Consider the following 57,671-nt stretch of genomic DNA (forward strand, 5'->3'; position numbering starts at 1 on the left):
AACCGTGAACGACATCGTGTTCCGCATAGGACCGAAAATCAATGCGGCAGGTCGGGTTGAATCGGGGAACAAATCCGTGGAACTGCTGATTGCCGATGACGAGAAAAAAGCGGCGGAAGTTGCAGGAAGCATCAATAACTTCAACGACCAACGCAAAAAACTCGACCACGACATCACCGAAGAAGCCCTCGAATACATCAACCAATCCCACTACGATCAAACCCAAAAAGCTACCGTACTTTACAACCCGAACTGGCACAAAGGTGTCATCGGTATCGTGGCTTCCCGGTTGACGGAATACTACTATCGCCCGACAGTCATCCTGACCGAATCAAACGGTCTGGCAACAGGCTCCGCCCGTTCCGTGGAAGGATTTGACTTGTACTACGCCATCTCGCAATGTAGCGAGTATCTGGAAAATTACGGCGGACACAAATACGCGGCAGGTTTGACGTTGAAACTGGAAAACATAGAGCCTTTCAAAGCCAAATTCCAAAAAATCGTGAGCGAAACCATCACCGAAGAGATGTTGACGCCTCAAATCAATATCGACGTGCAAATCAAACTGAACGATATCACGGCGGAACTCTACACGATGATTCAAAAATTCGCCCCGTTCGGTCCCAACAACACGATTCCGGTATTCATGACCGAAAACGTGACAAACTTCATCGGCTCGAAACAAGTGGGCAGAAACAATGAACACCTCAAGTTAGTGGTTGTTGACGACACCCGCTTATGCAACGACCGGAGCGGTATCGCCTTCGGCATGGGGGAAGATTTCTCCCGCATCAGCAAAGGTGAATACTTCGATATATGCTATACCCTGCAGGAAAATGAATTCATGGGCAGGAGTGACATACAAATGATGATCCGTGATATAAAATTCAAAGAAGAGGAGTAAACATGCAATCTTTATCGTCCAAATTACTGGAAAAAGCGGTAGAACAATTTGCTTCCCTCCCGGGAATAGGACGCAAAACCGCCTTACGCTACGTGCTGCACATGCTCCGGCAAAGTCCCGAGGAAGTGAAGCAATTCACGGATAGCATCACAGCCTTGAAAGAATCCATCCGGGAATGTCGTCAATGCCACAATATATCCGACGAAGACATTTGCGAAATCTGCTCCGATCCCAAACGGGATGCACAGACCATCTGTGTCGTGGAAAACATCAAGGACATCATGTCCCTCGAAGCCACCGGACAATATCGCGGACTCTACCACGTCCTCGGCGGCATCATCTCGCCCATGGACGGTATCGGTCCCTCCGATCTCAACATCACGAGCCTGCTGGAACGGGTAGCCAACACCCCCGTGAAAGAAATTATCTTTGCCCTCCGTGCCACCATCGAAGGCGACACCACGGGTTATTACATCTTCAAGAAACTACCCCGTAAAGACGAATTACTCGTCAGCACTCTCGCCAAAGGCATCGCCGTCGGCAATGACCTCGAATACACCGACGAACTCACCTTGGGGCGTTCCATCGTGAACCGGGTAAGATTTGAGCTGAACGGGTAAACTTCTATTGAAGGGGAATCATTTGTATTTACGGAATATCCCTAAAACGACACCTCAAGAATTATTTAAGTATAGTATCAAAATTAGAGTAGTTCAATAGTTTTATCTCTCCCACATTATTTTCTAACGTACCTGCATAAACAATAGCCTTTTCAACCACCGGTTCTTTTATCCAAGAATCAAACAGCCTTAATGTTTTTTCAAAGTCACGGTTATAAGTCATAGCAGATTTAATCTCGACACCGACAAATCCATCATTCCGCTTCATCAACAAATCCACCTCATTTTGATTACTATCCCTGTAAAAAAACAAATTACTCTCTTTTCCCTCATTATAACGTTTCTTGAGAGCTTCCATCACCACAAAATTCTCGAAAATAGCCCCGCGCATCTTATCCCGTGCCAACTGCTCTGCTGATTCGATACCCAATAGATAACAAGCAAGTCCCGTATCCATGAAATACAATTTAGGCGTTTTTGTCAGTCGTTTACGTGAATTTGCAAAATAAGGCGGTAATAACATCACGAGATAAGACGCTTGAAGCACAGACAGCCATGCCATAATCGTATTAACAGCAACCCCAACCTCATTAGATAGCTCGGAAGCATTAAACAATGAACCTATCCGCCCCGCACAAAGTCTTATAAAAGTATGAAATTGCATCATATCTTTTATCTGTAACAAATCCCGTACATCTTTGTCCAAATAAGTTTTTACATACGAAGGATACAAAAATTTAGGAACATTACTTCCCGAATATATCGCCGGATAAAAACCGTCAAATAGCAATTCATCCAATGACTTTTCTTTTGATAACTCTTTTATTTCAGAGCAAGACATCGGTAATAACTCAAACACGGCTGTACGCCCGGCTAGCGACTGCGATACCTTTCTAAGCATTGCAAATTGCGAACTGCCCGAAAGAATAAACCGACGTCGAGGGTTTTCATCCACCATTCCTTGAATATACGAAAGTAAATCGGGAGCATTATGTACCTCATCCAGTATCATACCGTCAGGATGCTGGTTCAAAAATGCGATAGGATCACGCAAGGCAAAATCCCTAACATCCAAATTTTCAAGTGAAAAATAGGGTAGATTTTCAAACAAGTTACATACAAGCGTTGTCTTCCCGGACTGACGCGGTCCCGTGATTGTAATTACAGGAAAATAAGCTACCGCTTCTCGAATAACCTCTGCTAACTCTCTGTTTATAAAATTCGTTCCAGTCATTTATGCAAATTTGAAGTTGTATTGCAAAATTACATAAATCATTCCGATAAACCAAATATAATCTCATTTATAGATAATTATAAATATCACAACATAAAAAAAGGCCAACTAATTTGCAATAAACCAGTTGGCCTTCAAAATTTATCTATAAAACTAATCGGTCACAACGACATCTTCTTCCTCTCCTTGCTCCCAATCCGCTTCCGAGACTCCCGGTCGAACAAAATCTTCCCGCTCGCCAATTTCCACGTCCTCCGAATTTCCCGTTTCCCAATCACCGGGGAACACCTCGAGCGTCACGTCGGTTTCCTTGACTTTAATCTTTTCGTCCGGCAATTCCTCCGTCTTCCCAGTTTCATCTTTCGTTTCCACCTTGTTCACGGTCGATTCGAGTTGCCCGTCACCGGAATCGCTCTCGTTCACCTCCACGTTCATGGAAACTTCCGTGTCCGGTTTGGTTTCCGCGACAACATTTATCACTTGAGCCAAAACCACCTCTTGTGAAGCATCCTTCGCGATGATATTACACTGGATATTATTATTCTCCCCGGCACTGCCACTACCGCTCTCGCTCACCACCGCGATATTCATCGTCGCCGAGTAATTCTTATTCTCGTCATCCGCCCGCGAAAAACTTCTTGCCGCCCCACCTTTCGTCATGGTCACGAACACCGTTCCGGGATTCTTCCACTCCGTGTCCCCGAAAGCAAGCGTTGTCCCCACATTGGGCACAAGCACTCCCGCCTCCGCGATTTTCCCGGAATTATCCGTCATCTGTACTTTAGTGGTCGAGAGCGTTCGTTTCACGGTAAGTTCCGCTTTGACCTCCTCCTCGCCTACCGTCAACGTACTTTTCGCGAAAAGCACATCTCCAAGCGGGGTAAAATTAGCGGCATTCTCCTTCCTCGTCAATTGAATCTTCATATCGGCAAGAGCCGTCCCCACCGTTTCCCCGGAAATATTCCCATCCTCCGGCACATTCCCCACGAATGCCACCGTGTAGCTTCCCTTCTCCAATTCAACGCTCTTGATGTCCGCCACAGAATTATATTTATAATTCTTCAACAACTTCCCCGCCTGATCAAACACGTACAAACGCACGTGCGAGATAATCCCTTTCAACCCGGCATCATCCAGACTGCCGATACCGCTCTTCAAGACAAATTCAACCTTCACGTTTCCCGTTCCCGGCGTTGGCTCCGGTTCTGGCTCCGGTTCAGGACTATCCCCTCCGCTACCGCCACAACCACAGAATCCCAACGACAGCGACAACACCATGAATATATAAATCAATTTTTTCATACTATACATTTTAATGGTTACTACTCGTACGCTTCATCACTTCATATTCGTGGAATCCCTCGGTATCTCCCCGGAATGAGAACGTCCTGTTACAGTAATCACTCTCTCCTCTCCACTTCTCCATGACCTCAAAATCACCAGTATCGTGCACGACGCTACACCATCCGGCATCTCAAGCACGCCCGTTAAAGTTCCATTTCCAGTTCCATAACTCGGTTCCATGTTCAACCATCCCTCTCCGTCAATAAGTTCTGAACGAACCTCCCATTCCGTGTTAGAAGACACATCCAGCACAAACATATCTCCCGCCATCAAAGAACACGAATCTTTAACACTCGTTTCGAGTCTTTCTTCTTGCGCCATTTCCTGTTCAATAGAGATATAAGCAGAATGCTGAGTCCCAACACGCACTTGAAGATGCCCGCTATATGACCACCCCGAAAACATAGCTTCCTTCACTATTACTTTCAATATCGCATTTCCACTCCCCGACAATACCCCTGTTCCGACAATACTATCATTTTGGAAAAATTCTCCCTGCTCCGGTATCACTGTTACAAAATCATTCATACTAGCATTCAACTGACAACTCCACTCTGAATTAGTCTTAATATCAACCGTGTACACTCCTCCCTCGACCGGAGCGTAAATCCGTTCCGGTGTTACTTCCAACCAAAGTCCATCAGGAGTAAATTCTTTTGATTCCGGAGCGTAAACAGACAGCATACCATCATTATACCGCCTCAACAATACAGAAGGCAACTTCCCTGTCAAATTAGGGTTACGCGGCATATCAAGATCATGCAAATTCACTAAACCGTCAAAAGAGTCCGGAATAGACGTGATACCGCAATCATACAACGTCAAATATTCCAACCAACTCATTCCACCCAACCAAGCCGGAAGTCCACCTTGTCCGAAAACAGGTGAATAAATCATCAAATCGTTCAATTTTAACTCCTTTATAGCCTCTATATCCACGGGTGTCATCTTGGCATTCCCAAATGTCAAATCCTCCAACACATTCCATTTACTTACCGAAGCCGGTACTTGAATACGGCTAAAACCATAAAGCCCTAATTCGTGCAGGTCACCGCCCGGCAAATCCCATATCCCATTCGGAAGCTCACAATTCGTTGCCCCTACAAGGCACAACGCCTTCAACTCCGTCAATTTATCAAAACTCATCTCTACCGATGAAACACTCGCCTGCGACAATGCCGGCAAATAATCATAATCATACTCTTCATTCTCCTCGTAATCGGGAACCGTAACAATCAACACTTGCAATCGCGTCAAATCCCCGATATGAGCCGGAATCCGTGTCAGCGTCTTACTCCTAACTTCCAAATATTTCAACCCGGCAGGCAATTCTGGAAGCGTGGTACTATTTACAGTAACCGCCAATTCTTCCAAATTAGGAATTTCTTTTATAAAAGCGGGAATTTCCGACAAAACGCCATAATCAGATTCCTCATCCGAGATATTGCAATATCTTAACGCAGTCAAATTCTTAAACGACGCTGGCATTACCCAAACAGACTGCATGTCCGCCGTTCTTGATACTGCCCTCGACATTGTTGTGGACGCAGTTTTAGCAAAACGGCTCCGGTCATAATCATAATCGTAATCATCCAAATTGGAATAACCGATCCCGACAACACGTCCCTCGGTGTTCAACTCGACTTCATACCACAGATTAATATTATTCCCGACCCAACTCGAGGGTAAATCGACACCAGCCTCTCTCATCGCATCCCGCAACTCCAGCAAAGCCGTTTTGTCATTCTCTGCCACCTCAAGCATCGCGGGCAAAGCGACATGCACGAGTCCCATCGTATCGAGCACCACATTTTTCACCGGAGCAGGTAAAGCATACAACCGGTTCATCTCCGAATCCAATATCTCAATATTCCGAATCGTGAAATTTCCACACTCTTGCCGCCCAAAAGAAGATATGACAAGAGTATCACCAAACACCTCAAGTTTTTGCATTTCATCATCTTTTCTTCCATTGATTCCAAATATTTTATTTTTTCCATCAATAAAACTGACAGTAACCTCTTGTATTTGCTCCAAATTCTCCAGTACGTTTCCCGTGGCTAATCTCACCACCCATCCATTGGCATACAATTTCTCATTCGCGATAATATCCTCGCTCATCGTTTCGCCCCATTCCTCTACACTCATCTCGATTTCCACGTCGAAAATATCACCCATAACATTCACTTTCACGTTAATAGAGTGAATCTTATTTGCCTCCACTTTATTCTTCAACTCTGCCACATATATTTTATCAACACCGTTCTCCACGATCACAAACTCCAAACGAGCTAAAGAATCAACACATGTCGGAAATACTATCGCCCGACCTTTCATTAATTCGCCTTCCTTATTCATCGGCACATTCAACCGTGCTTTCGTATCCTTGGGGGTTCCGTTAAAACTCACGGATTTCGGAGACCCCAACAAGGCCACACTCCGCAACTCGACACCACCTTTCAACCCGCTCACGTTTATATCCAAACGCCCTACTATACGACTCAATCGGGCTTCGCTAGACTTATCTTCCCCCACCGTGATTTCATCTGTACCAGAAAAAATACTACCGGGCATAACAACATCTCCGTTTGCATCCGTTTCCAAGGCAACCACCACATCATCCAAACTCGCTCCCTCTTTTAACCCGCTAATCTGGTTCTCGTCAATATTAGAAAGATAAGCAAACGTGTAAGCCCCCAACGGCAATTTCACGGGCTTCACGTCCGCTAAACCGGCAAACTCTTTTTGTTGATAAAAGACGCCACTCTCGTCAAAGATTAACAAATGTAACTTTTCAACCTCCTTGGTTAACTCCTCTACAGACAATTCAGAAGACCTGCTACTAAAAGTCAAAGCAATATCCTTCACCGGAACTTCACCTTCCAATTGCTCTTCCCGGCATCCCGTGAAAAACACAGCTGACAACAATACAAGAGTATATAATATTTTTTTCATTTCTTCCGCATTTAAATTACAACTCCAAAACCTTTTCCTCGCAAATTACCGAGTTCACAACATCTATCGACCGACCATGCGGCGCCGCCTTAGTCAAGGTCAAATTCAATTCCAACTTCTTATTCCGTTGTATACTGTTTTTCGCTTCAAAATCGAAACAATACTCATTCCAATATTCGTCATAAACAACGACTTCTCCGAATACTGCTCCTTTCGAAGGAAAGAGATAAATATCTTCACCAACCTCAAATTCCTCCCATGAATGCGACATTAACGGTATAAAAGTATAGTCACCTAATAAAATTTGTTCCGAATCATAGCAAGAAGCATCCAATCTCACACGTATATTGTTAAACTCCGACTGATTGACTACATTCACTTTCAAGCCGCCAACCAAACGATTCATTTCTACAAACATCATCTCACTTGCACCGTCTGCCTTAATCACACCTCCCAAAAGCTCGGGAAGCCTACGACCGCTCCACCATCCAAATTCAAACACGTTCTGTTCACGATCACGAATAGAAAAATGACTTCCATCATCTTCCCTTCCGTTTCCTAACACGAAAAACGTGTGTTCGCCCGGTTGTAAATCTTGATAAACAATCTTTTCTCCTGCCGCAAAATACTTCACTTCAAAATGAACTCCCGCAGGCAATCCCGTAAGTTTATACACAGAAGCAGGCATTCCTGTGATAATCATACTATCAACAGATCGCACTCCCAATTCCAAGCGACTCCCGGTAACTTCCGGTTGCCCTTTTTCATTTTCTCGGGAACAAGCCCCTAGAAAAAATAAACACAAAATTGCAACTAGAACTTTTCTCATAATTTTACGATTAAATTAAAACTTGTAATTTCATTTATTTTTCAATCACACAATATTACACTCTAACAATCAAACGATTACCCCCAAACACACGCTCAAAAAAGGATCGTTTATTGATAATTCGGCTCGCAACGCACGACGATCATCAACAAATTCACAACTATTTGATTGTGAATTTCGAAAATAAAATAGCTATCATTTACTAATAATGAAAAAAGTCTTATATTTGTACATTATTAAACGATCGTTATTTGATTTCAATAAATAACGCAATAGTAGTATCCGAGTCCATGAAATTTTTCCGGATATACCCGTACATGTCCGTGATAATATCCTTTGCCCCCTCCTCTTCCCGGAAAAAACTTAAGCATGCACGCACAAATCCTTGTAATAAGTATTGAACCAATATCCAAACATTTATATTACATTTGTGATATGATATAATACAAATAACCATGGAAATATCTAAAACTCATCATGAAGACCTAAGCCAATCTATGCTCCCGTTTATCATACGAGAATTGGTTGGTATGGTCATGAAAAAAAAATCATTGCCTTTGGATGATGCATTGTACTATATATACACGAGCAATTTATATAAATCTTTATTGGATGAAAATACAAAACTATGGTATTCAAGCACACTATTGCTATATGAAACATTAGAAAAAGAGAAATCAGAAGAAAAACGCCACCGGAACAATGATGAAAAGACGCTTCTTTTCAAAGTATTCTGTTTAGAGAATTACAAAAATTCAAAAAAACTATCCCCGGAAGAAACATTATTATTATTTTCCAAATATCATGTTTTTGATTTCTTGGAAGAAACATTTGAAATGCTTCACACGCAGGATAACGAATACATATTAGATACCATAACAACATATATCCACAAAAAGAAATGAAATTATATCATGGCTCAACCGTTGTCGTGAAACATCCTAATATACAAAGAGGACGAAAAGCGACTGACTTCGGGAAAGGTTTCTATACAACAACCAATTTTGAACAAGCAAAAAAATGGGCTTTACTCAAAAAGAACCGAGAGCAAAGCGATAAAGCAATAGTTTCTATTTACGAAGTTCCGGATAATATCCTTGATAGTGATTACTCCGTCCTCCGATTCTCGGGAGCCACAAAAGAATGGCTAAAATTTGTTGTAAATAACCGCAGAGGAAAAAACACCCAAAAATATGATTTGGCCATGGGCCCCGTTGCAAACGACCAACTATACGCGACCATCCGTCTATACGAACAAAGTGTTATTACAGCTGATGCGGCAATAGAAATGCTAAAAACACACAAACTATTCAATCAACTTTCATTCCATACAACTGAAGTTGCTTCATTACTAAAATTTGTAGAATCAATCGAAGTTTAAAATCATGAAATAAAGCTACCCCTTTCCTACCCTTTTCCTAAAATTTTGAGCGAGTTTCGGGCGGGATTCAAGTGACTATTAGGCGGCATCGCCCACTCTTCGCCTGATGTTCGCCCACACTTAGCCCACGTTTTAACGAAATATAAAGAAATTTAGAACTCACGCGTGGCACATCCTCCGAATCAATAATATCGCTCTCGAAAACCGATCTTAGCCCTACGCGGGAGTATCACGGGCGGGTATCCCCTAATTTGAAGGAGAAAGGCAATAGCTGACTCGCCTTCACCAGCAAGGTACTCGTGCGCCCGATAAGGATTACGTCAAAATCAGCATGATAGCGCCCGACAATCTCGGACATCACCTGCCGGCAAGCCCCGCAAGGCGTGACATACTCGTCGACCTCGACACCCTTGTCCCGTGCCGCGACGGCTATGGCTTTCACCCCGGCTTCCGGGTAAGCGGAACAGGCATAAAACAAGGCGGTGCGCTCCGCGCAGAGCCCCGAGGGGTAAGCCGCATTCTCCTGATTCGTACCACGGATTACCTCCCCGTTATTCATCAAAACGGCTGCCCCGACAGCAAAACCGGAATACACGCAATAAGCATTTTCCGTGATTTCCAAGGCGGCACGACACAATTCCTCGTACCCTTCCGGGTAAGATTCCCGGCACAAGATGTAATCTATCTTTAATTCCGCTTTCTCCATTCTAATTTTTTTCGTAATTTTACCGCCAATATAAAACTTTATCACGAATCATGAGCAAGATTTACGCTATTTTATTTCTTACTTTTATATGTGTCAACATATGTGGTGCAACGAACGACAGTAGAAAAGCATTCATCAAAAAATACAAATCCATCGCCATTCAGGAAATGGATCGCACGGGAATACCTGCCAGTATCAAGCTGGCGCAAGGGATACTGGAGTCCGGTTGCGGCAAATCCCAACTGGCGGTAAACGCGAACAATCATTTCGGTATCAAATGCCACAACTGGAACGGGGCAAGTTTTATCATGGACGACGACAGCCGGAACGAGTGTTTCCGCAAATACCGGAATCCCGAGGAATCGTGGGTAGACCATAGCGAATTTCTGACCTCCCGCTCCCGGTATGCCCCATTGTTCAAACTTTCCAAGACGGATTACAAGGGTTGGGCGAAAGGACTGAAAAAGGCAGGATACGCCACGGCTCCCGATTACGCGCAGAAATTAATCAAGATCATAGAAGAAGAAGAGCTGTATCAATTCGACAAACCCGGGAAAAGGCATCGTCAAAACCCGGGCGAACTGAATTATAAACTCGGGGACACGAAGAACTACCAAAGCCGGGTAGTCTACATCAACAATATCCCTTGCATCAAGGTGCAGGAGGGCGACACGTTTGAAGGCATCTCCCAGTATTTCGGAATTCCCTTGAAACGTCTTCTGGCTTACAACGACAAAAACGAACTCTCCACGCGTAACGGTATGCACATCTTCTTGAAAAAGAAGAAAAACAAAGCTCCCAAAGGTTACACCTTCCACAAGTGCAAACCGGGTGACACGATGTACATGATTTCACAAATATACGGTATCAAACTGGCGAAATTATTACAATACAATTACATGGAGAACGGGGACAAGCCGCAACCCGGAGAAATGATCTCCTTGAGAGGGGCAGCACAACTATATTGAAAGGAGTCGTGAATAATGGAAAATACAAACGAATCATTCTTTAAACCAAACACGTTATTCGGCGGACTCATCGGCGGCAGTTTCATCATTGCCTCTTTGCTCTTCGCCTACGCGGGCAAAGGAGTAGTGGCGAACCCGCAATTCAATAATATTATCATGATGCTGACCATTTTCGGGGTTTTCATCGGGATAAAAAAATACAGGGATGACCACTTGGCGGGAATCATATCCTACGGGAAAGCCCTTTCCACCGGCATATATATCCTTGCCGTCGCGGCAGTTTGTTACGCCGTTTACACGTTTATTCTTTACTCTTCGGACACGGAATTGCTAGCTACCTATAAAAAGGTCATGCTCACGATGATGAGCGAAGTGTACAAAAACATGAATTTACAGGAATTATTCAACACGAGTTTGAGCGACCTGTTCTTTTCTCCCGTCGTGATCGCTTTTGGAGAATTATTCAATAGAATACTGGTAGGGGCTGCATTCACTCTCTTTATAGCCGGACTGGTGAAAAGAAAGACGCCCCCGTTTAACCCTCAACAATTTTAGTCATGGATATATCTGTTGTTGTCCCGTTATATAATGAAGAAGAATCGCTCCCGGAACTCGCCGCATGGATCGAACGGGTGATGGAAGCCAACCATTTTACTTACGAAATCATTCTGGTTGATGACGGTAGCAATGACTCTTCTTGGAAAGTGATAGAAGAGTTATCCGCGAAAGACAATCGCGTACGGGGAATCAAATTCCGCCGCAATTACGGGAAATCCGCCGCCTTACACTGCGGATTCGAGGACGCGCAAGGCGAAGTAGTGATCACTATGGACGCGGATTTACAGGACAGCCCGGACGAGATACCGGAACTCTACCAGATGATCACGGAAGAAGATTATGACCTCGTGTCCGGCTGGAAACAGAAAAGACACGATCCAATCACGAAAACAGTCCCCACGAAACTCTTCAACGCCACTGCCCGACGCTTCTCGGGTATCAAACTGCACGACTTCAATTGCGGGCTGAAAGCCTATAAATGTGCCGTGGTGAAAAACATCGAAGTGTACGGGGAAATGCATCGCTATATTCCCATACTGGCAAAACAAGCCGGATTTACCCGCATCGGTGAAAAGGTGGTACACCACCAAGCACGCAAGTACGGCGTTACCAAGTTCGGGTTAAACCGCTTTATAAACGGTTTCCTAGACCTGCTCACGGTAACCTTTATCACGCGTTTCGCCAAGAAACCCATGCACTTGTTCGGGGCGCTGGGCACACTGCTGTTCATCATCGGTTTCTGTGCCGCCGGGTGGATCGGTATCGAAAAACTCATGGCGCTTTCCAACGGACTCCGGGCACCGCTGGTCGCGAACAACCCGTATTTCTATATCGCACTGACTTGCATGATTATAGGTAGCCAGCTCTTCCTAGCCGGATTTTTGGCAGAACTGGTGTCCCGAAGTGCCAGCGACAGAAATGTGTACAGAATTGAGAAAAAAATTTAAAGATTTTCCATATTTTATTTTACCTTTGGGCGTTTGTGTGCAAGATCAACTTTTTTAAATAAATAATTATGGTAGAAAAAATTCAACAAACCCTTAGAGATTCAGCAGCCATGCGCTGGACGGTTCTCTTACTCCTAGCTTTTGCCATGTTCTGTTCTTATATCTTTATGGACATTCTATCGCCCATTAAAGATTTAATGCAGTCCACCCGAGGTTGGGACTCCACTGCATTCGGAACAATGCAAGGATCGGAAACATTTTTGAATGTCTTTATCTTCTTCCTCATTTTCGCGGGAATCATCCTTGACAAAATGGGAGTTCGCTTCACGGCAATCCTTTCCGGGGTCGTGATGCTGGTCGGTGCCACCATTAACTGGTATGCCGTGACCGAAAGTTTTCAAGGTAGCGGATTAGACACTTGGTTTACCAACAACTTGAATTACATCCCCGGTTTTGACGAATTGGGTATCTCTCCTTTCTATAAAGGAATGCCCGCGTCAGCAAAATTCGCGGCGGTAGGCTTCATGATCTTCGGGTGTGGTGTTGAAATGGCAGGTATCACGGTTTCTCGCGGAATCGTGAAATGGTTTAAAGGTCGCGAGATGGCTTTGGCCATGGGGTCCGAAATGGCTCTAGCCCGCTTGGGAGTAGCTTCCTGCATGATCTTCTCTCCGGTATTCGCCAAACTGGGCGGCAATATTGACGTTTCCCGTTCAGTAGCTTTCGGGGTTATCTTGCTGCTCGTGGCGCTTATCATGTTTATTGTCTATTTCTTCATGGACAAGAAACTTGATGCACAAACCGGAGAAGCGGAAGAGAAAGACGATCCATTCAAGATCAGCGACTTGGGCAAAATTATGTCGAGCATGGGATTCTGGTTGGTAGCCTTGCTTTGCGTACTCTACTACTCGGCAATCTTCCCCTTCCAGAAATATGCCGTGAATATGTTGCAATGTAACTTATCGTTCACTAGCGTGGATCCCAATTCATTCTGGGCAACGAACACAGTTACCGTTATCCAATATTGTATCATGCTTGTTGTAGCTGCTGCCGCTTTTGCCAGCAACTTCTCGAAAACGAAAGGCATGAAGTACGGGTTACTGGCGTTGGCAATCGTGTCATTGATTATATTCTGTTACATGGGTTACATGCGTCAGAGCGCAGAAACCATTTTTGCCGTATTCCCGTTGTTGGCAGTGGGTATTACGCCTATCTTGGGTAATTACGTGGATCACAAAGGTAAAGCAGCATCCATGCTTGTCATCGGTTCCATCCTGCTTATCATTTGCCACCTCACTTTTGCCTTCATTTTACCCATGTTCCAAGGAAATGCCATCGGAGGTGTCGTCGTTGCCTATGTCACGATCCTCGTCCTCGGCGCCAGCTTCTCTTTGGTACCCGCTTCACTGTGGCCTAGCGTACCGAAATTGGTGGACTCCAAAATTATCGGTAGTGCCTACGCTTTGATTTTCTGGGTTCAGAATATCGGGTTGTGGTTGTTCCCCCTACTCATCGGTAAGGTATTGGATAAAACTAACCCTCAACTGGTAGCCGATTTGAAAAGCGGAATCATTACCCCCGAAGAAGCCGCCATTTCTTACAACTACACCGCTCCGCTGGTGATGTTGGCTTGCTTGGGTGGAGCCGCCCTGATTTTGGGATTCATACTAAAAGCAGTAGACAAGAAGAAAGGTCTTGGCTTGGAATTACCGAATATCCAGAAGTAAACGAATTATTCTAAATCATATATAAAGCCTTCGTCATGCGACGAAGGCTTTTTTAATACAAGATCAAAACATGGATACACACTCAAAAATGCTTTCTGTAGAAAGCATTTTTAATGGAAAAATGTTGTCTACAGAAAGCATTTTTAATATCTTTGCCGTAAAAGATAAAAATCATGGAATCTCTATTTGAACGATTTTACCAAAAATTACAATATACAGATACTTCCTTTACCCGTGGACTGATAGAGCAAATTCACTGGGAAGCACGACTTATCGGCATTCGCGGTGCCAGAGGAGTCGGAAAAACAACACTACTATTACAACACATTAAATTACATCTTCCCCTTGACAATTCCACACTATATGTCAGTTTGGATAATATTTGGTTCTCTAACCACCTTTTGTACGATCTTGCCGATAGTTTCACGAAAAAAGGGGGAAAATATCTATTCTTGGATGAAGTCCATAAATACCCGAATTGGTCTCAAGAACTTAAAAATATTTATGACGATTTCCCCACTTTATATATCATTTTCACGGGTTCCTCTTTACTGGAAATATTAAATGCAAGGGCAGACTTAAGCAGGCGTGCTATCGTCTATGAAATGCAGGGATTATCATTCCGCGAGTATCTGAATTTTTATCAAAAAACAAAATTCCCGATTCTATCGTTGGGGGACATTTTAAATAAACACGTGTCTCTAGCGGCTGAAATAACCGATAAAATAAAACCTTTACAATATTTCCCCGACTATTTAAAAAACGGATATTACCCGTTTTACCAAGAACTCCCTCCTCTATATTATCAACGTATAGAAGAGATTATCAACATGACATTAGAGATAGAACTTCCCCTGTTGCGGGGAGTCGAAATATCGTACGTTCCAAAGATCAAACAATTGCTAAAAATTATCGCCGATGCCGTACCCTTCTCCCCGAATATCGCCAAACTAAGCGAAAGAATAGGTATCAGCAGGAATGCCCTGATCACCTATTTAAACTATTTACAAGAAGTACATATCACGAACAACTTGACGAGAGCGACAAACGGAATCGGTATTTTACAAAAACCGGAAAAGATATATCTGGACAACACGAATCTGATGTTCACTTTATCTTCTACTCAACCCAACATAGGGAATATCAGGGAAACATTTTTCCTGAACCAACTCGCTTACTTGTTTCCAGTGAGTTCATCACAAGAAAGTGATTTCTTTGTTGATAATAAATACACGTTTGAAATCGGGGGAAAGAATAAAACGAAAAAACAAATCTCATCATTAACAGAGGCTTATATTGCTGCTGATGAAATTGAATTCGGACACGATATCAAAATCCCGTTATGGCTATTCGGATTCTTATACTAAATACAAAATAAATATCATGGAAAACAGAATAACAAAACTTTTCAATATAAAATACCCGATCATTCAAGGGGGTATGGTATGGTGCAGCGGTTGGCGATTGGCTTCAGCTGTAAGTAATCACGGTGGGTTGGGACTATTGGGCGCAGGTTCGATGCACCCGGAAACTCTAGTGGAACATATTCACAAAATGAAGCAGGCGACCGATAAGCCGTGGGGGATCAACGTGCCCCTGCTTTATCCGGAAATCGACCGGCTTATAGAGATCATTATCAACGAAGGGGTAAAAATTGTATTCACCTCTGCCGGAAGCCCGAAAAAATGGACACCCTTGTTAAAATCACACGGGATCACGGTGGTACACGTGATCAGTAGTGCCGTATTCGCCAAAAAATGCGAGGAAGCAGGCGTGGATGCCGTGGTTGCCGAAGGATTCGAGGCGGGAGGACACAACGGACGGGAAGAAACGACGACACTGACTTTAATCCCGAACGTGGTGGAAGCCACCACCCTTCCCGTGATCGCCGCCGGGGGAATTGCCTCGGGTAAATCCATGGCAGCAGTCATGGCACTTGGTGCCGAAGGCGTACAAATCGGGACTCTTTTTGCCGTGGCGACAGAATCATCCGCACACCCGGCATTCAAACAACGGGTACTGAACACTGATGAGGGCGGAACGATGCTAGCGTTAAAGAAACTTGCCCCTACCCGCTTGATTAAAAACGAGTTTTTCGAGCAAGTAAAAGCGCTCGAGGATGCCGGTGCTGACGCCGCGCAATTAACCCAATTGCTAGGGAAAGGCAGAGCAAAAAAAGGTATATTCGAGGGCGATATGGTGGAAGGCGAACTAGAAATCGGCCAAATCGCATCCATGCTTCATAAAGAACAAAACGTGGCGGAAACGATGCAAAACCTGATAACCGACTTCAACGACACGATGAAGAGATTCGAAAATATAAAAATGTAAAAATGATAAAATACACCCGACACGTACTGGATAACGGCTTAACCGTTATTTGCAACACGGACACAAGTACCCCTTTTGTTTCCGTGAATATTCTTTATAAAGTAGGGGCAAAAAATGAAGATCCCAACCGTACCGGGTTCGCGCACTTGTTCGAACATCTGATGTTCGGGGGCTCAAAACATATCCCGGACTATGACACTCACGTGCAGAAAGCCGGGGGAGAGAACAACGCGTTCACGAATAACGATTACACGAATTACTATATCACGATTCCCGCGTCCAATATCGAAACAGCCTTGTGGCTCGAATCCGACCGGATGTTGGCTCTCGACTTCTCGCAGAAATCACTTGACGTGCAAAGAAATGTCGTGACCGAAGAATTTAAACAACGCTATTTCAACAATCCCTACGGGGATATCTGGTTAAAACTACGCCCGCTGGCATACAAAGTGCACCCGTACCAATGGCCCACTATCGGGAAGAACATAGACCATATTACCGGAGCCACGTTGGAAGAGGTGAAGGATTTTTTCCATCGTTTCTACGCACCTGACAACGCGATACTCAGTATCAGCGGTAATATCACGGACACGAAAGCGTTGGAACTGGTGAAGAAATGGTTCGGGGATATCGCCCCTGCCCGTTACACGAGGCAAGCCATACCCGTTGAACCGCGACAAACCGAGGAACGTCGCTTGGTTTGCGAACATAACAAGGTACCCGCTGACGCGATTTACAAGGTTTATCACATGGGAGATCGCCGCTCGGACAACTTCTACGCCTGCGACATCATCTCGGATATTTTATCCAACGGACAATCCTCCCGCCTGTATATCAATTTAATCAAAAACGGAAAATTATTCTCGGAAATCGACGCTTATATCACCGGGGATATGGACCCCGGGTTATTCGTCTTCTCGGGAAAACTATCCGAAGGCGTGGCAATCGAAGAAGCCGAAGCCGCCATACAAAACGAGATTGACCACTTTATCGAAGACCCGATCACTGAACGGGAATTACAAAAAGTAATCAACAAAACGGATGCCCGCATCTCATACAGCGAAATAAACTACCAGAATAAATCGGCAAACCTCGCCTTCTTCGATTATCTGGGAGATATCGAACTTATCAATTCCGAGAGCGAGAGATACGCCCGAGTATCCCTCGACACGCTGAAGCAGACTGCCGGGGAATTATTCTCCCCGAACAATTGCTCCACGTTATGGTATCTCAAAGAAAAATAATATACTCATGAACAGAAATATAGAACCGCCTATTACCGAAATATCCCGCCCGACCTTGTGGGGACACCAACAAATCACACTTCCCAACGGACTGGAAATCGTGTACCTGCACGACCCGAATCAGGAAGTGTTCAAACTTGACATGGTAGTACCCGCCGGGAGTTACAATCAACCGCAACCCGTCGTGGCGTCCTCCATGCTCAACATGCTCAACGAGGGCACCCGAAAGCATACAGCCGACGAAATTGCCGAACTTTTCGATTACCACGGGGCTTACGTGGATTTCAACTGCGGGGTACACAAGTCGGAAATAAGCATGATCTCCTTGAATAAATACGCCAACGAAACGATCCGAATGGTGGCGGAAATGATACTCGAAAGCGTCTTCCCGCAAAAAGAACTGGAGATTTACATACGCAACAGGAAGCAGCAACATCTGGTAAGTATAGAGAAGACCGCTTATCTGGCACGCATGGAATTTATTTATCGCCTTTACGGGGATACGCATCCTTACGCCAATCGCTTCACGCTGGAAGACTTTGACCGGGTAACACCGGAGATATTGATGAATTTCTATAAAGAACGTATGCAAGCCTCCCGGTGCCGGATCATGCTTTGCGGTAATATCAACGAAGGCGTCCTCCGGGAAGTCAGTGAAGCCTTCGCTCCCATGGGTAATTTGCCCTTGCCCGAAACTGAACAATTTGCCATGCATCCTTACGCACCGGGCAGGTACCACGTGTCAAAGCCCGACGCCGTGCAAACGAGTATCCGTATTGGTAAATCGGGCGTGTCCTTGCTTGACGAGGAATACACGGACTTTCAGATTCTCAATATGATACTCGGCGGTTATTTCGGCTCCCGGCTGATGTCGAATATCCGGGAAGAGAAGGGCTATACTTACGGTATCGGTTCCTATAACGTCAATTTGCCTCTGGCAGCTTACTGGATGATCGCCACGGACGTCAATGCAGACCAAGCCGAGGCGACTATTGACGAATGTATGAAAGAAATCCGACGCCTGCAAACCGAACCCGTGCCGGAAGAGGAATTACACCTCGTGAAGAGCTATTTTAACGGGGAACTGTTGCGGGAACTCGACGGCGTATTCGCCCAATCGGATGCCTTGAAACATAAACTCAATTACGGGACAGACAACTCGTTCTATTTCCGGATTATCGACCGCATCCGCACCTGCACAGCAGAAGACATCACGCGTATGGCAAACAAATACCTCCGACCGGAAGAGATGTATATTATCACGGCGGGGAGATAAAAATAGGATATGGTAAGAGGTTGAGCAAAAATAATTTTTAAACTCCCTCCCCCCCTTCGGGGTATTGAGCTATCGCTCGAACCGGCTCTCACTCGGTAACGTGGAAACAAGTTTCCCCGCTACTCTCGCTTACTCGCCAACTCTCCCTCTATAAACAGAGGGAGAGCTGGATTACTCACTATCTTTGGTAAAAGTCACCAACTCCTCCTCTGTTTATAGAGGAGGTGGCTGCGAAGCAGACGGAGGAGTTTTTAAAAGAAAATTACTTTTGCCCCCTCAACACTCTCTCTATTTATTACATCCTATTGTAACCGGAAATTAATCGGCATTGAGTACGAAACTCTAACAGGTTCTCCTCTTTGTGTTCCCGGCTTCCATTTAGGCATAGCCTTCACAACTCTCATAGCTTCAGCATCCAACAAAGGATGAACCGGACGTAAAGCTTTTACCTCCGAAATAGTTCCATCCTTTTCAATCACGAATTGGACAATCACTCTTCCTTGAATTTTCTGTTTTTGAGCCTCAACAGGATATTTCACATTTTTCCCAAGATATTCATTTATATTTCCCGGAAACTCTGGCATATCCTCCACGGTTACAAAAATGTCTTTGCTTACTCCTGTTGTATCATAAGAAGAAACAACAATAACCTCTTCCATAGAAACGAGATCATTCTCCATTTTTACAACCAATCTTTTTTCATCATTCACTTTACGAAGTTGCCCCTTCTTCCCGACATAGGAGAAAAACAATTCCGCACCGGGTTTTACGGTGATTGTAAACTCTCCCTTTTCATTTGTGAAAGTTCCAATATTCGTTTCTCGAATGACAAGAATTACATTCTTCAATGGTTTATTATCGGCATCCATCACAATTCCTTTTGCCACAATAGAATCTTTCCCAACCACGCTTGCGTACTCTCCGTTCTGTTGCACAATTGCCTGAACGTTGCTGGACAAGATCAACAGTCCCACTACCGGAAACAGCAAGGCATACTTGACCAGTCCCATTTTTGATGTTCTTTTTTATTCATCATCATAATACGTTTTTTTAAAGGTGTCACGTTGAATTTATTAACTATTTGAGCTGCAGCCGAAGTACAAGTAAGGCGAAGAAGATGATACTGGTAGGCTTTCCGGTCAAAACCGGAAGTCACAACCTGTTTATCCGCCAAAAATTCCAGATTACGTCGAATCTCCCGTTTCAATAACCACATGGCAGGATTAATCCAGAATAATGCACACAACAATTCGGAAATCATCACGTCAACAGAATGACATTGATCGACATGTGTTTTCTCGTGTGTCAGAATCTCCTGTAAATCATGGGATTCATACAGGGAGGGATTAATGAATATCCACTTGAAAAAAGAGAATGGCGTAACATGAGCCGGTAAAGCTATAACGGGAGTGGAATGACAGAGCACGCGTTCCCCTTTACCCATCAACCGGAATATAGAAAATATTTGTAATAAAATACGAATCAACAAAACGCTCGCCACCAAGCCATAACACAACCCCACGATACCCGTTACGGTAAATCGCGTTACCGCCTCATCCGGTCTCACCGTTATTTCCGGTAAGAAAACAGTCGTGTATTGAGAAACAGTTTCTTGAATGACCGCCCTCTGTTCTTCCCCGAAAGTAAAAGGAATCAACGGGTAACACAAGGACAAAACAAGAATCGTCAACAAGCAAACCCGACGGCTCGTGAAAAAGGTATCCCGACTAAACAATAGTCTATAAAAAAGATAAAACACGATAAACGCTATATTTATCTTCATCAGATAGATGAATGTTTCACTCGTGAACATGGCTTTTATTTTTATTGTTTCTCGATCAATTTGATAATCTCTTGCAGGTCTTCTGCCGAGATTTTCTGTTCTTTAGCGAAAAAGGTCACCATCTCTTTGTAAGAATTCTCGAAATAATTTCTCACGACTCCCGACATGAACTTTGTCTTGTACTCGTTTTCATCCACGAGCGGTATATACTCGTAAATATTCCCGTGCTTCTTACTTGTCAGAAATCCCTTTTTCTCCAAATTCTTCACGATTGACGCCACCGTCGTATAAGGAGGCTTCGGTTCTTCCATCTGATTTAGAAAATCTTTTATGACTCCGTTTTTCACCTGCCAGATGATCAGCATCACTTCTTCTTCCTGATATGTCAATTTTTCCATACGTCTTTCTTTTACGATTCTTTCGCAAATCTACGAATATTTCGTAACACTACAAACTTTTCGTAAAAAAAAATCACATATTATTTTTCACAAAACCATTTTTCTCCCTTTCCGTATACCTCCTAAAACGGGAAACATGAAAAGACTATTATTTATTACCGGACTATTACTCGCTATTATAATCATTCCGGTCAAAGCGCAAAGCAAAAAAGAAATTCGATTTGAGAAAGAGTTTCAGAAAACACTGGCACTTGTCAACAGTGATAAATTTATCGTGAAATTCTATATTGCCACGCCCACGGTGGAAACCCTTTTCACTCCTCCCGGAGCTGGAAATAATATTGATATTGAGCCCAAGAACAGTTACTTGTGGGTAAAAGATTCCCTCGTGGGAGTAAAAATCCCTTATTTCGGTAGCGGAGCCGTGAAATCCGGTTCACAACTGGACTCCATTTCATTCCAAAACATCCTGTTCAGCCGGACGGTGAAAGTCTATTGGGAAGGCAAGAAAAAAGCGATAGCGTACCAGCTTACCGTTATGTCCGGCGGGAACGTTTACTACTTGAACATGCACGTTCAATACGACGGAACCTGCTATCTCTATCTCAGCGACCGAAGACGCTCCCCGATCAGCTATGTCGGTCAGATAGTAAAAAGGGACTGACGAATACTACCACCTATTCGTACAGTCCCCGGCCACGCTCTCAATTCACACCGAGCATCTGATTTATCGTAAACAACATGGCTTGATAATGAGCCTTATCAGCCGGATTTGTCGTTACTATCCTTCGTTCCAGCAAAGATTTGATCTTCAATGCCGAGTCATAATAATACGTCGTTGATTCATCTATCGCATCACATGTCACGGGACTTTGCCACCCGTACCCGTAGCCAAAGCCGGACAGTCGCATTTGTTCTGCCATATAAGCCTTTCCTTCCCGTGCTTCCAATTCCGTCAACTCTTTGGAGTAACGTGCGATCGTTCCCGTTTCATCCAAACCGTAAAGACATATTTCCTGTATCGAGGGAGCATAAGCGACCTCTGCCGAGATTGCGGTCAACCCGATCTTGTTACCCCCGATAAAGGTCAAGGATTTTCCCATCATATTCACCATCGCTTTCTGCATCACCTTATCGCCGTGCGACAACTTCCGATTTCTGATAGCGGCATCCCATACTCCAACATACAAGTCATTAAAAAATTCCGCCATCGTGTAAGGATTCTTTTCCTCCAAATAAGAAGACAACGTCACGTTCATATAAATCTTCGTCAACAAATCGGCGACAGCACTATTCAACGTTGCCGACGCTTTCGAGTGTAACCCGAACTTAGAGCATACCTCCCGGTTATCCAGCCACTCGTTATTTTGCAGTTGCCCGATCACCCAAGCTACCGCGGCTTTTTGTTTGGCTTTAGGTACCGGAGTATAACGCTTGGCAGCTGTCCCGTCTTTCGCATCGTTCAAATAAATACCACCGATACAATACGCCGCATTCTGTAGATAACGGCTATACTGGCTCACGATCTGACCATACAAAACCTGACGATACTCCGCCGTTTCATCATCTTGAATCCATTTGTTGAGATTCGACAAGATATATTTCAGATTCTTGATACCGTATTCTCCGGCTTTTATAGGATCATCCCCCAAGTCTTCCTCCAAGGCACTCGGATCATAGCGACTGGCAAGCTGCTGTTTACCGAAACGATACATAGGATCGCCCGCTTTGGCATCAATCCACGATTCCAATACCCGGGTTTCCTCCTTCAAGGAAGTGCTTTCCGGAAAATAAGAATACAACCATTTGATCACAAATTCATCATAAACACCCAAGTCCGGGGGAGTCAAACGCACGCCTTTATCACCGGGTTGAGCCACGTAATTAAACCGGGCATAGTCCATGATAGAAGGTGTCGTACCGTATTCGCGGGTAAACTTAGCCGAACGTAGCGAGTCCACGGGGAATGCACTCGACGCCGCCATATTATGCATCAAACCGAGGCAATGTCCCATTTCGTGTGAAACCACGTAAGCCAATGCTTCTTTCAACACGTCGTCCGGCAATCTCTTACCTCGCACTCGCGGGTCTACCTGTGCCGTCTGGATAAAGCGCCAACTCGTCAACATCTTCACGACATCGTTATACACTAGAATAGACGCGTTCAATATTTCTCCCGTGACCGGATCAACCCACGAGGGCCCCATAGCGTTCTGCACGGCGGAAGGCACGTAGCGTATACAAGAATATTTCAAATTATCCGGGTCGAAATCCGGATTGTCCGTCGGGAAATCCTTCACTTGCACCACGTTCTTAAAACCAATTTTCTCGAAAGCCTTGTTCCATCTCATCAAACCCATACGTAAAGGTTCTTTCCACAACTCGGGAAAAAGCGGGTCCATGTAGAACACGATCGGTTTCACGGGTTCCACCGTTTCTCCCCGCTTGAATGCCTCCACATCTTTAGGCTCCAAGCGCCAACGATTGGCTAAAGTATAATACTGCAACTGATCGCCCTCGTTGGAAATCTGTTGTTTGAAAGTAAGAAATACCCCCATTCTGGCATCCGAGTAACGGGGACGCATCCGGTCTTCCGGTAATAATAACAGGGTACGGGTAGCCTTGATCGTCAAAGGACGATTGCTATACAGCATCCTTGTCAACAATTTAGCACTCACGCTATAAGAAAGCGATGATTTGATCGACACGTTATCCTCGAAAGCTTTGATATCCTCCAACGAACACAAGGAACGATTCACCGAGGCCGTGTAGGTCAACGGATAGGAACCCTCGGAAACAGGAGAAAGGGCTGCCTCACCGCCATTAAATAAAGCCGTCACATCAAAAACCACCGCCGAACTATCCGGGGAAAAAGCCAACACTTTGTATGCCTCGATAATCGGATTCACGAAATTCTGTGCCACGATCTGTTGCAAACGGGCATCTCCGGCATCATAGTTAATCCGGGCATTCACCCGCCTCATGTGCACGGTACTATCCGTCAGCGTGAAACAGATATGCATCGGGCTTTGCGGTTTATACCCGTTTATGGCTATCGTGTTATCACTTGTTTCGGTCGTGGCGGAAGCGAGCAGCATATCCCGTCCCATCACTTTCAAGGGTATCTCGAAATACAACTTTCCATCCACCTTATGCAAGGTCATAAAACCTCCTTTGGCCATTTCGTGGGCTTTTCCTTTAAAAAGCTTCTCGTATTTAGAGAGTTTCTTTACTGGGGGACGAGGTGCAGTCTTTTCCTCCTCTTTGGTTGTTTTCTTTTTATCCTCGGATGCACTGGCGTTCCGGAAACAAGAACCCACGAGCGCCACAGTGACCAACAATATCATCCATCTTTTCATAGTACTATTATTTATATTTTTCTTCTAATATTTTCTCCGTAACCAAAAGCATCGCCCGGTAGTGCGGACGTTCTTCATCCCGTACCGCGGCAACCTTTTGTTTCAACATCCTGTTGCACTCTTTCACCAGTTTATAGTAATAAATCGCCTCGTTCTCCAACACCCGGGTTTCAATCATCCGTTGCCAGCCGTAGCCATTACCGAATGCCGTCAAATCCACCTCTTCCGAAGCGAGTAAAGTGGCAGCCGAAAACTGTTTTCCCCCGATAGTAGCCACCCGAGACTGGCAAGCCCCAAGCCATTCCGTTTGCATCAATTTATCGACTAGCGTCAACTCCTTGTTTTCCATGACCGTTTTCCACACCTCATCATACACGTCCTGCATAAACTCTTCCATCGGGTAAGGATCATCAGACAAATGCGCAGACAATGCCACGTAAGATTTACGGGCGAGTAAACGGGAAATCACATTGGAACGGGTTCTCCACGAATCGGGCAAACCCAAAGAGAACTTTTCCCATAATTCCCGGTTGTCCAACCATTCACTATCTCGCAATTGCCGCATAATCCACAGCACGGCGCACTTCTGCCGCTCTCTAGCCACCGGACAGAAACGCTCTCCGGGGGTTCCCTCCTTTACCTCCGTTAAATATATCCCGCCCACGTGAACGAGAGCGCTCATCAGATAGCGCTCGTATTGCGTCACCAACGCCGAGTACAACTGCCGACGATAAGCGGCATCCGAATCATCTTCTATCCAATCCTTTAAACGTGAAACAATATACCGCAAATTCGCTATCCCGTAATCACCCGCCTTCAACACGTCATCCCCCAAATCATTTTCCAATGAAGACGGATCGTAAGCACTCATCCATTGCTGTTTCCCGAAACGATAGACCGGATTTCCCGCCTTTTCATCTATCCATGCTTCCAGCACCCGGGATTCCTCCTCGAAAGAAGCCATATCCCACAAAGGCGTGTACAACCACCGGATAATAAATTCATCATACTCACCCAAATCCGGCGGAGTTAATCGTACACCCCGATCTCCCGGTTGAGCCACGTAATTATATTGCAACCGATCCATGATCGAAGGTGTAATACCATATTTCGAGGTAAAAGAAGCCGAACGCAACGAATCGACCGGGTAAGCGTAAGAAGCAGCCAGATTATTCATCAGCCCCAGACAGTTCCCCATTTTCTGTGCTGCCATAGCTTCCAACGACTCGCCAATCACCTCGTCCGGTATCTTCTTTGCCCTCACGTTAGAGTCTATTTGTGCCGTCTGCACGAACCGATCCCGCTGAATCGCTTTTACCACGTCGTTGAATATCAATATCCGGGCATTCAATATCTCCCCCGATGACGGGTCTACCCAAAAAGGACCGACACCCTCTTCCAACGTGAAAGGAATATACCTCACACACGAGTATTTCAGGTTATCGGGATCAAAATCAGAGTCGTCCGTCGGGAAATCCCTCACTTGAATCACGTTCTTGAAACCGATCTTCTCGAAAGCCTTGTTCCATCTCAATATCCCCCTCTTGATTGGTTCTTTCCACCCTTCCGGAAAATGATTGTCCACGTACATGACGATCGGCTTCATCGGTTCCGTGAGTTCACCCCGCTTGTAAGCCTCCGCATCCCGGGGTTCGACACGCCACCGCCGGGCAAGCGAATAGGAACGTATAGCCTCACCCTCGGCCGGAATATGTTTTCGTTCCGTCAGAAACAACCCAAGACGGGAATCCGACAAACGGGGACGCATCTTATCCTCCGGCAACAACATCAATGTCCGGGTTACCTCCACGGTTACCGGCTCCTGCTTCATCACCGGAAATATAAAATAGTAAGCACTAATCGAGTAGGACAGCGAAGACCTTACCGACACGTTATCGTCAAATGCCTTGACCTCGCCCAAATGAGAATAAGCAGGCGTCATCTTTCCCGTGATCCGGAATTGCCCGGAAGCCGGAACGATCGGGGTAAGCTCCCGCACGTCCGAAATAAATAAAGATGTCACATCGAAAACAACTGCCGAACTATCCCGATTATATGCCAAAATCTTATAACCATATAGTATCGGATCACGATACCCCTGTGCCATCACTTGCCTCATCCGGGGATTATTCTCGTCTACTGTCACGGAAGTTGCCACCAGTCGCAATTGCACCGTACTGTCCTGTATCATGAAGCGCACGTGCATCCCTCCACCGGGCGCATATCCGCTCACGGCAGCCAGATTGTCACTCGTCCCGGAAGTAGCCGAGGCAAGCAACATATCCCGTCCCATCCACTTCAACGGCATCTCGAAATAAAGTTTCCCGTCCATCTTATGCAATGTCATAAAATCACCGGAAACTGTTATATATTTTTTACCTTGAAACAGTTTCTCGTATTTCCCCGGTTGCGCCGTCTCCTCTTTTTTCCGCTTCTTTCGTTCGGAAGCAGACACGGTAGAAACAGACCAAAAGCCCAGAGCAACCAAAACTATACAAGGTATTATCCACTTTCTCATAATCATCTGTTTTAATTCATTCCCGCCTGTTTACCCAAAACCTGCTTTATCATGAACAGCATCGCTTGATAATGCGTTTGCTCCTTTCCCGTGAAACTTTCCATCTTTTCCTCCAGCAAACGCTTTATTTTAAACATAGCCTCTAAATAATAAGTCGGCATCTCTTCCAACGCCCGGGTATCCACCACTCGTTGCCACCCGTACCCATTCCCGAAACGGGACAATTCATGTTGCCGTATCACGCCGATATACCGCTCCGTCATTCCCGTCGGGTCCAATCCATAACACCACGTATCCAACAACGTCGGACAATCTCCATCTGTCAAGCCAACCCGACTTCCAACCATCGTTTTCATCGGTTCCTCCGACTGTTTCACGAATAGCGATTGCAGGATCATATCTCCCGCCGTCAATTCCCGTCCCTCGATAGCACTCACCCATATCCCCGCATACAGATCATTGAAATAATCCCCGACCGGATATCCTCCCGCGAGTGAAGCCGACAAGGTAACCCGGCTACACGAGGCGATCAGTTGCTTGCCGATAATCTCTGTCAAATTCACGGACGAAGCCATTCCCAACGGGAATTTCCGTAACACAAGCGGATCATCCAACCACGCCATATCCCTCAACTGCTCGAACACCCATTTCACAGAAGCTTTTTGTATTTCAGCGGATACCGGTCGATAGCGTTTATAAAAACTTTCCTCTTTGGCGTCGGAAAGATATATTCCCCCTATATTATAGGTCACGTTCCGGATATAGCGATAGTATTGATTTACAATATGATCATACAATTGCTGACGATACTCCGCCGCCGGATCATCTTCAATCCATTCATTCAACCGGGCAAGGATATATTTCAGATTCTGTATACCGTATTCTCCCGCTTTCATGGGATCATCTCCCAAGTCCTCCTCGATTGCGGACGGATCATAACGCCCCATAAGTTGCTGTCTTCCGAAACGATACATCGGATTATCCGCTTTCTCGTCCACCCAACTTTCCAATACCTTCGCCTCGTCCCATATCGAAGTCGTCCCGTAAACAGGCGTGTACAACCACCGGATAACAAATTCGTCATACACTCCTAAATCCGGAGGTGTCAGCTTCACTCCCGCATCACCGGGCTGCGCCACGTAATTAAAGCGGGCATAGTCCATAATCGAAGGTGTCGTACCATATTTCCCCGTGAACCCGACCGAACGCAATGAATCCACGGGATAAGCACTCGATGCCGCCATATTATGCATCAGTCCCAAACAATGTCCCACCTCGTGTGCCACGACGTAACTCAACGATTCGTGTAATACCGCTTCCGACAACACCTTTCCCCGTACCGACGGGTCTACCTGTGCCGTCTGCACGAAGCGCCAGCCCCGAATCATCTCGATCACGTTATTATAAATCAATACACTCGCGTTCAATATTTCTCCGGTAGACGGGTCTACCCACGAGGGTCCCATGGCATTAGCCACCCCTGTCGGCACGTAGCGAATACAGGAATACGTCAAGTTATCGGGATCAAACGAACGATCATCCCGGGGAAAATCCCGTACTTGCATCACGTTTTTAAAACCGATCTTCTCAAAGGCACGATTCCATTTCAATACCCCTTCCCGTATCGGCTTTTTCCAAGCCTCCGGGAAAAGTGTATCCACGTAAAAAACAATAGGCTTCACGGGTTCTACCGGTTCTCCCCGTCGATAAGCCTCTTCGTCCCGAGGCTCCAAACGCCAACGATTGGCATAAGTATATCTTCCTACCTCTTCACCCCGATCCGACAGATAACGCTTTTGCGTCAGAAATACCCCTAATCTCAAATCAGAAATCCGGGGACGCATCCTCTTTTCCGGTAACAACAACAAAGTCCGGGTTACCTCCACGTTCAGCGGTTGATCTTTCACCAACGCCATCCGGTCATAAGTAACCGAATAATTATACATCAATCGTGATTTCACAGACACGTTATCTTCAAACGCCTTTAATTCCAGCACAGAAGACAGATTACCATTATAAGAAGCCGTCACCTTCATTCCCCCACTCTCGTCGGGTATCGGTGACAACTGAGGTTCTTCGTTCAAAAACATCCCCGTCATCTCGAACACCACCGCCAAACTATCCGGCGTATACGCCAATACCTTGTAAGCCGCCGCTACCGGATCACTGTAATTCTGTCGAATAATCTGTTCCATCTTCTCTTTATCCCCATCCGCGGCTATCCAAGCATTCACCTTCCTCAACTGTACCATACCGTTCTCCAACGTGAACCGGACATGCAAGGGAGTATTCTCTTTATAACCATTCGTGCATACTGTGTTATCCGTGGAAACCGTAGTCGTAGAAGCAAGTAACAACTCTCTCCCCATCAGTCGCAAAGGATATTCCAAATAAACCTTTCCGTCCATTTTATGTACCGCCATAAATTCACTGATAGCGGTTTCATATCTTTTTCCTTTAAATAATTTATCATACTCGCTTAACTCCACCTTTACCTCCGCCTTGCCTTTCTTCTTCTTTTTCCAGAATCCGGCATCCGCGGAACAAGGGCAAGCCAACAAATACACGAACCACACACCCCATACTAACCATTTACTCATACATCTTTTTTTAATACGTCGAACCAAACACCCCTCTTTTTAAACACAAAGAGTTTTTAATTCAAGGTGTTATCCAAAAGATAACACCTTGAAAAACATCATATCAATAAAACTCAACACTATTTAAATCTGGCTTTCATATCCGCCACGACTTTCTTCATCAAGTCATACTTTCTTAATACATAAGGATAATCTTTATATTTCTCCTTGAAAGCCGCATCGTCATTCATGTACACCTCGGTCACGTAATCCATCACGTCCCGTAGCTCAGATACAGTTTGACAAGTATTTACATTATTGGTTTCTCTCCGATCAAACGACAAGAATCCGTAATTTTCCACAGGAGCCATTTTAGGAGTCGTTGCTAAAGTCAACCTAAAAGAATAGATAGAACCATTCGGATTAACTTCTTTTCTACACACATTCAGAAATGGTTCTAATTCAATCTTACAACTATCAACCAAATAAGCACCTATTTGCTCTCCCACAACTTCCATCGCCAACCGGTGTAATCCGCTTTCTTCCATATTCTTTAATTCCTTGACATGAGAAACTAAAGTAGTCATTGTACCCCTAAAGCAATTTGCTTCATATTTAGTAGCATTCGATAACGTCAAATCATTCACTAACAAAAAACAACGCGGATATAAAACAGGAGATAGCAATTCCGGCAAAATTCGTGCTTGTATAAATTTCACACCAAGCATCAAGTCATCCCGATCATCACTCAATTCATAAACTACCTTTTTTACTCCTATGTAAATCATGTTATACTCGGGATTTATCACTTCATAATACATTATCGGTTCACCGAAAACATCCATCCCTCGATTTTGACTTCCGATCGTATCCTTATAAAAAATCGGGACACCACTCTCTTTGTATACCTCATATCTTAAATGATCTAACGGATCATCCGAATCCTCAAGAATATACCAATTTTGATCAAAATACGACGGACTCAAGTCACTCTCTTTATAACAACTACCAAAAAGAAATATCCCACATATATATCCTAAAAACAATATTTTCGCTTTCATATTCGATGATTTAAAATTTCATATTTATCTTTCTGGACGAATATTATCCTTTAAAACTCCATCATTTGAAGTAAGCGCATCTTTCGGGAAAGGCAATAACCATCCTCCATCACTAGGATATTCCTCCAACACATACGTTTTCTCAAGTATGGCACTACTTCCCGTCCAAATATAATAAGGATGTTCTATCCTCGTCTTTTTCGGATACTTAGGATGTATCGCATAACGCCTTAAATCAAACCAGCGTTGTCCAGTATAGCACAATTCCCGACGACGTTCTTCTCTAATAAAATTGACTAAATTCTCCCCGGATAAATCAATCGTACCCACGTTAGTCATTCTCTTTCCACGAAGTTCTTGAAGCGTTTCAATTGCTTCCGTTGTTCTATCTAACATAGCCAAAGCCTCTGCCTTATTCAAATACACTTCAGGCAGAATTAAACTAACACTATGAACTTCAGAAGTTCCGGCTTTCATCTGTGCAAAATAACTACCTAAATAATATTTAAAGAAATGCGAATCTTTACCTGTATTAAACCGCAAATCATTATCGGCATCATAACAATTAAGCAAACTAGACGAAGCAGCTGCAGTTTCCATTGTCGATTGCACTAAAATAGGACCATAACTATTGGTAAAAATACATTCGCTTGTAGTTTGTTTCCTCCGTTGTGTATTATAAGCTGCAGCAGTCATTGTATTCAAGTCGATCAAAACCGAACCACCCGGCTTTTCTAAAATAGCATTACATTCATCCAATGCCAACTGATATTCATTCATATACAAATACGTCTTGGCAAGTAATGCCCGAGCCGCATTTTGATTAGCCCTACGAGTAGATTGCTGCACAACACCTTCCAGACAGACAATCGCATCTTTAGCATCTTTCACGATTTGCCGATAACATTCTTCCACGGAATTCCTACTAAAACCTTTATCTTCTATATAGTCAGTCAATTTAATTGGAACCCCCAAATCTGTTGAAGCCGTTCCCGGATTATAAGGATGCCCCCAAAGATTCACTAAATAAAAGTAATAAAAACTTCTCAAAAAAAGTGCTTCCCCTTTTATCCGACTATAATCCTTCTCTTCTTTAAACCGTTCGACTTCTCCCAAAATCACATTAACCATACCTATACATTCATAAAGTTTATGCCAGGTCAAAGGACCTTGATAGTAATTAGGTTGATCGTCATCAAAAGGATAAGGTGTCCATTTATAAAACTCTTTTAGTACATGAAACATCACGTTCTTATTATCCTGAGGTGCTTTAGATAAAAAATGTACCACATCGTCATCCATTAAATCCAACCATAAAAAACGATACGGATCCCCGTTTGTATTTTTTTGCAAATACCCGTTTCCTATCAATAGTTCATCTAAATCCTGAGTAGAATGAACGTAACTTAAATTCTGTGATGTTTCTTCCAGAAACTCCCCACAGGAAGAAGTTACTAAAAGTAACGCTATCACGTATAAATATATCTTATTCATATTTCGATTCTTTAAAATGAAACATTTAAACTAAACGAGTAAGTCGGACGCAACGACATTGATATAGTGGAAGCACTTCCCGATTGCGTGGTCGGATCTTGTCCTTTCAGTTTCTTGTTACAGAAAGTGTGTAAGTTTGTTCCTGTCAAAGAGACATAAGCTGATTTCATATGAATTTTTTTACAAATAGCATCCGGCAAATTATAACGCAATGAAATATTTTGTATTTTCAAATAATTACCACTCACAACTCTAGCATCTGAATAATCATACATTTGCCAAATATTCTCTGCAATTTTCTTTCTATCCACAGATTCATTATATGCACCAGTAATCCACCAAGGAGATAAAGGACCTACAGTTGCCATAAAATCCGCATGTCCCAATATTCCGGGAATATTCGTATGCTCCTCATCCCCGGGTTTCCGCCAACGTTTCAAAAATTCTTTTCGTACATTTTCCATCGGACTCGGCGCTAATGTCGAATTCGAACCGGTTACATTGGGATATAATTTCAATAAACGAATTTTCGAGCCAATACTATATGATAAATTCATTGAAAGTGTAAAACGGTTGTAAGAAATACTATTCAAGATCCCTCCTTGTAGGAATGGAACTCTTGTTCCGGAATATTTCATAACTGACATATAACGTTCCTCATTCGTCATCAACTTAAATTGCTCACCATAGTCTATTGCATCATCACCCTCCCCAATGATCCGTTCTAAATTCGGGAACATCGGGCGTCCGTCTTTAGAATCCAATCCGAGGAAACGATAAGAATAAAATCCATTAATAGAACGTTTTACTGTCTGTACCGTTCCATTTAAGTAATCCTGATAAGTAATATCATCATCATCGCGAACAGTCTTATCTTTTGTTTTGACAGCTTTATCAATTAATTTATTCATCACTTGCCCTAACTGCGGATCAAACCGCCAACGGAAACCTTTGCCGTCAGCCCTCATCGTATTAATCGGTGTAAAATTCAACGAGATCTCATATCCTTGATTAACAATTGTCCCTTGATTTACAGTGTACCCTTTTACCCCATTTACCTCTGAAATACTCTTTTGCATATAGGCATCTGTAGTTTTTCGATAGTAATAAGATAACGAACCGTTTATTTTTCTCTTCAAGAATGCAAAATCAATGCTCACATTCGTGCTTGCCGTTTTCTCCCATTTCAAATCAGGATTTGGGAATTGACTTACAGAAGAATACAATTCATTGAATAGAATACTTGATCCCTCCTTCTTAATCACTAACCTAGGTGATACTTGTGGTACATTTCCTTGATAACCGAAAGAAGCACGTAAAGCCAAATCATTTATCCACGATACACCTTTCAATACATTTTCAGATAAATTCCAACGTCCCGCTATAGCCCATATCGGGAAAAATTTATCTTTTGCCCTACTTCCGAATTCGTTCGAGAAATCAGCACGAGCGTTAAAACTAAAATTATATATATTCTTATAACTATACCCAGCAGTCAGGTAAACTGAAACATCATGTGATTTTTGTGTCGTGTATTGCCCTAAAGCCGCTGTTGTTCTCAACCATTCCAAATACTTGGGATACTCGGAGAAATTAACGGACGCAACAGTTTTTCCTCGCTCCTTCATATAGCCGCGTGTCGTCTTAGCATACGTGTTATACGTGTTTGATTTAATCTCACCTCCTGCATTCACATTCAAGATATGAAATTCGTCTTTATCCAATGCTTCACGATAATCTACTTGTCCACGTACAGTATACGCATTACGATCCGTACGACTTTCTTTCAGTTCACCACCAATCGGTAAAGTACTATTCTTTTTAAAATTTACCTCCGTAGCACCATAAGATTGTTTTAAACTTCTCGAATAATAAGAATCCTCTCCATGCCATACCTCTGAATTCGAATTAGAGAAAGCGTATGACATAAGTACTCCTAATTTCAACGTAGGTAAAACTTGATAATCAACTGTAGCTTGGAATGTCAAACCATTTTGGTTTATCTCTTGCGAACTATTATCCTGGTCTTCCAATATATTTACAGGAAAATAAGTGGCACTCTCTTCACCCGGTAATGTCATCTCTTTTTTATAATACCAATAACTTCCGTCAAGATTACGTGCCGGTACGGCTCTACTTGTGTTATATGCAAATTCTGTAATTCCCACATCACTCGGAGTATATTTCTTTTTAGAAACATTGCCTTGCAAGCCAAAAGTTACAGTAAACTTATCAAAGTTACCGGAAAGATTCAAATTTGTAGTATATCCTTTATTTAACTCACCTCGCACATTACCTTCCGTATTGTTAAGACCTAATGAAGCGTAATAACGCAAAGCAGAAGAACCACCGGAAAGACTCAAGGTATGTTTATGCGAGAAAGCATCTTTCATTAATATATCAAACCAATCCGTATTCAATGTTTCATAATAACTCACTTGGCGTTCAAACTCGTCGTAAGAAATACGACCATTCATGTATTCCAAATAAGCTGCTTCATATCCTACCCAAGTATCTGTTTCAGGATAAGACATCCGTTTTTCAATAATCTCCCGCGACAAATCAATCCTCTGCTTCGAGTTCATCATATTCACACTCCTGTCATTATAACTCGGACGTTGAATAAATGAACCGGAAAGAGAATAACTCACCGTCGGCGGTCCTTGCTTACCTTTTTTGGTCGTGATCACAATTACACCGTTCGCAGCCTCTTTACCATAGATTGCGGTAGCGGAAGCATCCTTCAAGATGTCGATCTGCTCGATATCCTCCGGATTCAATCCGGAGATAGCATTACCCAGCAAGTTCACGAAATCCAAATCATTTATATCCTGAGGATCCACGTTTACCGGATCTTTCACCACAACCCCGTCCACGACCCAAAGCGGTTCCTGCGAACCCAACACGGTAGAAGTACCACGGATTCTCAAACGGGGAGCCGCACCAATCTGTCCGGTATTCTGCATAAAGATCATACCGGGGACATATCCCTCCAACATCTGGTCAATCGTCTGCAAGCCGGGAGTAATGATATCTTCCGCTTTAATCGTCGTGATCGCGCTGGCATTCTTGCGGGCATCCACCCTCGTGTATCCCGTGTTGATCACCACTTCCTCCAATTCCGCCACGGTTTCCCGCATCACCACGTTGATCGTGTCCTTGCCCGTGTACTTAATCTCTTGGGTTTCCATTCCGATAAACGAGTATACCAGAACCATGCCTTTGTCGGACTCGACGAAACGGATGGAATAATTCCCGTCCTTGTCCGTCGCCGTACCTAGTTGCAAACCTTTCAACTGCACGGTCACACCGGGTAACGGAAACTTTTTCTCGTCCGTAACTTTCCCTACAACCCGAATCTCTTTCTTCGCTTGCGCGACATCAGCTTTCGGGCGTATTATAATTAAATCCTTATTAAACTCGTAAACAAATCCTGTATTGGCAAAAATCCGGTTCAATACATTTTCCAGACTCTCGTTCTTTGCCTCAACGGTAAACATCCCCAATCTTTGGGTTTGTTCTGCACTAAACACGAAATAAAAACTTGTTTGCCGTTGTATCTCTTCAAACAAAGTTTTCATCGATACCTCTTTCAAACTCAAGTTTACCTTTTCCTTCTGTGCCCGCACGTTAGCGGTCAACGAGAAAGTAAAGAAAACCAATAGAAATAGACATAACTTCATAATCAGAAAAATTTTTCGTCCTATTCCCGGATAGGGGTGAGGGCATAATCGACTTTTTTTCATAAATTTGTAGATTAATCATTAATACTAGCCTTACGTATTGGTGGAACAATAACTAAGGCATACTTTCAACGGGAGGTGGTGGAACACCTTCCGTTTTTATTCCATCACTGTAATTGTTTTGTCCTTTATTATAAACATAACTCCCATAATTTTACTTATCGCATCCAAAATCGTATCAATATCTTCGTATTTCTTCATATGCCCCGTGAAACGATGTTTTTTAACACTCTCGTTCGAGTAAAACACATCCACGTCGTACCACAAAGAAAGCGTATTCATGATATGCTCCAAGCTCTCGTTTTCGAACATAAACTGCCCGTATCTCCAAGCCACGTAAGGAGCCACATCCACTTTCTCCCGTTTAACAAACTCCCCGTCTGACGAAAACTCGATCAACTCGGAAGGTTCAACCCGGTACACCCGTTTTATCATACGCCCCTCTACCCCTATCGAGCCGGAAACCAAAACTGTCTGTACCCCGTTCCCGTACCGGGTATTCACGTTGAACGACGTCCCGTAAACCTCCAGTTTCGTGACATCCGTTATCACGTAAAATGGTCGCTTAGCATCTTTCACCACATCAAAATAAGCCTCTCCCGAAAGATATACCGTTCGTTCTTTTTCGTCGAACACGACCGGATATTTCAAACTCGACGCCGCATTCAAATACACCCGCGTACCATCAGCCAGTATCACGTTATACTCTCCACCTCTCGGCGTATTCAAGCGGTTAAAACTCTTACCACTCCTTTTCTTGACCGTATCGGAATACACTATACCGCTTCCCATACTTTGTACCCTTACCCCGGATTGCGAAATATCCAAACGATCGCCCTCCATAGATTCCAAGGCAACCTCTTCCCCGTCTTCCAGTATCAGGACAGCCTTGGATGCACCCGGCACAATTGCCAGCGACACCGACGAGTTCACCTGTTTCACCTCCCTCGTCAGATTCCAAGCCAACACTCCCAACAACGGAATCATAATCACAGCCGCGTATTTCATCACACGCGTAGTCAAAGAACGTTTTCTGTATCCGACCTTTCTCTCGAATTGCCGCAAAGCCTTCACTCGATCCATCTTGTCCCATGCAACCTCTCTCGCCTCCAAAGCTTTCCCTTCCCGGATCTTTTCAAACATCTCTCTGTCCTCGGGATGTGTAGCCAACCATTTCTCCAACTCCTCTCTCTCGGCGGCATCCAAATCCTCGGCAAAATACCGTTGAATAAGTTCTACTATTCTGTAATTACTATTATCCATTTTCGCTTATTTTATACTTAGAACGACAACCATTCAATTTAGGGGGATCGGAAAGGCAAAAATTTAACATTTACAACCTATCTTTATACTCATTTTCTACCGGAATCTAAAAGAAGACGTCCCGCGATCATCGTATAAAGCCGAGTTAAAGTCAAGTCAAAACCGAGTTAAAGCCGACTCCTATCGGCTTTATTCATGGTTTATTCCCCGTGTACGCTTCCGGTAACAGACGATCGGGAATCGTTTTCGAGAAAAATCCCCTAGGTTCTCCTATTAAATTTATATTCCTCCCGCTAGAAAGCCCAACATGTAAAAAGCATCGCCCAAACGCTTCTTGAAATAGCGTATAGATTCTTTTTTTGCCGTTTTTACCGTTTCTATCGATATTCTCAACAAGCGGGCAATCTCCTCATTCTTTTTCCCTTGAAGATGTAATTTAAAAACAATTTTACGACGCTCCGGCAATTCCTCCAGCACTTTTTGGAACAAGCGATATATCTCCTCCTCGGTAATCTTTGTCGCCAGTTCCTCTTCCGTTTCGGGATGCTCCAACATATATGAAATATACTTCCCTTCCACGTTCTTGTGTTTCAAATAATCCAGACAAGCGTGTTTCACGGACGTGTAAAGAAAAGTTTTGAAACCATTGTAAGAAGTATGAACGGTCTTACTCTCCCATAAATTCACGAAAAGTTCCTGCACCAGATCCTCGGCTATTTCCACCCGCTCAACATAACGCATGGCGAAGTAGACCAATGAATTGTAAAATTCATTAAACACCTCCCGGTAAGCTTTCGGCTCTTTCGAGTTGATCTGTCTCATAAATTGTTCATCCCAATGCAAAGCCACTTTTTCGTGTATATAAAATTAGCAATACAATAATAATACAAATAAGTCATAAAATCATTACGACAAATGTAATTTATTTACCCGATTGTTGCGAATTATGCAAAAAACAAATATGCCATCACCAAAGCTGCTATAATACCTGCCAAATCGGCTATCAACCCGCAGGGAATGGCGTATCGGGTATTCTTGATTCCCACTGCCCCAAAATAAACAGCTATAATATAAAAGGTTGTGTCCGTGGCACCTTGAAAAGTCGAAGCCAGTCTTCCCGCAAAAGAATCCGCCCCGAAAGTGTTCATCGTATCAATCATTAATCCCCGCGCCCCGCTACCGCTTAAAGGCTTCATCAACGCTGTCGGCAAAGCGGGGATAAAATCAGCATCCAAGCCACACGCCAAACACAAACGCTCCAAACCGCCCATCAGCATATCCATTGCCCCGGCTGCCCGGAACACACCCACGGCGACAAGTATCGCCACGAGGTAAGGAATAATCTTTACCGCAATGGAAAATCCCTCTTTCGCCCCGTCGATAAAAGCATCGTATACATTAATTTTACGCCATGCCCCCATGCCGATAAAAGACACGATAATCGAAAACAAAATCACATTACTGGCTACCGTTGAGACAGTAGTGATCGTTTCTTTATCCAAACCCGAAAAGTACCAAATCAAGCCACCTACGGTCAAAGTACCTCCCCCGAGATAAGCCATTACTACCCGGTTGAACAAGTTCAATTTCTGATAAATCGCCACCGCAATCAACCCGGCAATTGTGGAAACATACGTGGCTAAAAGAATCGGGATAAATATATCCGCCGGGTTGGCTGCTCCCATCTGTGCCCGGTAGACCATCACCGACACGGGAATAATCGTCAGCCCGGAAGTATTCAACACCAAAAACATGATCTGTGCATCGGACGCCCTGTCCTTTCGCAGGTTCACCTCCTGCATCTGTTGCATTGCCCGCAATCCCACGGGCGTAGCCGCATTATCCAGTCCCAGCATATTCGCGGCTATATTCATCATGATGGAACCGTATGCCGGACTATCAGGCGGTAACTCCGGGAACAATTTCCGGAAGAAAGGACTGATCAACCATGACATCACTTTCACCGCCCCTCCTCGTTCTCCGATTTTCATGATTCCCATCCACAAAGTCAATACTCCTGTCAGACCTAACGAGATTTCAAAACCCGTTTTCGACATATCGAAAGTAGCTTTCACGATAGCAGAAAAAACTTCCGTGTCACCCATGAAGAGCAACTTGCAGAGAGCCACCAGAAATGCCGCACCAAAAAAGAATATCCAGATATAATTGAGAACCATAACACGAATTGAAAATTGAAAGTTGAAAATTGAAAATTGGAATGACTAGGGAAGCCATTTTCAACTTTCAATTCTCCATCTTCAATTGTTTAATGTTTTGCCCTGCAAGCCTTCACCGTATTTTGCAACAGGCTTACAATAGTCATCGGTCCCACGCCACCGGGAACCGGAGTTATATAAGAACATTTAGGAGCCACGTGCTCGTAATCCACGTCCCCCACGAGTTGCCAGCCGTTTTTGCTCGTTTTGGACGGCAGACGATGAATACCCACGTCTACCACCACGACTCCCTCTCTAACCATGTCTTCTTTCAAAAAATGAGGCACACCGATCGCGACAACCAAGATATCGGCTTGCAAAGTAATCTCTTTCAAATTTGCCGTGCGGCTATGGCACAGGGTTACCGTGCAATTGGCATGCTTGGACTTACGTGACATCAATATAGCCATCGGGGTGCCGACGATATTACTTCGTCCTACCACCACGCAATGTTTTCCTTCCGTCGGTATATTGTAGCGGGCTAACAACTCCACGATTCCCGCCGGAGTAGCAGGCAGATAGGTTGGTAAATCCAACACCATACGTCCCACGTTGCAGGGATGAAAACCATCGACATCCTTATCCGGATTGATACGGTTCAAGACTTTCTCTTCGGAAATATGCTTCGGGAGAGGCAATTGCACGATAAACCCGTCTACATCCGGATCATCGTTCAACTTGTCTATAACTTCCAGTAACTGCTCTTCTGTAATATCATTACCGTATCTCAGTTCCGAACTTTTCATCCCAACCGCCTGACAGGCTTTCACTTTACTAGCCACGTAAGTTTCACTGGCACCGTCATTTCCTACAAGCACAGCCACCAAATGAGGAACTTTCTTTCCCTCCGCCACAAAACGAGCCACCTCGTCCGCAAGTTCCTGTTTTATTTGTGCCGCAATCTTTTTACCGTCAATAATTTCCATCTAATTAATTTTAAATTTTAGATTTTAAATTTTAAATTCTACAAGTCAATTTTAAATTTTAGATTTCAGATTTTAAACCCACAAGTCAGTTTTAGTCCCACGTGGTAATTTAAAATCTAAAATTTAAAATCTAAAATTCCTAGCGTCTCCTCATTGGCGCCTTTCCCATCATCTTACCGCCTTTGGACAACATACGCATCATCTTCTTCGATTCGTCAAATTGTTTCAAGAGGCGATTTACATCTTGAATAGTGGTTCCGCTACCCATGGCAATACGTTTTCGGCGAGAGCCGTTCAGCAATTCGGGGTTCTCGCGTTCGGCAGGAGTCATGGAGTGAATGATTGCTTCGACACCCTTGAACGCATCGTCATCAATATCCACGTCTTTCAATGCCTTGCCCACACCGGGAATCATGGATGCCAGATCCTTGATGTTACCCATTTTCTTGATCTGCTGTATCTGGCTCAGGAAGTCGTTAAAATTAAACTGGTTCTTGGCTATCTTCTTCTGCAACTTCATGGCCTCTTCAGCATCAAATTGCTCTTGTGCTTTCTCCACCAAAGAAACAATATCCCCCATACCCAAGATACGGTCTGCCATACGCTCGGGATGGAATACATCCAAGGCTTCCAGTTTCTCGCCCGTTCCGACAAACTTGATCGGTTTGTTTACAACCGTACGAATCGACAAAGCGGCACCACCGCGAGTATCACCGTCCAATTTCGTCAGTATAACCCCGTCAAAATTCAAGCGGTCATTAAACTCCTTCGCCGTGTTCACGGCATCTTGTCCGGTCATGGAATCCACCACGAAAAGGGTTTCTTCCGGTTCGATCGCTTTTTTAATTGCCGCAATCTCGTTCATCATCTGCTCGTCGATAGCAAGACGTCCGGCAGTATCGACGATAACCACGTCTTTTCCGGTAGCTCGGGCTTCTTTCACGGCGTTTTGGGCAATCTTCACAGGATCGTTATTTCCCACTTCGCTGTATACCGGCACTCCAATCTGCTCTCCCAACACTTTCAACTGCTCGATAGCAGCCGGACGGTACACGTCGCAGGCAACCAGTAAAGGATGTTTCCCCCGTTTCGTTTTCAACAGATTCGCCAATTTACCGGAAAACGTCGTTTTACCGGAACCTTGAAGACCTGACATCAAAATAATCGCAGGATTCCCTTTTATATTAATATCGACATGGGTACCGCCCATCAACCGGATCAACTCATCGTGAACAATCTTCACCATCATTTGTCCCGGCTTCACGGCAGTCAACACATTCATTCCCAAAGCCTTTTCTTTCACCGTGTTGGTAAACTCCTTCGCAATCTTATAGTTCACGTCGGCATCCAACAATGAACGTCTTACCTCCTTTAACGTTTCTGCCACGTTAATTTCGGTAATCTTTCCCTGCCCTTTTAAAATCTTAAACGATTTCTCTAACCTATCTGATAGATTCTCAAACATAATTATCAATTGAAAATTATTTCTTTACTCCTAATTTATTCATTCCCCGCAAAATTAGTATTTTTAACGGAAAACACATTGCATTTCATTTTCAATTTTCAATTTTCAATTTTCAATTACTTCCGGCTGATATTTTTTAAAACCACAAACGTTTTATCTATTAAAGAGTTATCCACCACCACGGTAAATTCGTTCGTTGAAGAAATAACTTCAGTCAGGTTGATACCCTCCCACGACAACTCTTTCATGATGCAATAATAAAAACCCGGTTGCAGGATATTTCCCTTGGGCAATTTCAACGTCACGGACGAAAGACCGTTCTGCTTGAAAATACATTGTTCCTCCTTGAAATACTCGTCCACAAGCTCCCCCATCACCTCACTCACGACAAGGTTGGTTTCAAAAACACCCTGCACCATCGTGTAAAACACTTCCTCCCGGCGGGATATGGATTTCAGTACCCGGATATGACAATCAACCAACGTGTTGGAATTTTTAAACGTGTAATCGCACAGGTTACTCCGCAAAATAATATCCCCCATGTTGTTCAGCAACTTTTTCAATTGCACCTGCTCCCGTACCTGCAGGTAAGGAGCCAATCTATTCAATGCCATCACGATCGCTCCCGCGTTAAGCGGTTTCCCCAACACGTTCTCCAATTCCGGCTGAATCTGCCTCGCCAATGCCGAAATATTAATAATCCCGGATGCCAAAGCCTCCGACAAATAAGGTTTATGTTTTATGATTCCTTCTACTGCTTGTGCTACACTCATCATGTTAATTGAAAATTGAAAATGATTCTTTCCATAATTAATATAATTCTATCCATTCGTAAGAGTTACCCGTGTAATCCATGTAACGGACAAAATCTTCCAGTTTTATCGCTAAAGACGCGTGGTTATCGTTTGGGTGGAAGGATAACTTCTTTGCTTCCTGCAAATGTTTATCCAGAAAGACATACACGTGATGCTCCTCGTCATTCAGCAACCCGAAAGGGCTTACAGAACCGGGACGCACCCCCAAGTATTTCTCCATACGTGCTTCTGAGGCAAAGCTTAACTTCCCCTGTTTCAGCATTTTTTCTATATCATGAATTGCCATTGCATGGTCGCAATGCAAAATAATCAGATAATGCCTATTCCCCTTGTGATTCCGGAAAAACAGATTTTTACAATGCGTACTATCCAAATTTTTCCAATACTGTTTCGCGATCTCTATTGTCGGAGCTGCAGGATGTTCCTCGTAATCATACTCTATTCCCAATGCCGCCAACGTTTCATACACTTTTTCCTGTCCAACCTTATCCATTTTAGATTTTAAATTTTAGATTTTAGATTCCGACCGCACAATTCTTACACTCTTTTTTCATCATCACTGAATCATTCCATCGGCATTCACAGAATCTTCTCATTTTTTTAGTTTTTAACTTTTATCTTTCTTTCCCCTGCCACGTATCCAACTCCCTCAACCGTTTATCCAACTTCGCCGTGAACTCGAAATTTTTAATTCCCCACTTAGGAGCAATTAAATATTCCGGAGGGGACTGATTAACAAATCGCTCCAAATACACATCCGGACGTATCCGTTCAATCACCTCCACCACGAAATCCAAATATTCTTCTTGTGTATATAATTGGAATGCCGACGGATTCTCGGCGTACTCCTCCGCCATACGGGTATCTTTCACGATCTGCAACTGATGCAATTTCAACACTTGTATCGGTAACTCACACAACCGTACGGCTCCCTCCAACATAGACTCCCGGCTCTCTCCCGGCAAACCGAATATCAAATGAGCGCCAATGGCAATTCCCCGTCCCGCCGTGCCACGTATCGCCCTTTCGGAAGCCGCGAAACCATGTCCCCGGTTCACCCTTTGCAACACTTCATCGTTTACCGACTCCACCCCGTACTCCACGCAAACATAATATTCCCGGGCCAATAGTTCCAAGTAATCCAACACTTCATCATTCACCGTATCCGGTCGCGTGCCAATCACAAGCCCCGCTATCATCGGATGCGCCAAAGCCTCCTCGTACCGTTGTTTCAACACTTCCAACGGTGCGTACGTGTTCGAATATGCCTGAAAATAAGCTAGATATTTCTGATTATTGTACTTGTGGCCAAAAAAACGGATACCTTCCTCGATCTGTCGGGTAATACCCTCCACGGCACGGCAATAATCAGGATTGAAACTGTCATTATTGCAAAACGAGCATCCCCCGATACCCTTACTCCCGTCCCGGTTAGGACAGGTAAATCCCCCGTCGATCGACAATTTCTGAACCCTTTCGCCAAAAAGCGTTCGGAAATAGGTCGGGTAGTCATTATATCGTTTTTGATCTCGTTCAAACATTAGTTTATCGCAATAATTAACAGCCCGCGAAAATAAACATTTATTTGTTTAGAATTTAACATCGGACACTATTTTTTATTCACGACAATCATTTTCTTTCACTTTATGAATAATAACAAACGTTCGCGTAAATTTTAACTAAAATCTTCTATTCCATTATTCAAGAAAAAAAACTATCTTTGCACCCCTAAGATAGGAATATTTAACAAAGAATGATCATATAAACAAATTCTCCTGAATGTCAGGAGGTAAACGCAAAAAATCTAACAGAACTATGAGTACGAAGTACGTTTACACCTTTGGCGACGGAAAAGCAGAAGGAAAAGCAGACATGAAAAACCTGCTTGGAGGTAAGGGCGCCAATCTTGCCGAAATGAATCTCATCGGAGTTCCTGTACCTGCAGGATTCACTATCACGACAGAAGTTTGTACCCTTTACAACCAAGAAGGACGCGACTCTGTTATCAAATTAATCGAAAATGACGTGAAAGCCGGTATCGAGGCCACCGAGAAGTTAATGAACGCCAAATTCGGATCAAAGGGAGAAGCATTCCCTCTTTTGGTTTCCGTGCGTTCGGGAGCCCGAGTATCCATGCCGGGTATGATGGACACGGTGCTTAACTTGGGTATGAATGACGACGCCGTTAAAATCGTTGCCGAGAAATCGGGTAATGCCAGATTCGCTTGGGATTCCTATCGTCGCTTCGTGCAAATGTACGGAGATGTGGTAATGGGCGTTGCTGCCGGAAAAGGAGAACACAACCCGTTCGAAGTCGAGATCGATAAATTAAAAGCAGAAAAAAATATTACCAACGACACGGACTTCACCGCCGAAGACCTGCAAGAACTGGTTCGCCGCTTCAAAAGTGTCGTTAAAGCAAAAACTGGTAAAGATTTCCCAACCTGCCCGTGGGAGCAATTATGGGGAGCAATCTGTGCCGTGTTCGACTCATGGATGACGGAACGTGCCGTCCTGTATCGTCAATTGAATCAAATCCCGGAGGAATGGGGAACTGCCGTGAACGTGCAGGCTATGGTTTACGGGAACATGGGTGACAATTCCGCTACCGGGGTTGCCTTCACTCGTGACGCCGCTACCGGAGAAGACATCTTCAACGGTGAATACTTGATCAACGCACAAGGAGAAGACGTGGTTGCAGGTATCCGTACCCCGCAGGAAATCACGATCGAGGGCTCTCGCCGTTGGGCAAAAATGCAAAATATCTCCGAGGCAGATCGTAAATCCAAATATCCTTCATTGGAAGAGGCTATGCCGACCGCTTATGCGGAGTTGGACGCCGTTCAACAAAAACTGGAAGACTATTTCCACGATATGCAAGACCTTGAATTTACCATCCAAGACGGTAAATTATGGATGTTGCAAACCCGTAACGGGAAACGTACCGGTACTGCCATGGTAAAAATGGCCGTCGATATGTTGGCACAAGGAATGATCGACGAGAAGACTGCACTACTCCGTCTGGAAGCAGCCAAACTGGATGAATTGCTTCACCCGGTATTCGACAAAGAAGCACAATCAAAAGCAAAAGTATTAACCAAAGGATTACCTGCGTCCCCGGGTGCCGCGACAGGACGTGTCGTATTCTTCGCCGACGAGGCAGAAGAATGGAAAGCCAAAGGAGAAAAAGTAATTCTGGTTCGTCTGGAGACTTCTCCGGAAGACTTGCGCGGTATGAACGTATCCGAAGGTATCCTTACCGCTCGCGGGGGTATGACCTCCCACGCTGCCGTGGTTGCCCGCGGTATGGGTAAATGCTGCGTATCCGGTGCCGGAGAAATCGTGGTAGACTACCACAAACGCACGTTCACAGTGAAAGGCATTACCATCAATGAAGGTGACTGGATTTCATTGAACGGCTCCACGGGAGAAGTTTACTTGGGTAAAGTGGCTACAGCAGAAGCATCTTTGGACAAGGATTTCAAGGCTATCATGGAACTGGCAGAGAAACACACGCGTATGTACGTGAGAACAAATGCCGATACTCCCCACGATGCGCAAGTCGCTCGTGATTTCGGGGCTAGAGGTGTCGGTCTGTGCCGCACGGAACACATGTTCTTCGAAGGTGACCGTATCGACGCTATGCGCGAGATGATCCTTTCGGACACTGTCGAGGAACGCCGTATCGCATTGGCAAAAATCCTCCCGATGCAAAGAAGCGACTTCGAGGGAATCCTTGAAGCCATGGACGGATTTGGTGTTACCATTCGTTTGTTAGACCCGCCATTGCACGAGTTTACTCCCAATGAGCCGGAATCACAAAAATACATGGCAGAGAAAATGGGTATCTCTGTAGAAGTGGTGAAAGAAAAAGTAGACGCCCTACACGAGTTCAACCCGATGTTAGGTCACCGCGGTTGCCGTTTGGGTATTACCTACCCGGAAATCACCGAGATGCAGGCACGTGCCATCATCGAAGCCGCTTGTAACCTCAAATTGAAAGGCTTGAACCCGAAACCGGAAATCATGGTTCCGCTGGTTGGTACCGTGAAAGAATTGAAACAACAAACTAACATCATCCGTTGCACTGCCGACGTAGTATTCGCTGAAAAGGGCATCAAGGTAGATTATATGGTAGGAACCATGATCGAAATACCTCGCGCTGCTTTGACAGCCGATCAGATCGCCGAAGTTGCCGAGTTCTTCTCATTCGGCACGAATGACTTGACTCAGATGACATTCGGATACTCTCGTGATGACGCCGGTAAATTCTTACCCGAGTACATCAAGAAAGGTATTCTGAAAACCGATCCGTTCGCCGTACTGGATCAAGAAGGTGTTGGTCAATTAGTTCAAATGGGTGCCGAAAAAGGACGTTCAGCTAACAGCAAACTGAAACTCGGAATCTGTGGAGAGCACGGGGGAGAACCCTCTTCCGTCATCTTCTGCGACAAAGTGGGAATGGACTACGTGTCTTGTTCACCCTTCCGCGTTCCGATCGCTCGTCTGGCCGCGGCGCAGGCTGCAATTATGCATGCGAAAAAATAAAGTCTAAACGACATATTTCTAAAAGCTTGGGGTTACCCAAGCTTTTTTTTTATGCTTTCAAAAAGCATCTTTTCAACAAAATTAACCTGATTATCAAATCAGTACAATTATTTTCCCGTATACATATTAACTAATACAAGTAATAACCATGGCATCAATAAAATTCAAACTCAGGACATCAATAAAACTAGGGAAACAAGCCTCTCTCTATATTCAACTTATTCACCAAAGACGAGTGAAAACAATCACCCTCCCTTACAAATTGTATTCTCATGAATGGGAACCTTTAAATGAAGAGATCATATTACAAAGTGATAATATACGATTCAATTATTTAAAAGAAGTCCAACAAGAAATTCTTAAATCAAAACAATTATTACACTCCATCATTTATCAACTTGAGCAACGACATTCTTTCACGACAAACGACATTCTTTCACACTATAATAACCGTCAGAGTGGCAATTTCTTCCCCTTTATGCAAAAACAAATCAAGGAACTGCTCCAACGAGGAAAAAATCATACGGCACGAAATTATCAAACCACCTTACGTACATTTCAATCTTTTTGTGAACGGTCGGAAATTTACTTCAAGGATATAAACTCAAACATGATTAAGAAATTTGAGAACTATCTCAAACAAAAAAACATCCAACCAAACACGATTTCTTTTTACATGAGAACTTTGCGCGCTGTCTATAACAAAGCACTGGTTGAGGATCACCTGTTAAAAGATGAAAATCCGTTTCGTTTCGTCTATACCGGTATACCCAAAACAAATAAAAGAGCGGTTAATGCATCTGTAATTCAACAGCTAATAGATCTGCATCTATCCAGTAACAAGAGTCTTTCATTTGCCCGTGATCTATTCCTTTTTAGCTTCTACACTCGCGGTATGGCTTTTATTGATATGGCTTTCTTATTGAAATCTTCTATACGAGATAATTATCTCGTATACACCAGACATAAGACACGCCAAACATTAACAATCAAGCTTGTCCCGGAAATTTTAGATATCATAAAAAAATACTCGGCAATAACCGATAAACATTATTTGTTACCCATCATAACCAAAACTCATATTCCCATTCATCGTCAGTATGAAAGCGCACAACGTTTATACAATAAACGACTCAAAATATTATCAGATATCCTTCAGATATCTCCTGCACTAACATCCTATGTTGCGCGTCATTCATGGGCCACAATTGCACATCACAAGGGGATTCCTTTATCGGTCATCAGTCAAGGCATGGGACATACATCCACACATACAACAAATATCTATCTTGCATCACTTGACCATTCCGTGATAGATAAGGCAAATGAAGAGATTATCGCCCTGTAGCCTGCTTTCCATTCTTTTACAGCAACATTTTGCTCTTCATATATATTAACATTCCGCCTCTTTGTAAGAGGCGGAATATTCCTTTTCTGTGGTGTAAAAATAAATATTTTTCATCATTATATGATAAATACTATTGTGATTTAATATTATTTAACCTAACTTTTCTTGATACAACTGCAAAAAAATGAGCAGCAAACAATCATTATCTACTATGTATCAACACGTTTGCAATATAGTTTCATGATTTAATATCATGAAATTCATCATTACTATATATTACACTGAAATATAGCGTATTACAAAATCATTATATCCTCAAACAATCCAATAAATACCAGATTGTTTACAATACCGGAATCAACACTTCTATTCAAATTCATAAATATATAATTTACAGCGCATTAAAACAAACACAACTATCTATTCCGCCTCTTACAAAGAGTCGGAATGATTTTAATAATGCGGTGTTTAAAATTTATTTAATTTAACTATATGAGAATCAGCTATATGTTTACCGAAAGTTTATTATTTGCAATGATATGTATTTATACATATCACAAGGCAGTATGGTCATTTTTTCGGTTGCATCAAAATCGTCCAGAAGATAATCGCAAAGTTCATTAGATTAAAAATACAGGAAATGAAAAGATGGTTATTATTAGTAACAGGTCTATTACTTTTAAGTAGCGGGCAAACTTTCTCTCAAAAAGTCGGGATAAAGACAAATGCTGTCTATTGGGCTACAGCAACCGCCAATATCGGCATAGAATTCAAATTAGGTAAAAAGACCACGTTTGATTTATCAGGGAATTATAACCCATGGTCCTTTTCTAATAATAAAAAGTGGAAACATTGGCTCGTTCAACCCGAATTTCGCTATTGGCTTTGCGAGAATTTCAACGGTCATTTTTTCGGCACACATCTGCTTGGCGGACAACTCAATGCCGGCAATGTAAAACTTCCGTTCGGGCTACTCCCCGGGCTGAAACATCAAAGGTACGAGGGAGGATTCTACGGAGGAGGATTAACTTACGGTTATCAATGGTTGTTAAGCAAACGCCTAAACCTTGAAACCTGCATCGGGGGCGGTTACATCCGCGTGAACTATGACAAATATAATTGCGAAAAATGTGGCGAGTGGAAATACAAGGGACATAAAAACTACTGGGGAATCACCAAAGTCGCCATATCCATTATATACCTCATTAAATAATAGAAGACACGACCATGAAAAGAATGATATATACCATACTAATATTGCTTTTAGGAAGTGGCAGCGCGTGGAGTCAGAAAGAATACCTGAGAAATATTCGGGTATTGAATAACGAAATGAAAAAAAATAAAGCCGATGTGGACGTCTGTATAAATCTCGATGTAAGCCAAATAAAAGTCCGCAGACAACACAGCATCCGGCTGATTCCTGTCATTATTTCGAAAAACGAAAGCAAGAGTCAGGAATTACCGGCTATTATCATCAACGGGCGTACACGTGCTCTGGTGCATCAACGCGTAGAGCGGCTCACAGGGCAACCTTATCCTTACAAGGCACAAACTGTTATACGCCGTTACAACCGGGAAAAACAGGAAATAAACTACGCCGCCTCAATCCCTTTCCAACAATGGATGAGAGGCAGCAAATTAATCATCCGGGAAGAAGTAAGCGGGTGTACCGATTGCATGGCAGCCGGTTACAATCAAGGTGCGACAGATACCATCGCTTCGTCCTGTCTCGCTTCGCCCTTGCCGATATTTACCCTCGATTTCAAACAACCGAAAAAGGAAATCATCAAAACAAGGGAAAAGAGCCGCGAAGCCAGATTACAGTTCCGTCAAGACAGCCGGAAAATTCTACCGGAATACAAAAACAATCATAAAGAACTGGCTGCCATCAAACAATCTATAACAGAAGTCCAAGATGATAAGAACGTCATGATCAAGGCTATCTACATCACGGGATACGCCTCCCCGGAAGGTAGCCGCGAATATAATCTCACCATCTCCAAGGCCAGAGCCGAAGCACTTGCCCGATACCTGCAAGACGAACTCAAAATCGCTCCGGAACAGATTCACGCAGACTGGAAAGGTGAAGACTGGCAAGGACTGCGCGAAGAGGTAGAAAAACGCCCGAAACTCCTGCACCAGAACAAAGTGCTCGCTATCATCGATAATTGTACAGCTCCGGATAAATGTGAAGAAAGCTTCAAAAAACTGGATAATGACGGGAAAATCTACAAACGATTGCTAAATGAATGCTATCCTCCGTTACGGAAAAACGACTATCGCATACAATACGAAGTCCGAAATTTCAACTTGGAAGAGGCGAAACAAGTAATTAAAACCAACCCGAAACTATTAAGCCTGTACGAGATATACCTCGTAGCCCAAGCATACGGGAACGCCCCTGTCCTCCAAGAACAAATTATCCACACGGCAGCCGAGGCCTATCCGGAGAACGGAATCGCAGCGAGTAATGCCGCCCGGCTCGATTTGCAAAAAGGCAATATCCGGGCAGCAATCAACCGTCTTGAAAAAGCCAAAGCCGATCCGGACACGTGGGGTGCGCTCGGCGTGGTTTATGCCCGGGACGAACAATGGGAACTTGCCAAACAGTACCTCGTCAAAGCCGCTACACAAGGCGATAACGAGGCTCGAGAGAATCTTCAAAAACTAGAAACATATATACAAGAACCATAAAAGATTGAATTGACATCAAATTACATTAAATTTTTAGATTATGAAATTAAACAAGTACTTATTAATCGCAGTTGCCAGTCTAGGACTATTTGCCTGCAACAATGACAAAGAAGAAGCCACTCCCAGCGGTCTGAAAGCAATCTCTTTAAACATCGTAAATCCCGAATTGTCGAGAGCTGAACAGACTCCCACGACCGGAGAGCATGGAGGGACATTAGCAATTACCCCCTCTTGCATTTACGTGAAGTTATTGGGAACAGATATCGAAAAAACTTTCACAAGCGTTGTGGATGCCAATAAGTTCACGTTCTTTGATGTACCGACAAGCTGTACCGGAGTGGAAGTTATCATCAATAACAACTCTGCTTATAACTCCACCGCCACGGCGGAAACCGCCAAAAAAACAAATGTTACTTGCTACGGCTCTTCAACAACACTAACACCTGCCAATGTAACAACAAAACCGGGAGAAACTCTTCAATATGACCTCTACCAAACAACAGTTACCGTTAAACCCATCGTGGCCCGTATTGAAGCATCCGGGATCAAACTAATGCAAACAGAAAATCCCACCCAACCGGCAACAACGGCAACTTCCAAATATGCCACTCTTAATTTCGCCGGAATTTTCCTGAATGGATACTGCGAAAATGGAGCATTAGCGAATAACACCGTAACAGCGAGTAACTCACAAGTCATTGAATCAGATGATGCGGAAACTGTTTTAGCCGCAGCCGAAGTATTGTCCATGGGAGACTTTTTAGAAACACCTGCAACAATTTTTGGCGCCACCTTCCCTACAACAGAAAAATGCTATGCATACAACTTCTTTGTAAATGCAGACAACAACAAACCAATCATCACATTAGCCTTTACCGACGCAACCTTAAAAACAGGCACATGCTCACCGATTCGTTTTGCCGTAGTTTCCAAATATAACGGAGATGAAAATTTCAAATTCGAAGCCGGGAAGCTATATCGAATCACCAAATTAGAAGTAACAGATGAAAATATCACCGGAGATATCACCGGTAATACCTTAATCGCGGTTAACGCCACGATTGTGGTTGAACCTTGGGTTGTCCAGGATGTAACCGTTGAATGGAAATAAGACACTAATATCTTCGGCACCACACGCCAAAGATACTCCCGGGAACGCCCCACGAGGCGAAGGGGCGTTCCTTTTTCAAATTTTACATACATACAGTACAACAAGATGAAACGTTTTGAGAAAATATTACTGCTTCTATTAATTATCAGTGTGAATACAAGCTGCATAAAAGAAGATCTTGATGATTGCGAGAAAACACGCCTTACCTTTATATATAAAGGGGATGGTCAAGAAGATATATTTCATACTAAAATCAACAAGGTTGACCTGTATGTTTTCGATGCCGACCACCACTTGGTAACCACCAAAGTATTAAATCAAAGTACCCTAAAAAAACATCAAGGAACCAAACTAAACTTACCGTCCGGTCAATACCACCTCGTCGCGGTAGGCAACGCGGGTGAACGCACAACAATAAAAGATATTCAATGCGGTTCATTGCAAAATATCATGGCAATGCACCCCAACCAAGACAAAGATAAAGTGCCCGGTCAAGACCCCCTTTACATGGGCTGCCATGTCATCGAGGTACTTAAAGACCGTTGGTCAGACCACACGGTAGAATTCAAAAGTTCCCACCTGAAAGTATCCGTGGAAGTCCGGGGAGTGGGATACGCCGGAACGGGACGTGCAGCTAATCCGTCCGTTTCCGTCGTGCTAAAAAACGTCTATCCACACACGAACTTCACCAACGAATCGTGCGGAGAATTATGCGCCCATCACCCGGAATTCGTGTTCGATGAAAACACTCACGTCATGCAATCAACAGACTTAAACATATTCAGGTACAAAGGTGGATGTGCAATGGTAATAGAAGTTCTGAACCGAGAGGGCAACGTCATTGCCTCCAAAAGCATTGCGGAATTCCTGCGTGAAAATCCTAAAGTGGATATTTACAAACAGGAAGCCCTGCTCCCGCTCCTTATTGAATTCACTCCATTGCAAGTGGAAATCCGCTTGCCCGAGTGGTATATCAATGACGTGACACCAGATTTCCATTAATCATATAGAAGAACTTGTTATGAAAAACAGATTCAACTTCATCATATTCGCGTTTATTCTTTTGCTGACATCCTGCATCAAAGACAAGGCACAAGAAGAAGAAAAGGTTTCCGTGGTGTTGACATTCAACACGCGTTCCGTTAGCGAAACTTACGACACCGATTCGGGTGAAGGTATTCAATCCATCCGTGTAATCATCGCTCAAAACGGCACGGTCGTAAAAAATGAATATTATCCCGAACTAAGCTACAATGCCTCACTCTCCTCCCGCACGTTCACAATATTCGATGTACCCGTGGGAAATGCGGATTTCTATATCATCGCCAATGCCGATAAATCAGGGATTACGGATTGGACACCCTACAATGTCGGGCAAACACCATCGTTCGACCTACTGACTCGACACGTCATGACAACCGCAAACGGAATCATTGAGCCACCATTCCCCATCGCACAACAATTCTTGAATCAATCGATACGGACTAACGGGCAAGAATTAAATTTCTCCATCATCCGTTCCGTTGTCAAGTTAAATTTCATGTTCACGAACAAGAGCGACAAAGACATCACGCTCGAACAAATCAAACTGGGGACGTTCGTACCGGATAAAACATTTTTATTCCCCCAAGAATCACGACCGGCAGATCTGAATTATCATCCATTAAACATGAATAATATAAATCAAGTCGTTCAAGCCGGAACCTCATTCATGAAAACGGTATATATTTACGAGAATACCGGCACGGATACCGATGCATACACGGTGGCCATCGTTGTCGACGGATACACCTACGAACCGCTTCCGTTAAACCTGACATCAATAACCCGCAACACGCAGGTAAATATAAAAATGACGATTACCCCTAGCAATGTAGGACTTTCATACATTGTTGCCGATTGGACAAACACCCCTGTAACGATTCCCCCGTTTGATTAAATAAAATATATAACCATGAAAACCATCTACCATTTAATATATCTAGCGTATGCCGGTATTCTTTTCCTAACCGGTTGTTCAGACGATATATTGGAAAAAAACGCACAAGTCATCGAGGGGCAACCTACCAAAGTAAATTTAAACTTCGGGGTAGCTAACTCGTCACAACTATCCAGAGCAACCTCGCCCGTCAAAGATGAACACAAGGTGAACAACCTGTACGTTTTCATTTTTAATGCCGACGGTTCTCTGTCTAAAAGCCAATTTTTCGAATACGGGAACTTACAGGATAAAATGGAAAAGGATGACATCAACAACACACTCACGAGCGGCAAAGTTACTATCGAAACCGTATCCGGAAGCGGGAAAACGATTTGGGCAATCGCGAATATCGCTAACGTTTCAACTAACGCCATGAGAGATATCACCCCCGCCGTGTTGGACGAGATAAGTAATCTGGAGGAATTACAAGCACTAACAGCCTCTTTGCAACAAGAAACGATTGCCCGGGGAACAGCCTTTCTCATGAGTGGCACCCACGAAGATGCATCCGGGAATCCTAAAAAAGTGGACATCCCCGTCGGGGGCGAAATAAGCGGCAATATCATTCTGAAACGCGTCGATGCCAAAATCACGTTCAACATCCAAACCAAAAAAGGAATCACCTTCACTCCCACGGAATGGAAAGTTGTCAAAGCCTCCAAAAAGGTCTATTTACTACCCAATGCATCCGATCCAGAAGGCGCTGACACGGACTATTTCGAAACATCGTGGGCAAACTACGAGGGTGAAGGTGACAATTTTGGGAAGACCTTTTCTTTTTACGTGGCAGAAAATCGCAAATCACCCATCAAATCCATTCCAACAATGACAGAGGACGGCACCCCTCTGACCCCGGAGGAACAATATAATTACCGGGAAAAACAACTCAAGAACCCCGTGACGGACGGCAAACCCGGACAAACCGTAACCAACGGGGCATACGAATACGCTGACCCCAACTCCACGTATGTGATACTAAAAGGAAACATCACGTACAAATATGGTGAAATACAAGAAGTTTCCGCGAATGTCATGTACACGATACACTTGGGGTTCGTGAATGGCGCCGAGGATTTTAACACCAACCGCAATGTACATTACACGTACACGGTTACCATCAACAGTGCCGAAAGTATCATTGTTGAAGTTAACGATGGAAAAGAGAACCAACCCGGTGCAGAAGGCGAGATTACTATTGCCGACAATATCATTAACTTAGATGCCCATTATGAAACGAGATGCATTACTTTCACTCAAGCACAAATAGACCCGAGTTTAACGTGGTATGTAAAAACCGCTTTCAGCGAAGGGATGCCGGAGCAAAATCCTCAAGACTACAAATGGATCAAGTTTTTACTTAACACCAAAAATGGTTCCGGTTATGATACCAAATTCCAAAAATACCCCGGAGATAAGGAAAGCTATACAGACGAGGAAATCAAGGCTTTGGATTGTCAAATAACAAACGCCAAACTTATAAACGTGGCTCAACTTGTACGGATTCTAAAAAGAAACAAAGAAATATATATTGCAAACAATAACAGTAACAAGGGAACTCTTTTCGACGGAGGGTTTAAAATTACATTCACGGCTTTTATCGAGGAAAATTATTACACACAAAACCCGGAAACAGGAGACAACAGCACAACTTTATGGAAAAAATTTGTCAATCAACCGGAACGAATCATGAATATCCTCTCCAACACGAGATACAGCCCGGACGGGGAAAGCGTGAGGCACGTCGCCGTTACTTCGTTCCGGCAAAAATCCATTCAAACGATGTATAACATCTCGGCAGGCGAAGGGTTGCAAACGGCATGGGGAACAGAATGTGTACAGGAAACAGATAAACGCCCGTTCTGGAAGGAAAAAACCGCCAATTCAGAGAAACCCACACCCACCTATAATGATTCTCGAAACGGTCGTTCCAATACTACAAAATTATGGAATACAAGTACAAATCCCCGTTGGGATACTTATATTGAACCGACAACCAATGAAATGAAAACAGCATACAATTACGCCCGCTACAATTGCATGCAACGAAATCGGGATCTAGACGGAGACGGGGAAATTGATGCCGATGAAGTACGCTGGTACTTAGCTGCCATCGATCAATTGACAGACCTTTGGATCGGAGAAAATTCATTTGACGCCGACGCCCGCCTTTTCAAAGGCTCCACGTGGATTGAAGACTGGTATGTCAGCAGCACCGTACCGGGACGTTACAGTGTAAATATAGGTTCAGACTGGTTCCCCCGTTATGAATACTGGGACAACCCCACCGTACTATGGTCTTCCGAAGGCTCCTCTATCGGTGAGATGAATACAGTAACTTCCTATAACACAAGTAAAACATTTAATTACCGCTGTGTACGTAATCTCGGTATTGCTCCGGATGATGCCACAACAATACCCCAAGATTTTGCCACATACGACGCCACCACCCATGTACTCTCCCTCGAGTACCTAGACGAAAAATCCATCCGTGCTTACTCGCAGGAAGAAGAACTGCCCGAACACCACGAACGGCAGGCAGACAACTTACCATGGTGGAATTTTGAAGTAAACCCGGGCTCACACTTGTTACTAAGCAAGAGTGCCAATTGGATTGAAATCCGTGATGCCGTCAACTCCGGCAAGTCACCTTGTCCACCCGGTTGGCGTGTACCAAATCAACGAGAACTAGCTCTTATGCTGTCACGTGTAAAAAATGATGGCGGTTGGGAATGGAGTAATCACATGTCAAGAACCCGCTTTTCCATGAACCCGACAGGGGGCTATCGGCATGGTTTCTCTGTTACGTCTGCGGCAGAAATGCTATTCCTGATTAATAATTCCAACGAAACAGGGGGAGTACGATGCGTAAGAGATAAATCTTCAAAATAATTCGATATAGAAAAACAAGATATGAATAAACGAGAACTTTCATTATTAGTAGCAGACCGAACCGGGCTCTCGAAGGGCGAGGCACTGAAAGCGGTGCAAGCCACGATAGATTGCATCACCGAAGCTCTGCAAACAGGACAACGAATAACGTTAATGGGATTCGGGGCGTTCTTCTCGTATGAACTCCCCCCTCGCGTTACATATAATCTTTATACCAAAGAACGGGAACAACTGGAATCACGCAAGGTGATCAAATTCAGACCCACCTTCCCCGACAAATAAATGCAACCAACCACGAGGCTGTCCAAAAATGGGCAGTCTCTTTTGACACTTAGCTATTCAGTCAATTAGTTGTATTTTCAATGTTATACGATTATCATTTTCTACCATCGGTTTACTTTGGTTTACAGTAGTAAACTTTTTCTAGAGAAAATCCGAAGTAATACTGTTAAAGAA

The 57,671-nt window shown here is 43.8% G+C and carries 44 protein-coding genes (1 of these 44 only partly in view); 22 read left to right on the forward strand and 22 right to left on the reverse strand.

The genetic code is table 11. From position 1 onward, the window contains the following. Positions 1-904: the 3' portion of a single-stranded-DNA-specific exonuclease RecJ gene (gene recJ / locus L0M98_RS20160; protein ID WP_227217445.1), read on the forward strand. The gene continues 818 nt to the left of window position 1, outside the view; only the last 904 of its 1,722 coding nucleotides appear in the window; its start codon lies off the left edge, out of view; its stop codon occupies positions 902-904. A gap of 2 nt (positions 905-906) precedes the next feature. Further along, positions 907-1,524 carry a recombination mediator RecR gene (gene recR / locus L0M98_RS20165; RefSeq protein ID WP_099294043.1) on the forward strand — a complete coding sequence of 206 codons (618 nt, stop codon included), beginning with the start codon at positions 907-909 and terminating at the stop codon, positions 1,522-1,524. A gap of 61 nt (positions 1,525-1,585) precedes the next feature. On the opposite strand, the gene L0M98_RS20170 is transcribed toward recR, so the two are convergent. From L0M98_RS20170 to L0M98_RS20185, 4 genes are all read right to left on the reverse strand, one after another. Further along, positions 1,586-2,758: an ATP-binding protein gene (locus L0M98_RS20170; protein WP_227217444.1), complete on the reverse strand. Its 1,173-nt coding sequence runs from the start codon at positions 2,756-2,758 to the stop codon at positions 1,586-1,588. A 153-nt stretch (positions 2,759-2,911) separates the two neighbouring features. Beyond that, a complete protein-coding gene (locus L0M98_RS20175) occupies positions 2,912-4,060 on the reverse strand; it encodes a FimB/Mfa2 family fimbrial subunit (protein ID WP_227217443.1) in 1,149 nt (382 codons plus the stop codon). A 36-nt stretch (positions 4,061-4,096) separates the two neighbouring features. Further along, the gene (locus L0M98_RS20180; RefSeq protein WP_227217442.1) at positions 4,097-7,057 is read right to left on the reverse strand and encodes a FimB/Mfa2 family fimbrial subunit; all 2,961 of its coding nucleotides are present in this window, start codon (positions 7,055-7,057) and stop codon (positions 4,097-4,099) included. Positions 7,058-7,073: 16 nt separating this feature from the next. After that, a complete protein-coding gene (locus tag L0M98_RS20185) occupies positions 7,074-7,886 on the reverse strand; it encodes a hypothetical protein (protein ID WP_099294054.1) in 813 nt (270 codons plus the stop codon). 455 nt (positions 7,887-8,341) lie between these two features. Here L0M98_RS20185 and L0M98_RS20190 point away from each other — a divergent pair, with 455 nt between their 5' ends. Both L0M98_RS20190 and L0M98_RS20195 read left to right on the forward strand, forming a co-directional pair. Beyond that, positions 8,342-8,791 (forward strand): DUF3791 domain-containing protein, encoded by a 450-nt coding sequence (locus tag L0M98_RS20190; RefSeq protein ID WP_099294056.1) that lies wholly within the window; start codon positions 8,342-8,344, stop codon positions 8,789-8,791. Next, the gene (locus L0M98_RS20195) at positions 8,788-9,267 is read left to right on the forward strand and encodes a DUF3990 domain-containing protein (RefSeq protein WP_099294058.1); all 480 of its coding nucleotides are present in this window, start codon (positions 8,788-8,790) and stop codon (positions 9,265-9,267) included. The genes L0M98_RS20190 and L0M98_RS20195 overlap by 4 nt, the downstream gene beginning before the upstream one ends. A 229-nt stretch (positions 9,268-9,496) precedes the next feature. Here L0M98_RS20195 and cdd read toward each other — a convergent pair whose 3' ends face one another. Beyond that, on the reverse strand, positions 9,497-9,973 hold the full coding sequence (gene cdd, locus L0M98_RS20200; RefSeq protein ID WP_227217441.1) for a cytidine deaminase: 477 nt from the start codon (positions 9,971-9,973) through the stop codon (positions 9,497-9,499). A gap of 50 nt (positions 9,974-10,023) precedes the next feature. Between cdd and L0M98_RS20205 the strand changes: the two genes are divergently transcribed. The 8 genes from L0M98_RS20205 to L0M98_RS20240 all read left to right on the forward strand — a co-directional run bounded on the left by L0M98_RS20205 (position 10,024) and on the right by L0M98_RS20240 (position 19,024). After that, complete coding sequence (locus L0M98_RS20205) at positions 10,024-10,941, forward strand: glucosaminidase domain-containing protein (RefSeq protein ID WP_227217440.1); 918 nt, start codon at positions 10,024-10,026, stop codon at positions 10,939-10,941. 15 nt (positions 10,942-10,956) lie between these two features. Continuing rightward, positions 10,957-11,496 carry a DUF4199 domain-containing protein gene (locus L0M98_RS20210; protein ID WP_227217439.1) on the forward strand — a complete coding sequence of 180 codons (540 nt, stop codon included), beginning with the start codon at positions 10,957-10,959 and terminating at the stop codon, positions 11,494-11,496. 2 nt (positions 11,497-11,498) lie between these two features. Next, positions 11,499-12,446: a glycosyltransferase family 2 protein gene (locus L0M98_RS20215; RefSeq protein ID WP_227217438.1), complete on the forward strand. Its 948-nt coding sequence runs from the start codon at positions 11,499-11,501 to the stop codon at positions 12,444-12,446. A 68-nt stretch (positions 12,447-12,514) separates the two neighbouring features. Then, positions 12,515-14,173, forward strand: a complete 1,659-nt coding sequence (locus tag L0M98_RS20220; protein ID WP_099294066.1) for an MFS transporter — start codon at positions 12,515-12,517, stop codon at positions 14,171-14,173. A gap of 173 nt (positions 14,174-14,346) precedes the next feature. After that, the gene (locus L0M98_RS20225; protein WP_227217437.1) at positions 14,347-15,540 is read left to right on the forward strand and encodes an ATP-binding protein; all 1,194 of its coding nucleotides are present in this window, start codon (positions 14,347-14,349) and stop codon (positions 15,538-15,540) included. Between the two features lie 16 nt (positions 15,541-15,556). Then, entirely contained in the window at positions 15,557-16,504 is a 948-nt protein-coding gene (locus L0M98_RS20230; protein WP_227217436.1) for an NAD(P)H-dependent flavin oxidoreductase, read from the forward strand. Between the two features lie 2 nt (positions 16,505-16,506). Further along, positions 16,507-17,748, forward strand: coding sequence for a M16 family metallopeptidase (locus L0M98_RS20235; RefSeq protein WP_099294072.1), 1,242 nt, complete (start codon positions 16,507-16,509; stop codon positions 17,746-17,748). 7 nt (positions 17,749-17,755) lie between these two features. After that, a complete protein-coding gene (locus L0M98_RS20240; RefSeq protein ID WP_227217435.1) occupies positions 17,756-19,024 on the forward strand; it encodes a M16 family metallopeptidase in 1,269 nt (422 codons plus the stop codon). 302 nt (positions 19,025-19,326) lie between these two features. On the opposite strand, the gene L0M98_RS20245 is transcribed toward L0M98_RS20240, so the two are convergent. Genes L0M98_RS20245 through L0M98_RS20255 form a run of 3 tightly spaced genes read right to left on the reverse strand, consistent with a single transcriptional unit; the run spans position 19,327 to position 21,205 of the window. Further along, positions 19,327-20,034 carry an energy transducer TonB gene (locus tag L0M98_RS20245; RefSeq protein ID WP_227217434.1) on the reverse strand — a complete coding sequence of 236 codons (708 nt, stop codon included), beginning with the start codon at positions 20,032-20,034 and terminating at the stop codon, positions 19,327-19,329. Beyond that, positions 19,998-20,837: a M56 family metallopeptidase gene (locus L0M98_RS20250; RefSeq protein ID WP_227217433.1), complete on the reverse strand. Its 840-nt coding sequence runs from the start codon at positions 20,835-20,837 to the stop codon at positions 19,998-20,000. Before L0M98_RS20250 ends, L0M98_RS20245 begins: the two co-directional genes overlap by 37 nt. An 11-nt stretch (positions 20,838-20,848) precedes the next feature. Beyond that, on the reverse strand, positions 20,849-21,205 hold the full coding sequence (locus L0M98_RS20255; RefSeq protein WP_227217432.1) for a BlaI/MecI/CopY family transcriptional regulator: 357 nt from the start codon (positions 21,203-21,205) through the stop codon (positions 20,849-20,851). 136 nt (positions 21,206-21,341) lie between these two features. Here L0M98_RS20255 and L0M98_RS20260 point away from each other — a divergent pair, with 136 nt between their 5' ends. Beyond that, positions 21,342-21,869: a DUF4251 domain-containing protein gene (locus L0M98_RS20260; protein WP_227217431.1), complete on the forward strand. Its 528-nt coding sequence runs from the start codon at positions 21,342-21,344 to the stop codon at positions 21,867-21,869. A 40-nt stretch (positions 21,870-21,909) separates the two neighbouring features. Here the strand turns inward: L0M98_RS20260 and L0M98_RS20265 are convergent, their stop codons facing one another. The 14 genes from L0M98_RS20265 to L0M98_RS20330 form a co-directional block, all read right to left on the reverse strand. Further along, entirely contained in the window at positions 21,910-24,564 is a 2,655-nt protein-coding gene (locus L0M98_RS20265; RefSeq protein WP_227217430.1) for a zinc-dependent metalloprotease, read from the reverse strand. Between the two features lie 7 nt (positions 24,565-24,571). Continuing rightward, a complete protein-coding gene (locus L0M98_RS20270; RefSeq protein ID WP_227217429.1) occupies positions 24,572-27,082 on the reverse strand; it encodes a zinc-dependent metalloprotease in 2,511 nt (836 codons plus the stop codon). 11 nt (positions 27,083-27,093) lie between these two features. After that, positions 27,094-29,682, reverse strand: a complete 2,589-nt coding sequence (locus L0M98_RS20275; protein ID WP_186978116.1) for a zinc-dependent metalloprotease — start codon at positions 29,680-29,682, stop codon at positions 27,094-27,096. 119 nt (positions 29,683-29,801) lie between these two features. After that, positions 29,802-30,722, reverse strand: a complete 921-nt coding sequence (locus L0M98_RS20280) for a hypothetical protein (RefSeq protein ID WP_186978118.1) — start codon at positions 30,720-30,722, stop codon at positions 29,802-29,804. Positions 30,723-30,746: 24 nt separating this feature from the next. Beyond that, a complete protein-coding gene (locus L0M98_RS20285; RefSeq protein ID WP_227217428.1) occupies positions 30,747-32,216 on the reverse strand; it encodes a RagB/SusD family nutrient uptake outer membrane protein in 1,470 nt (489 codons plus the stop codon). 11 nt (positions 32,217-32,227) lie between these two features. Continuing rightward, the gene (locus tag L0M98_RS20290) at positions 32,228-35,899 is read right to left on the reverse strand and encodes a SusC/RagA family TonB-linked outer membrane protein (protein WP_227217427.1); all 3,672 of its coding nucleotides are present in this window, start codon (positions 35,897-35,899) and stop codon (positions 32,228-32,230) included. Positions 35,900-36,058: 159 nt separating this feature from the next. Beyond that, entirely contained in the window at positions 36,059-37,222 is a 1,164-nt protein-coding gene (locus tag L0M98_RS20295; RefSeq protein WP_227217426.1) for a FecR family protein, read from the reverse strand. Between the two features lie 279 nt (positions 37,223-37,501). Next, positions 37,502-38,044, reverse strand: coding sequence for an RNA polymerase sigma-70 factor (locus L0M98_RS20300; RefSeq protein WP_186978124.1), 543 nt, complete (start codon positions 38,042-38,044; stop codon positions 37,502-37,504). A 122-nt stretch (positions 38,045-38,166) separates the two neighbouring features. Continuing rightward, positions 38,167-39,399, reverse strand: coding sequence for a nucleoside recognition domain-containing protein (locus L0M98_RS20305; RefSeq protein WP_227217425.1), 1,233 nt, complete (start codon positions 39,397-39,399; stop codon positions 38,167-38,169). Positions 39,400-39,488: 89 nt separating this feature from the next. Further along, entirely contained in the window at positions 39,489-40,364 is an 876-nt protein-coding gene (gene folD / locus L0M98_RS20310) for a bifunctional methylenetetrahydrofolate dehydrogenase/methenyltetrahydrofolate cyclohydrolase FolD (RefSeq protein WP_186978126.1), read from the reverse strand. Between the two features lie 139 nt (positions 40,365-40,503). Continuing rightward, complete coding sequence (gene ffh / locus L0M98_RS20315) at positions 40,504-41,829, reverse strand: signal recognition particle protein (RefSeq protein ID WP_099294100.1); 1,326 nt, start codon at positions 41,827-41,829, stop codon at positions 40,504-40,506. Between the two features lie 116 nt (positions 41,830-41,945). After that, on the reverse strand, positions 41,946-42,605 hold the full coding sequence (locus tag L0M98_RS20320) for an aspartate kinase (RefSeq protein WP_099294102.1): 660 nt from the start codon (positions 42,603-42,605) through the stop codon (positions 41,946-41,948). Positions 42,606-42,639: 34 nt separating this feature from the next. Then, positions 42,640-43,137, reverse strand: a complete 498-nt coding sequence (locus L0M98_RS20325; RefSeq protein WP_099294104.1) for a prolyl-tRNA synthetase associated domain-containing protein — start codon at positions 43,135-43,137, stop codon at positions 42,640-42,642. 121 nt (positions 43,138-43,258) lie between these two features. Then, positions 43,259-44,185, reverse strand: coding sequence for a TIGR01212 family radical SAM protein (locus L0M98_RS20330; RefSeq protein ID WP_227217424.1), 927 nt, complete (start codon positions 44,183-44,185; stop codon positions 43,259-43,261). 274 nt (positions 44,186-44,459) lie between these two features. Here L0M98_RS20330 and ppdK point away from each other — a divergent pair, with 274 nt between their 5' ends. The 9 genes from ppdK (at position 44,460) to L0M98_RS20375 (ending at position 57,497) form a co-directional block, all read left to right on the forward strand. After that, positions 44,460-47,192: a pyruvate, phosphate dikinase gene (gene ppdK / locus L0M98_RS20335; RefSeq protein ID WP_099294751.1), complete on the forward strand. Its 2,733-nt coding sequence runs from the start codon at positions 44,460-44,462 to the stop codon at positions 47,190-47,192. Between the two features lie 148 nt (positions 47,193-47,340). Continuing rightward, positions 47,341-48,540 (forward strand): tyrosine-type recombinase/integrase, encoded by a 1,200-nt coding sequence (locus tag L0M98_RS20340; protein ID WP_227217423.1) that lies wholly within the window; start codon positions 47,341-47,343, stop codon positions 48,538-48,540. Between the two features lie 640 nt (positions 48,541-49,180). Further along, complete coding sequence (locus tag L0M98_RS20345) at positions 49,181-49,753, forward strand: DUF3575 domain-containing protein (RefSeq protein ID WP_099294110.1); 573 nt, start codon at positions 49,181-49,183, stop codon at positions 49,751-49,753. A 14-nt stretch (positions 49,754-49,767) separates the two neighbouring features. Further along, the gene (locus tag L0M98_RS20350; protein WP_227217422.1) at positions 49,768-51,234 is read left to right on the forward strand and encodes an OmpA family protein; all 1,467 of its coding nucleotides are present in this window, start codon (positions 49,768-49,770) and stop codon (positions 51,232-51,234) included. Positions 51,235-51,274: 40 nt separating this feature from the next. Next, on the forward strand, positions 51,275-52,345 hold the full coding sequence (locus L0M98_RS20355) for a hypothetical protein (protein WP_227217421.1): 1,071 nt from the start codon (positions 51,275-51,277) through the stop codon (positions 52,343-52,345). Between the two features lie 105 nt (positions 52,346-52,450). Further along, positions 52,451-53,347: a FimB/Mfa2 family fimbrial subunit gene (locus tag L0M98_RS20360; protein WP_237961909.1), complete on the forward strand. Its 897-nt coding sequence runs from the start codon at positions 52,451-52,453 to the stop codon at positions 53,345-53,347. A gap of 19 nt (positions 53,348-53,366) precedes the next feature. After that, entirely contained in the window at positions 53,367-54,284 is a 918-nt protein-coding gene (locus tag L0M98_RS20365; protein WP_227217419.1) for a hypothetical protein, read from the forward strand. A gap of 15 nt (positions 54,285-54,299) precedes the next feature. After that, a complete protein-coding gene (locus tag L0M98_RS20370) occupies positions 54,300-57,215 on the forward strand; it encodes a fimbrial protein (RefSeq protein ID WP_227217418.1) in 2,916 nt (971 codons plus the stop codon). Positions 57,216-57,236: 21 nt separating this feature from the next. Next, entirely contained in the window at positions 57,237-57,497 is a 261-nt protein-coding gene (locus tag L0M98_RS20375) for an HU family DNA-binding protein (protein ID WP_099294122.1), read from the forward strand. Positions 57,498-57,671 lie beyond the last annotated feature (174 nt).

It is taken from the genome of Butyricimonas sp. DFI.6.44, from assembly GCF_022132345.1.
GTDB lineage: Bacteria > Bacteroidota > Bacteroidia > Bacteroidales > Marinifilaceae > Butyricimonas > Butyricimonas muris.

What these genes read in the sequence shown, in the direction of transcription:
- L0M98_RS20175 (WP_227217443.1), bottom strand. Translation starts at nt 4,060, where the DNA reads ATGAAAAAATTGATTTATATATTCATGGTGTTGTCGCTGTCGTTGGGA.
- L0M98_RS20180 (WP_227217442.1), bottom strand. Translation starts at nt 7,057, where the DNA reads ATGAAAAAAATATTATATACTCTTGTATTGTTGTCAGCTGTGTTTTTC.
- L0M98_RS20320 (WP_099294102.1), bottom strand. Translation starts at nt 42,605, where the DNA reads ATGATGAGTGTAGCACAAGCAGTAGAAGGAATCATAAAACATAAACCT.
- L0M98_RS20210 (WP_227217439.1), top strand. Translation starts at nt 10,957, where the DNA reads ATGGAAAATACAAACGAATCATTCTTTAAACCAAACACGTTATTCGGC.
- L0M98_RS20295 (WP_227217426.1), bottom strand. Translation starts at nt 37,222, where the DNA reads ATGGATAATAGTAATTACAGAATAGTAGAACTTATTCAACGGTATTTT.
- L0M98_RS20290 (WP_227217427.1), bottom strand. Translation starts at nt 35,899, where the DNA reads ATGAAGTTATGTCTATTTCTATTGGTTTTCTTTACTTTCTCGTTGACC.
- L0M98_RS20250 (WP_227217433.1), bottom strand. Translation starts at nt 20,837, where the DNA reads ATGTTCACGAGTGAAACATTCATCTATCTGATGAAGATAAATATAGCG.
- L0M98_RS20170 (WP_227217444.1), bottom strand. Translation starts at nt 2,758, where the DNA reads ATGACTGGAACGAATTTTATAAACAGAGAGTTAGCAGAGGTTATTCGA.
- L0M98_RS20190 (WP_099294056.1), top strand. Translation starts at nt 8,342, where the DNA reads ATGGAAATATCTAAAACTCATCATGAAGACCTAAGCCAATCTATGCTC.
- L0M98_RS20265 (WP_227217430.1), bottom strand. Translation starts at nt 24,564, where the DNA reads ATGAAAAGATGGATGATATTGTTGGTCACTGTGGCGCTCGTGGGTTCT.
- L0M98_RS20300 (WP_186978124.1), bottom strand. Translation starts at nt 38,044, where the DNA reads ATGAGACAGATCAACTCGAAAGAGCCGAAAGCTTACCGGGAGGTGTTT.
- L0M98_RS20340 (WP_227217423.1), top strand. Translation starts at nt 47,341, where the DNA reads ATGGCATCAATAAAATTCAAACTCAGGACATCAATAAAACTAGGGAAA.
- L0M98_RS20270 (WP_227217429.1), bottom strand. Translation starts at nt 27,082, where the DNA reads ATGAGAAAGTGGATAATACCTTGTATAGTTTTGGTTGCTCTGGGCTTT.
- L0M98_RS20205 (WP_227217440.1), top strand. Translation starts at nt 10,024, where the DNA reads ATGAGCAAGATTTACGCTATTTTATTTCTTACTTTTATATGTGTCAAC.
- L0M98_RS20185 (WP_099294054.1), bottom strand. Translation starts at nt 7,886, where the DNA reads ATGAGAAAAGTTCTAGTTGCAATTTTGTGTTTATTTTTTCTAGGGGCT.
- L0M98_RS20355 (WP_227217421.1), top strand. Translation starts at nt 51,275, where the DNA reads ATGAAATTAAACAAGTACTTATTAATCGCAGTTGCCAGTCTAGGACTA.
- L0M98_RS20325 (WP_099294104.1), bottom strand. Translation starts at nt 43,137, where the DNA reads ATGGATAAGGTTGGACAGGAAAAAGTGTATGAAACGTTGGCGGCATTG.
- L0M98_RS20245 (WP_227217434.1), bottom strand. Translation starts at nt 20,034, where the DNA reads ATGGGACTGGTCAAGTATGCCTTGCTGTTTCCGGTAGTGGGACTGTTG.
- L0M98_RS20220 (WP_099294066.1), top strand. Translation starts at nt 12,515, where the DNA reads ATGGTAGAAAAAATTCAACAAACCCTTAGAGATTCAGCAGCCATGCGC.
- L0M98_RS20225 (WP_227217437.1), top strand. Translation starts at nt 14,347, where the DNA reads ATGGAATCTCTATTTGAACGATTTTACCAAAAATTACAATATACAGAT.
- L0M98_RS20285 (WP_227217428.1), bottom strand. Translation starts at nt 32,216, where the DNA reads ATGAATAAGATATATTTATACGTGATAGCGTTACTTTTAGTAACTTCT.
- recR (WP_099294043.1), top strand. Translation starts at nt 907, where the DNA reads ATGCAATCTTTATCGTCCAAATTACTGGAAAAAGCGGTAGAACAATTT.
- cdd (WP_227217441.1), bottom strand. Translation starts at nt 9,973, where the DNA reads ATGGAGAAAGCGGAATTAAAGATAGATTACATCTTGTGCCGGGAATCT.
- L0M98_RS20305 (WP_227217425.1), bottom strand. Translation starts at nt 39,399, where the DNA reads ATGGTTCTCAATTATATCTGGATATTCTTTTTTGGTGCGGCATTTCTG.
- L0M98_RS20240 (WP_227217435.1), top strand. Translation starts at nt 17,756, where the DNA reads ATGAACAGAAATATAGAACCGCCTATTACCGAAATATCCCGCCCGACC.
- folD (WP_186978126.1), bottom strand. Translation starts at nt 40,364, where the DNA reads ATGGAAATTATTGACGGTAAAAAGATTGCGGCACAAATAAAACAGGAA.
- L0M98_RS20215 (WP_227217438.1), top strand. Translation starts at nt 11,499, where the DNA reads ATGGATATATCTGTTGTTGTCCCGTTATATAATGAAGAAGAATCGCTC.
- L0M98_RS20360 (WP_237961909.1), top strand. Translation starts at nt 52,451, where the DNA reads ATGAAACGTTTTGAGAAAATATTACTGCTTCTATTAATTATCAGTGTG.
- L0M98_RS20235 (WP_099294072.1), top strand. Translation starts at nt 16,507, where the DNA reads ATGATAAAATACACCCGACACGTACTGGATAACGGCTTAACCGTTATT.
- L0M98_RS20370 (WP_227217418.1), top strand. Translation starts at nt 54,300, where the DNA reads ATGAAAACCATCTACCATTTAATATATCTAGCGTATGCCGGTATTCTT.
- L0M98_RS20330 (WP_227217424.1), bottom strand. Translation starts at nt 44,185, where the DNA reads ATGTTTGAACGAGATCAAAAACGATATAATGACTACCCGACCTATTTC.
- L0M98_RS20230 (WP_227217436.1), top strand. Translation starts at nt 15,557, where the DNA reads ATGGAAAACAGAATAACAAAACTTTTCAATATAAAATACCCGATCATT.
- L0M98_RS20345 (WP_099294110.1), top strand. Translation starts at nt 49,181, where the DNA reads ATGAAAAGATGGTTATTATTAGTAACAGGTCTATTACTTTTAAGTAGC.
- L0M98_RS20280 (WP_186978118.1), bottom strand. Translation starts at nt 30,722, where the DNA reads ATGAAAGCGAAAATATTGTTTTTAGGATATATATGTGGGATATTTCTT.
- L0M98_RS20350 (WP_227217422.1), top strand. Translation starts at nt 49,768, where the DNA reads ATGAAAAGAATGATATATACCATACTAATATTGCTTTTAGGAAGTGGC.
- L0M98_RS20275 (WP_186978116.1), bottom strand. Translation starts at nt 29,682, where the DNA reads ATGAGTAAATGGTTAGTATGGGGTGTGTGGTTCGTGTATTTGTTGGCT.
- ppdK (WP_099294751.1), top strand. Translation starts at nt 44,460, where the DNA reads ATGAGTACGAAGTACGTTTACACCTTTGGCGACGGAAAAGCAGAAGGA.
- L0M98_RS20255 (WP_227217432.1), bottom strand. Translation starts at nt 21,205, where the DNA reads ATGGAAAAATTGACATATCAGGAAGAAGAAGTGATGCTGATCATCTGG.
- L0M98_RS20365 (WP_227217419.1), top strand. Translation starts at nt 53,367, where the DNA reads ATGAAAAACAGATTCAACTTCATCATATTCGCGTTTATTCTTTTGCTG.
- L0M98_RS20195 (WP_099294058.1), top strand. Translation starts at nt 8,788, where the DNA reads ATGAAATTATATCATGGCTCAACCGTTGTCGTGAAACATCCTAATATA.
- L0M98_RS20375 (WP_099294122.1), top strand. Translation starts at nt 57,237, where the DNA reads ATGAATAAACGAGAACTTTCATTATTAGTAGCAGACCGAACCGGGCTC.
- L0M98_RS20260 (WP_227217431.1), top strand. Translation starts at nt 21,342, where the DNA reads ATGAAAAGACTATTATTTATTACCGGACTATTACTCGCTATTATAATC.
- ffh (WP_099294100.1), bottom strand. Translation starts at nt 41,829, where the DNA reads ATGTTTGAGAATCTATCAGATAGGTTAGAGAAATCGTTTAAGATTTTA.